This is a genomic window from Pseudomonas sp. 2FG (assembly GCF_005502935.1).
Classification (GTDB): Bacteria; Pseudomonadota; Gammaproteobacteria; order Pseudomonadales; family Pseudomonadaceae; genus Aquipseudomonas.
Map to the genome: position 1 here is coordinate 1 of NZ_SCMP01000022.1, position 49,534 is coordinate 49,534.

Annotated in this window: 51 protein-coding genes; 18 read left to right on the top strand and 33 right to left on the bottom strand. The window is 60.5% G+C overall.

Annotated elements, in window-relative coordinates:
* The first annotated feature begins 120 nt into the window (after nucleotides 1–120).
* A complete protein-coding gene (locus FFS13_RS18040; protein WP_137820435.1) occupies nucleotides 121–627 on the top strand; it encodes a hypothetical protein in 507 nt (168 codons plus the stop codon).
* 278 nt (nucleotides 628–905) lie between these two features.
* On the opposite strand, the gene FFS13_RS18045 is transcribed toward FFS13_RS18040, so the two are convergent.
* Nucleotides 906–1,952 carry an IS110 family transposase gene (locus tag FFS13_RS18045; RefSeq protein WP_137820436.1) on the bottom strand — a complete coding sequence of 349 codons (1,047 nt, stop codon included), beginning with the start codon at nucleotides 1,950–1,952 and terminating at the stop codon, nucleotides 906–908.
* Nucleotides 1,953–2,109: 157 nt separating this feature from the next.
* Here FFS13_RS18045 and FFS13_RS18050 point away from each other — a divergent pair, with 157 nt between their 5' ends.
* From FFS13_RS18050 to tsaA, 9 genes are all read left to right on the top strand, one after another.
* Nucleotides 2,110–2,523, top strand: a complete 414-nt coding sequence (locus FFS13_RS18050) for a VOC family protein (RefSeq protein ID WP_137820437.1) — start codon at nucleotides 2,110–2,112, stop codon at nucleotides 2,521–2,523.
* Nucleotides 2,524–2,972: 449 nt separating this feature from the next.
* The gene (locus FFS13_RS18055) at nucleotides 2,973–3,275 is read left to right on the top strand and encodes a putative quinol monooxygenase (protein ID WP_137820438.1); all 303 of its coding nucleotides are present in this window, start codon (nucleotides 2,973–2,975) and stop codon (nucleotides 3,273–3,275) included.
* Between the two features lie 286 nt (nucleotides 3,276–3,561).
* Nucleotides 3,562–3,981, top strand: a complete 420-nt coding sequence (locus tag FFS13_RS18060; RefSeq protein WP_137820439.1) for a hypothetical protein — start codon at nucleotides 3,562–3,564, stop codon at nucleotides 3,979–3,981.
* Nucleotides 3,982–4,201: 220 nt separating this feature from the next.
* Complete coding sequence (locus FFS13_RS18065) at nucleotides 4,202–4,912, top strand: rRNA pseudouridine synthase (RefSeq protein ID WP_137820440.1); 711 nt, start codon at nucleotides 4,202–4,204, stop codon at nucleotides 4,910–4,912.
* A 60-nt stretch (nucleotides 4,913–4,972) separates the two neighbouring features.
* Nucleotides 4,973–5,434 (top strand): DUF1456 family protein, encoded by a 462-nt coding sequence (locus FFS13_RS18070; RefSeq protein WP_137820441.1) that lies wholly within the window; start codon nucleotides 4,973–4,975, stop codon nucleotides 5,432–5,434.
* Nucleotides 5,435–5,568: 134 nt separating this feature from the next.
* Nucleotides 5,569–6,339: an SDR family oxidoreductase gene (locus FFS13_RS18075; protein WP_137820442.1), complete on the top strand. Its 771-nt coding sequence runs from the start codon at nucleotides 5,569–5,571 to the stop codon at nucleotides 6,337–6,339.
* A 163-nt stretch (nucleotides 6,340–6,502) separates the two neighbouring features.
* On the top strand, nucleotides 6,503–7,138 hold the full coding sequence (locus FFS13_RS18080) for a DUF1326 domain-containing protein (RefSeq protein ID WP_137820443.1): 636 nt from the start codon (nucleotides 6,503–6,505) through the stop codon (nucleotides 7,136–7,138).
* Nucleotides 7,139–7,161: 23 nt separating this feature from the next.
* Nucleotides 7,162–7,953 carry a DUF2182 domain-containing protein gene (locus tag FFS13_RS18085; RefSeq protein ID WP_256657943.1) on the top strand — a complete coding sequence of 264 codons (792 nt, stop codon included), beginning with the start codon at nucleotides 7,162–7,164 and terminating at the stop codon, nucleotides 7,951–7,953.
* Between the two features lie 60 nt (nucleotides 7,954–8,013).
* Nucleotides 8,014–8,706 carry a tRNA (N6-threonylcarbamoyladenosine(37)-N6)-methyltransferase TrmO gene (gene tsaA, locus FFS13_RS18090; protein ID WP_137820444.1) on the top strand — a complete coding sequence of 231 codons (693 nt, stop codon included), beginning with the start codon at nucleotides 8,014–8,016 and terminating at the stop codon, nucleotides 8,704–8,706.
* Between the two features lie 77 nt (nucleotides 8,707–8,783).
* Here the strand turns inward: tsaA and FFS13_RS18095 are convergent, their stop codons facing one another.
* Entirely contained in the window at nucleotides 8,784–9,089 is a 306-nt protein-coding gene (locus tag FFS13_RS18095) for a putative quinol monooxygenase (protein WP_137820445.1), read from the bottom strand.
* 60 nt (nucleotides 9,090–9,149) lie between these two features.
* Between FFS13_RS18095 and FFS13_RS18100 the strand changes: the two genes are divergently transcribed.
* A complete protein-coding gene (locus FFS13_RS18100) occupies nucleotides 9,150–9,560 on the top strand; it encodes a VOC family protein (RefSeq protein WP_137820446.1) in 411 nt (136 codons plus the stop codon).
* 93 nt (nucleotides 9,561–9,653) lie between these two features.
* Here the strand turns inward: FFS13_RS18100 and fpr are convergent, their stop codons facing one another.
* A complete protein-coding gene (gene fpr / locus FFS13_RS18105; protein ID WP_137820447.1) occupies nucleotides 9,654–10,433 on the bottom strand; it encodes a ferredoxin-NADP reductase in 780 nt (259 codons plus the stop codon).
* Between the two features lie 116 nt (nucleotides 10,434–10,549).
* Between fpr and FFS13_RS18110 the strand changes: the two genes are divergently transcribed.
* Nucleotides 10,550–11,479 carry a LysR family transcriptional regulator gene (locus FFS13_RS18110; RefSeq protein WP_137820448.1) on the top strand — a complete coding sequence of 310 codons (930 nt, stop codon included), beginning with the start codon at nucleotides 10,550–10,552 and terminating at the stop codon, nucleotides 11,477–11,479.
* A 44-nt stretch (nucleotides 11,480–11,523) separates the two neighbouring features.
* Here the strand turns inward: FFS13_RS18110 and FFS13_RS18115 are convergent, their stop codons facing one another.
* Together FFS13_RS18115 and erdR are read right to left on the bottom strand one after the other, a co-directional pair.
* Nucleotides 11,524–11,886: a diacylglycerol kinase gene (locus FFS13_RS18115; protein WP_137820449.1), complete on the bottom strand. Its 363-nt coding sequence runs from the start codon at nucleotides 11,884–11,886 to the stop codon at nucleotides 11,524–11,526.
* An 84-nt stretch (nucleotides 11,887–11,970) separates the two neighbouring features.
* On the bottom strand, nucleotides 11,971–12,621 hold the full coding sequence (erdR, locus tag FFS13_RS18120) for a response regulator transcription factor ErdR (RefSeq protein ID WP_137820450.1): 651 nt from the start codon (nucleotides 12,619–12,621) through the stop codon (nucleotides 11,971–11,973).
* Between the two features lie 117 nt (nucleotides 12,622–12,738).
* Between erdR and FFS13_RS18125 the strand changes: the two genes are divergently transcribed.
* Nucleotides 12,739–13,641: a DMT family transporter gene (locus FFS13_RS18125; RefSeq protein WP_137820451.1), complete on the top strand. Its 903-nt coding sequence runs from the start codon at nucleotides 12,739–12,741 to the stop codon at nucleotides 13,639–13,641.
* Between the two features lie 122 nt (nucleotides 13,642–13,763).
* On the opposite strand, the gene FFS13_RS18130 is transcribed toward FFS13_RS18125, so the two are convergent.
* On the bottom strand, nucleotides 13,764–14,474 hold the full coding sequence (locus FFS13_RS18130) for a tRNA-uridine aminocarboxypropyltransferase (protein WP_137820452.1): 711 nt from the start codon (nucleotides 14,472–14,474) through the stop codon (nucleotides 13,764–13,766).
* A 333-nt stretch (nucleotides 14,475–14,807) separates the two neighbouring features.
* Between FFS13_RS18130 and FFS13_RS18135 the strand changes: the two genes are divergently transcribed.
* Both FFS13_RS18135 and FFS13_RS18140 read left to right on the top strand, forming a co-directional pair.
* Nucleotides 14,808–15,206 (top strand): quorum-sensing-regulated virulence factor family protein, encoded by a 399-nt coding sequence (locus FFS13_RS18135; RefSeq protein WP_137820453.1) that lies wholly within the window; start codon nucleotides 14,808–14,810, stop codon nucleotides 15,204–15,206.
* A 537-nt stretch (nucleotides 15,207–15,743) separates the two neighbouring features.
* Nucleotides 15,744–16,814, top strand: a complete 1,071-nt coding sequence (locus tag FFS13_RS18140) for an LOG family protein (protein WP_137820454.1) — start codon at nucleotides 15,744–15,746, stop codon at nucleotides 16,812–16,814.
* A 90-nt stretch (nucleotides 16,815–16,904) separates the two neighbouring features.
* Here FFS13_RS18140 and recX read toward each other — a convergent pair whose 3' ends face one another.
* From recX to FFS13_RS18155, 3 genes are all read right to left on the bottom strand, one after another.
* Nucleotides 16,905–17,372, bottom strand: a complete 468-nt coding sequence (gene recX / locus FFS13_RS18145; protein WP_137820455.1) for a recombination regulator RecX — start codon at nucleotides 17,370–17,372, stop codon at nucleotides 16,905–16,907.
* A gap of 8 nt (nucleotides 17,373–17,380) precedes the next feature.
* Nucleotides 17,381–18,430: a recombinase RecA gene (recA, locus tag FFS13_RS18150; protein WP_137820456.1), complete on the bottom strand. Its 1,050-nt coding sequence runs from the start codon at nucleotides 18,428–18,430 to the stop codon at nucleotides 17,381–17,383.
* A gap of 85 nt (nucleotides 18,431–18,515) precedes the next feature.
* Entirely contained in the window at nucleotides 18,516–19,016 is a 501-nt protein-coding gene (locus tag FFS13_RS18155) for a CinA family protein (RefSeq protein ID WP_137820457.1), read from the bottom strand.
* Between the two features lie 71 nt (nucleotides 19,017–19,087).
* Here FFS13_RS18155 and mutS point away from each other — a divergent pair, with 71 nt between their 5' ends.
* Together mutS and fdxA are read left to right on the top strand one after the other, a co-directional pair.
* Nucleotides 19,088–21,661 (top strand): DNA mismatch repair protein MutS, encoded by a 2,574-nt coding sequence (mutS, locus tag FFS13_RS18160; RefSeq protein WP_171006513.1) that lies wholly within the window; start codon nucleotides 19,088–19,090, stop codon nucleotides 21,659–21,661.
* 141 nt (nucleotides 21,662–21,802) lie between these two features.
* Nucleotides 21,803–22,126: a ferredoxin FdxA gene (gene fdxA / locus FFS13_RS18165; RefSeq protein ID WP_137820459.1), complete on the top strand. Its 324-nt coding sequence runs from the start codon at nucleotides 21,803–21,805 to the stop codon at nucleotides 22,124–22,126.
* 453 nt (nucleotides 22,127–22,579) lie between these two features.
* Here fdxA and rpoS read toward each other — a convergent pair whose 3' ends face one another.
* The 8 genes from rpoS to FFS13_RS18205 form a co-directional block, all read right to left on the bottom strand.
* The gene (rpoS, locus tag FFS13_RS18170) at nucleotides 22,580–23,584 is read right to left on the bottom strand and encodes an RNA polymerase sigma factor RpoS (RefSeq protein WP_137820460.1); all 1,005 of its coding nucleotides are present in this window, start codon (nucleotides 23,582–23,584) and stop codon (nucleotides 22,580–22,582) included.
* A gap of 105 nt (nucleotides 23,585–23,689) precedes the next feature.
* Nucleotides 23,690–24,550, bottom strand: a complete 861-nt coding sequence (locus FFS13_RS18175) for a peptidoglycan DD-metalloendopeptidase family protein (RefSeq protein ID WP_256657944.1) — start codon at nucleotides 24,548–24,550, stop codon at nucleotides 23,690–23,692.
* A 135-nt stretch (nucleotides 24,551–24,685) separates the two neighbouring features.
* Nucleotides 24,686–25,321, bottom strand: coding sequence for a protein-L-isoaspartate(D-aspartate) O-methyltransferase (locus FFS13_RS18180; RefSeq protein WP_171006517.1), 636 nt, complete (start codon nucleotides 25,319–25,321; stop codon nucleotides 24,686–24,688).
* Between the two features lie 41 nt (nucleotides 25,322–25,362).
* Complete coding sequence (gene surE, locus FFS13_RS18185) at nucleotides 25,363–26,112, bottom strand: 5'/3'-nucleotidase SurE (RefSeq protein WP_137820462.1); 750 nt, start codon at nucleotides 26,110–26,112, stop codon at nucleotides 25,363–25,365.
* The gene (gene truD, locus FFS13_RS18190; protein WP_137820463.1) at nucleotides 26,100–27,158 is read right to left on the bottom strand and encodes a tRNA pseudouridine(13) synthase TruD; all 1,059 of its coding nucleotides are present in this window, start codon (nucleotides 27,156–27,158) and stop codon (nucleotides 26,100–26,102) included. Before truD ends, surE begins: the two co-directional genes overlap by 13 nt.
* Nucleotides 27,155–27,628, bottom strand: coding sequence for a 2-C-methyl-D-erythritol 2,4-cyclodiphosphate synthase (gene ispF, locus FFS13_RS18195; protein WP_137820484.1), 474 nt, complete (start codon nucleotides 27,626–27,628; stop codon nucleotides 27,155–27,157). Before ispF ends, truD begins: the two co-directional genes overlap by 4 nt.
* A 66-nt stretch (nucleotides 27,629–27,694) precedes the next feature.
* A complete protein-coding gene (gene fghA, locus FFS13_RS18200) occupies nucleotides 27,695–28,540 on the bottom strand; it encodes an S-formylglutathione hydrolase (protein WP_137820464.1) in 846 nt (281 codons plus the stop codon).
* A gap of 66 nt (nucleotides 28,541–28,606) precedes the next feature.
* Nucleotides 28,607–29,719 (bottom strand): S-(hydroxymethyl)glutathione dehydrogenase/class III alcohol dehydrogenase, encoded by a 1,113-nt coding sequence (locus FFS13_RS18205; protein ID WP_137820465.1) that lies wholly within the window; start codon nucleotides 29,717–29,719, stop codon nucleotides 28,607–28,609.
* 109 nt (nucleotides 29,720–29,828) lie between these two features.
* On the opposite strand from FFS13_RS18205, the gene FFS13_RS18210 reads away from it, so the two are divergent.
* Entirely contained in the window at nucleotides 29,829–30,737 is a 909-nt protein-coding gene (locus tag FFS13_RS18210) for a LysR substrate-binding domain-containing protein (protein WP_171006514.1), read from the top strand.
* A gap of 77 nt (nucleotides 30,738–30,814) precedes the next feature.
* On the opposite strand, the gene ispD is transcribed toward FFS13_RS18210, so the two are convergent.
* The 16 genes from ispD to rseP all read right to left on the bottom strand — a co-directional run.
* Nucleotides 30,815–31,525, bottom strand: a complete 711-nt coding sequence (gene ispD, locus FFS13_RS18215; RefSeq protein ID WP_171006515.1) for a 2-C-methyl-D-erythritol 4-phosphate cytidylyltransferase — start codon at nucleotides 31,523–31,525, stop codon at nucleotides 30,815–30,817.
* The gene (gene ftsB / locus FFS13_RS18220; protein ID WP_137820467.1) at nucleotides 31,522–31,803 is read right to left on the bottom strand and encodes a cell division protein FtsB; all 282 of its coding nucleotides are present in this window, start codon (nucleotides 31,801–31,803) and stop codon (nucleotides 31,522–31,524) included. Before ftsB ends, ispD begins: the two co-directional genes overlap by 4 nt.
* A gap of 59 nt (nucleotides 31,804–31,862) precedes the next feature.
* The gene (gene eno, locus FFS13_RS18225) at nucleotides 31,863–33,152 is read right to left on the bottom strand and encodes a phosphopyruvate hydratase (RefSeq protein ID WP_137820468.1); all 1,290 of its coding nucleotides are present in this window, start codon (nucleotides 33,150–33,152) and stop codon (nucleotides 31,863–31,865) included.
* A gap of 155 nt (nucleotides 33,153–33,307) precedes the next feature.
* A complete protein-coding gene (gene kdsA, locus FFS13_RS18230) occupies nucleotides 33,308–34,153 on the bottom strand; it encodes a 3-deoxy-8-phosphooctulonate synthase (protein ID WP_137820469.1) in 846 nt (281 codons plus the stop codon).
* On the bottom strand, nucleotides 34,150–35,781 hold the full coding sequence (locus FFS13_RS18235) for a CTP synthase (protein WP_137820470.1): 1,632 nt from the start codon (nucleotides 35,779–35,781) through the stop codon (nucleotides 34,150–34,152). Before FFS13_RS18235 ends, kdsA begins: the two co-directional genes overlap by 4 nt.
* Before the next feature lie 187 nt (nucleotides 35,782–35,968).
* Nucleotides 35,969–37,282 carry a tRNA lysidine(34) synthetase TilS gene (tilS, locus tag FFS13_RS18240; protein ID WP_137820471.1) on the bottom strand — a complete coding sequence of 438 codons (1,314 nt, stop codon included), beginning with the start codon at nucleotides 37,280–37,282 and terminating at the stop codon, nucleotides 35,969–35,971.
* Entirely contained in the window at nucleotides 37,283–38,233 is a 951-nt protein-coding gene (locus tag FFS13_RS18245) for an acetyl-CoA carboxylase carboxyltransferase subunit alpha (protein ID WP_137820472.1), read from the bottom strand.
* Nucleotides 38,234–38,366: 133 nt separating this feature from the next.
* Nucleotides 38,367–41,888, bottom strand: a complete 3,522-nt coding sequence (dnaE, locus tag FFS13_RS18250; protein WP_137820473.1) for a DNA polymerase III subunit alpha — start codon at nucleotides 41,886–41,888, stop codon at nucleotides 38,367–38,369.
* 121 nt (nucleotides 41,889–42,009) lie between these two features.
* The gene (gene rnhB, locus FFS13_RS18255) at nucleotides 42,010–42,612 is read right to left on the bottom strand and encodes a ribonuclease HII (RefSeq protein ID WP_137820474.1); all 603 of its coding nucleotides are present in this window, start codon (nucleotides 42,610–42,612) and stop codon (nucleotides 42,010–42,012) included.
* Entirely contained in the window at nucleotides 42,612–43,745 is a 1,134-nt protein-coding gene (gene lpxB / locus FFS13_RS18260; RefSeq protein WP_137820475.1) for a lipid-A-disaccharide synthase, read from the bottom strand. The genes rnhB and lpxB overlap by 1 nt, the downstream gene beginning before the upstream one ends.
* A gap of 3 nt (nucleotides 43,746–43,748) precedes the next feature.
* Nucleotides 43,749–44,525 (bottom strand): acyl-ACP--UDP-N-acetylglucosamine O-acyltransferase, encoded by a 777-nt coding sequence (gene lpxA / locus FFS13_RS18265; RefSeq protein WP_137820476.1) that lies wholly within the window; start codon nucleotides 44,523–44,525, stop codon nucleotides 43,749–43,751.
* Nucleotides 44,522–44,965 (bottom strand): 3-hydroxyacyl-ACP dehydratase FabZ, encoded by a 444-nt coding sequence (gene fabZ / locus FFS13_RS18270; protein WP_137820477.1) that lies wholly within the window; start codon nucleotides 44,963–44,965, stop codon nucleotides 44,522–44,524. Before fabZ ends, lpxA begins: the two co-directional genes overlap by 4 nt.
* A gap of 48 nt (nucleotides 44,966–45,013) precedes the next feature.
* Nucleotides 45,014–46,072, bottom strand: coding sequence for a UDP-3-O-(3-hydroxymyristoyl)glucosamine N-acyltransferase (lpxD, locus tag FFS13_RS18275; protein ID WP_137820478.1), 1,059 nt, complete (start codon nucleotides 46,070–46,072; stop codon nucleotides 45,014–45,016).
* A 2-nt stretch (nucleotides 46,073–46,074) separates the two neighbouring features.
* Nucleotides 46,075–46,578 carry an OmpH family outer membrane protein gene (locus FFS13_RS18280; RefSeq protein ID WP_137820479.1) on the bottom strand — a complete coding sequence of 168 codons (504 nt, stop codon included), beginning with the start codon at nucleotides 46,576–46,578 and terminating at the stop codon, nucleotides 46,075–46,077.
* A 44-nt stretch (nucleotides 46,579–46,622) separates the two neighbouring features.
* A complete protein-coding gene (gene bamA / locus FFS13_RS18285; protein ID WP_137820480.1) occupies nucleotides 46,623–48,998 on the bottom strand; it encodes an outer membrane protein assembly factor BamA in 2,376 nt (791 codons plus the stop codon).
* A gap of 91 nt (nucleotides 48,999–49,089) precedes the next feature.
* On the bottom strand, nucleotides 49,090–49,534 hold a 445-nt coding region (rseP, locus tag FFS13_RS18290), incomplete at its 5' end, for an RIP metalloprotease RseP (protein ID WP_137820481.1).

Below are 49,534 nucleotides of genomic sequence, written 5' to 3' on the forward strand. Positions count from 1 at the left end.
ACTCACATATCCCCAAAGAACGCCCACTGCCGCATGCGCTCCCAGCTTCTTAAAAAAGTGCTGTGAGCCTTGATGGCGGGAGTGGTTTTGGGGTTTTTCTACAGTCTCGTTAGGCCCGCAATGAAGACAATAATCTCCGCACTTTCGATCATAGTAATCATAAGTTTTCAACCGATTTATGCGAGCGCATTAAATAAAGAAGAAAAAGAAGAGTTCTCAAAAGTAGCCTGTGGCCCAGCTTGGAGAACATTTCTCCCAGACAACGAAGCATTTACAGCGGAAAATATAGAGCTTGCGGAGCTACAACATTACAACCCTGAAGATCAATGCTCACAGAACATCCCAGAGGCCGACTTCGATAATCTTTATAACTCTGTAAAGAGCGCCGCAGTCAACTCCTTCAAGGGCAGCCCATCCTCCTTTGAGGTTATGGTTAGATTCAAATTAACAACCTCGCAGCCTTCTAGTGTGGAGATGCAAGTAAGGGGCGACATAGAGTCGGATTATAAACAACTTAAAAGTTTCAAATCCGCACTAGAAAAAATAGATAACATTCATTCATCATCAGGCATTGCCTATGCGGTGTTCCATTACAAGATAAAACCGGCCTCTACTACCAAGCAATGAGCAGAGCCTAACAAGTGGTATATGGACTCTCCCCGCAAGCGGTGAGTAACGCTTTACCAACCCTGTCGTCAGTGCGGTTGCATTCGTATATTCGGCCTGTGTTGGGCGTTTACGCCCTGGCCACTCTGTAGTTCGCGCAGCGGGGGCCAAGCGCTCAATCGATCACAAAGATCAGCATTGTTATCGGCCTTGTTCCGCTGCAGGACTCGCCCGTTCCGACAGTGTCGCTGTTCACCACAACCACCAGAAACCCTCTTCCTGATTACCCTTGCCCGCCATCAGGCGGGCTGCTTGCTTTGCCAGTTACCACTGAATCTCCGCTCGTGACACCACACCGCCCAGCAGATCCTCACCATTTTGTTTGCCAACGCCACGGTGGCCTTGTTATGGCCAATGCGCGCTGCCGTTTGTGTAGCCCAGCGCTGCAATGCGGTCAGCCGCTCTGGCGTTTTAGCCTGACAGCGCTGGGCTGCCAATAAGGCGGCGCGCGCGCCGTGGATCAGCAAGGTGCGCACATAGGTGTTGCCCTGACGGCTGATGTGCCCCAGCTTGCGACTGTTGCCGCTGCTGTATTCGCGCGGGGTCATGCCCAACCAGGCACTCAACTGACGACCACTGGCAAAACGTTCGGGCTGGCCGACGGCTGCCTTCAAGGCACTGGCGGTCAGCAGGCCGATGCCACTGACTTCATCCAGCTTGTGCACGATCTCGTCGTCGGCATGCCAGCGCTTGAGTTGCTGTTCGCACTCGATCATGCATTGCTCATACAGGTTGATCTCCGCCAGGACGATATGCAGTTGGCCGCTCAGTGGCGCCACCTCAGGCCGATCGACCAACTCCTGGGCCGCGCGCAGAAATGCAGCAGTCGCTGCCGGCGCTTCGATACCGGCCTCACGAAGAATGCCGCGGAGCAGGTTGATGCGCTGGGTGCGGCTCTTCTTCCAGGTTTCCCGCAGGCCGTGCAACTGTTGCACTTGCTGCTGCTCGTGACTCTTCACCGGCACCGGATGAATGCCCTTGCAGCGCCCCGCTTCGAGGATGGCGTCGCAGTCATTACGGTCGGTCTTGTTACGCCGCCGGTAGGGCCTTACATAGCGCGCATGCAACAGGATCACTCGATGCCCCAGCGATTGCGCCAGGCGCCCCCAATAGTGGGCGGTGCCGCAGGCTTCCATCACCCACTCGACCGGCTCGATCTGCTCCTGTATATATCGCTGGAACGCTTCTCGACTCAGCCGCTTGCGCTGACTCACCTGACCGACATGGACACTCTCGGCAACTTGGTAAACGGACTTGGCCAAATCAACTGCAATACGCTTGTGCATAGCGACTCTCCCAGCGATCACCACGAACTGTTCGGTTCGCAGAAGTGTGGTGCAAGGAGAGTCCATTACAGCATTCAAGCCCGCTCGCTTCGCTCACTCGGGACCAGCTAAAGCTGGCCCCTTAACCAAACGTTAGGCACACGAGAGAAATCATTGTATGGAATGGAATCCTTTAGTCCCTGAGTTGGTCGTGAACAGCTACGAAATCTCAAAGAAATTTTACACAGAGATTTTCGGCTTCAATCTTAGCTTCGAACGCCTAGAAGATAGATTTGGATATTTTGATTTAAGTGGCGCCCAAATAATGCTTTTGCAAAGCCCAGGCGCTGACATTTATCAAATTAACCGCACTGGCCCTAACGGGAAAGGTCTTCACTTTCAAATCGAGCTAAATTCAATCTCCGAGTTACTTTCCCGCTTACAGGCTGCATCTATTCCACTGGCGTCGGAAATAACAGAAGAATGGTATCGTGCGGGCGAGATAGCGCACGGCCAAAGAGAGTTTTTTGTTGCCGACCCTGACGGGTATTTATATCGTTTCTTCGAATATATCGGTGAGCGTGCTGCCTAACAAGGCGTATATGGGCAATGGAAGCTCTATTGCCTGACGCACAACATCGAAAAACTGGCGACCCAAGGGGCCTGGCAATGAATCCAAGCCCCCGCACACAGACACTCTTGATGCCCCTGAGGCGCTTAATATGCAGCCGATGGTTTCAGGGTGGTCTTCCAACACACCAATCCCGAAACACCCCGGCCACGACCACGCATTTCAACAACACGAAAAAAAACGTTGTGGAAATAAACGGCGGGAGTGGTTTTGGGGGTTTTCTACAGATTCGTTAGGCATCACACGGACGCACCTTGGATCTCCAACGCCACAGGCCAGTCCCTCGTTCTGTACCCTGAGGAGCATCCGGAGGGCGGTTCGACACGTATACCAACGGTCACTTGCACGGAGCACAATCGAGCCACGAGTGACGCTACTGTCTCCTCGGCATCTGAAAGGAGTACGGAACCATGCTTATCGAACGGTTCAAAATGCAGTGCAGGCCTGAGAAGGTAGATCAAGCCATTGCAGCGCTCGCGGAGGTCGCCAGAGCGAGCCGCAGACTCGATGGTGTCGTCCACTTCGACATCGGCCGCGACATCCTGGATCCAAATACGTTCATCGCCACCGAGGTCTTCTTGGATCGCACCGCCCTGGACCGACAGGAGTCCTTGCCGGAGGTTCATAAAATCATGGGCCTCTTTCCGGACCTGCTCGCAGGTGAACCTGAGGCGACAATCTTTCACGTCTCCTCTCACGAGCCCGCTGCTTGAGCCTGCGCGACCGCGCGGGGGGTGATGCCTAACCCCTCGCTCGAGAGCCGACCCGCGAGGCAGGGCGTCCTGCCTCGCGGGTCGGCTCAGCTCGAACGTTAGGGAAAGTTGCTTTACCAGTTACCGCTGAAGCGCCGCTCATGGCACCACACTGCCCAGCAAATCCGCACCATCTTGTTGGTCGCACTCAATCGGCAAGCTCTAACGCTAAGGTCTAATCCTTCATTGCACCGGACTGCCTTCGGCGTCTGGCAAATTCAATTGTTAGGCATAGGGAGTCATCACATTGAGCACGCTTCCATCTTCGCTCATTGCCGGCAGCGCGGCGATCATTCTGCTGCTTGGCCTCGTTCACCTTTTGTACACCTTCTACGGCTCTAAGCTGCTGCCCCGCGATCCTGAGCTACTGGCGCGCATGCAGGAGGTTTCGCCGGTAATCACCCGCGAAACAACCATGTGGAAGGCCTGGGTCGGCTTCAACGCTAGCCACAGCTACGGTGCCATCCTGTTCGGCGGCGTGTACGGCTACCTGTCGCTGATGCACGGTGCGTTCTTGTTCCAGTCCATCTTCCTTCTGTCGCTTGGGCTGCTACTGCTCTTGGGCTATGTCTTCTTGGGCAAACGCTACTGGTTCAGCATTCCGTTTCGCGGCATCCTTTTGGCTACTGCCCTTTATATCCTCGCGCTCCTCAGCAACTGGGCCTGAGCCGTCGTATCGCTGGCGCGGTCGGCTGAACCCGAGCGTGAAAAAACGTCAGGCTCAGCAAGCAGCTCAGGACGCCAGCTCAAAGCGGCTGCAATGCGCATTGCCAAAAGGGCAAGCGACTGCGGCACCGCAAGGTCATCCAGCAGGTTTATTCGGGGTTGCCCGTATTAACCCAGCCGGGGCGGTTACAATGGCCGCCCTCTCCTTCACGGCCCTTGTCATGACAGACCCCATTCGCCTCTCTAAACGCCTTGTCGAGCTGGTCGGCTGCTCTCGCCGGGAGGCGGAGCTGTACATTGAGGGTGGCTGGGTCACGGTTGACGGCGAGGTGGTCGAGGAGCCGCAGTTCAAGGTGCAGAAACAGAGGGTCGAGCTACTCCCGGATGCCGTGCTGAGCAAAGCCGAGCCGGTCACCCTGCTGCTGCATCAGCCACCGGCACCTGACTCCAGTGCGGCCTTGCAGTTGATCAGCCCGGCGACGCTGTCGGTTGATCACCGCTACGGCACCCGCCCACTCAAGGGCCACTTTGTACGGCTGAGCCCGACCGCGGCATTGCAAGCGGATGCCGGCGGTTTGCTGGTGTTCACCCAGGATTGGCGTGTGCTGCGCAAGCTGACTGACGATGCGGCCAAACTCGAACAGGAGTACATCGTCGAGGTGGCTGGCGAGATCGCCGAGCACGGGCTCAACCGGCTCAACCACGGCCTGACCTACAAGGGTTGGGTACTGCCGCCGGTGAAGGCCAGCTGGCAGAACGAAACCCGCCTACGCTTTGCCCTGAAGAATCCGCAACCGGGCCAGATCGCGCGCATGTGCGCCAGCGTCGGGCTGACGGTCATCAGCATGAAGCGTATCCGCATCGGTGGCGTCTCCATGGGCAAATTGCAGCCAGGACAATGGCGTTATCTGGCGGCGACCGAGAAGTTCTAATCCCGCGCTCGCTGACAGCGCTGCGGCGCTGTCTCTTTATGAATTAATCAGGACACCACAATGATCAATAACGATGTATTGCGCAGCGTGCGCTACATGCTCGACATCAGCGATGCCAAGGTCGTCGAGATCATCAAGCTCGCGGATTACGACGTTCAGCCAAGCGCCGTGAGCGCATTTCTGAAGAAAGACGAAGAAGAGGGTTATGCCGATTGCAGCGATGAAGTGATGGCGCACTTCCTCGACGGCCTGGTGTTCCATAAGCGTGGCAAGGACGAAAGCCGCCCGGCGCATCCGATGGAACTGCCGGTCACCAACAACATGGTGCTGAAAAAACTCCGTGTGGCCTTCGAGCTGAAAGAAGACGACATGCACGCCATTCTGCAAGCCGCTGACTTTCCGGTCTCCAAACCGGAGTTGAGCGCACTATTTCGCAAGTTTGGCCACAGCAACTACCGCACCTGCGGCGATCAGTTGCTGAGAAACTTCCTCAAGGGCCTGACCCTGCGTATTCGCGGCTAAGCAACTTGGCCTATGGGGGGACGGCTTGGCCACCACCCCGCGGCGCATGGCCGTGCATTCCCAAGCGCAATAGTGCCTCCGCGATGCCCTCGCGCCGATTAGGGTATGCCCACCCATCGCTCAGAGGACTCGCCATGCACCCCTACTTCTCCCTGCAAGGCCGCACGGCCTTGGTCACCGGCGGTACCCGTGGCATCGGCAAGATGATTGCCAAGGCCTTCGTCGAGGCCGGCGCCAGGGTGTATGTCTGCGCCCGCGACGCCGAGGCCTGCGCACAGACCGCTGCCGAACTGTCGGCCTTCGGCGAGTGCCGCGGCATTCCGGCCAACTTGATCAGCGAAGAAGCGGTAGAGGCGCTGGCGGCGCAACTGAGCAGTGAAATCGGCCAGCTGGATATCCTGGTGAACAACGCCGGCACTACCTGGGGCGCACCCCTGGAAAGTTATCCGGTGAAGGGCTGGGAGAAGGTCATGCAGCTGAACGTCACCTCGGTGTTCAGCTGCATCCAGCACTTGCTGCCGCTGCTGCGCAAGGCCGGCTCGGCGGCGAACCCCGCGCGGATCATCAATATCGGCTCGGTGGCGGGGATTTCCTCCTTCGGCGAAGACGCCTATGCCTATGGCCCGAGCAAGGCGGCGCTGCACCAGCTGTCGCGGATACTGGCGCGCGAGCTGGTCAGCCAGCACATCAACGTCAACGTCATCGCCCCCGGGCGCTTCCCGAGCAAGATGACCAGCCATATCGCCAAGGATGCCGAGGCGCTGGCCGAAGACAGCGCGCTGATCCCGATGAAGCGCTGGGGTCGTGAAGAAGAGATGGCGGCACTGGCCATCAGCCTGGCGAGCACCGCCGGGGCCTACATGACCGGCACTATCATCCCCATCGACGGCGGCTTCAGCCTCTGAGGCGCGCCTGCCGCCTGCCGCTCGCACGGGTCGCGGTGGGCGACAGCCGGTCAGGCCTTGGGCCCTTGGTCGGCTACCGCTGCTCCGTGCCCCGGCTCTGCTAGCGTTATTGGATGGGGATAACGCGACCTCTCGCGCTAGAAAAGCGAGAAGGAGGTTAGCAGTGAACAAGGCAAACTGGCGTTTGCAGGGGACCGAATTCGCCTCCTGCAACTGCAACTGGGGCTGCCCGTGCCAATTCAGCGCCCTCCCCACCCACGGCAATTGCGAAGCCGTGGTTTCGATGCGGGTGGAGCACGGGCACTTCAACGACATATCCCTGGATGACCTGTGCTGGGTGGGCACTTTCGCCTGGCCCGGCGCCATCCATGAGGGCAATGGCCGTTGCCAGGTGTTTATCGAGGACAAGGCCTCGCCAGCGCAACGCGAGGCACTCCTGACCATCCTTTCCGGCCAGGAGACGGAACCCGGCGCCACCGTGTTCCAGGTGTTCAGTAGCACCATCACCGAAATGTACGAACCGCAGTTCGTGCCGATCGAGTTCTCGGTCGACATGGCCAGCCGTCAGGCGCACACGCGGATCCCCGGCGTGCTGGAGGTGACCGGTGAACCGATCCGCAATCCCGTCACCGGTGAGCCGCAGGAAGCCCGCCTGATCCTGCCCAACGGCTTTGAATTCACCGAGGCGGAAATGGCCAGTGGCAGTTATCGCACCCACGGCGCCATCAAGATCAGCTCGAAGCAGGGCCATGGGCACTTCGCCCGATTGCATTTCACCGGTCAGGGAGTGGTGCGCTAAGGGTGCTCAGGTTATCCGAGGGCGTGGCTGAAAAAGCCCAGCCCAGCCCGCGCCTATGGCCGTTGCGTAGGGAGCAATGGCTGTTGTTGCTGTGCCTGTCGGCGCTGACCGGCCTGGCGTGGCTGGCGCTGTTGCGGCTGGGCAAGGGCATGATTGAGCCTGGTGGTATGGCGGACATGGCCATGGCCGGCATGCCGATGCCCTGGAGCTTCGGCGAAGCAGTGCTGATGTTCGCCATGTGGGTGGTGATGATGATCGGCATGATGCTGCCCAGCGCCATGCCGATGCTGCTGATGTACCAGCTGATGCTGCGCAAACGCCTGCCAAACCCACAGAGGCGCTGGGCCCTATCGCTGTTCTGCCTGGCCTATGTGCTGGTCTGGAGTGGCTTCAGCCTGCTCGCCACCTTGCTGCAATGGGGCCTGGAGCAGCTCGCCCTGCTCAGCCCCGAGCTGCGCGGCAACCCCGTCCTGGCCGCGGGCCTGCTGTTGGCTGCCGGCACTTACCAACTGTTGCCCACCAAGGCCGCCTGCCTGGAGCGCTGCCGTGGGCCGCTGCATTTCTTGCTGGCGTACTGGCGTCCTGGCGTGCGTGGCGGCTGGCGTATGGGCCTGGCCCACGGCCTGTACTGCCTGGGCTGCTGCTGGATGCTGATGGGCCTGTTGTTCGTTGGCGGGGTGATGAACCTGCTGTGGGTCGCGATGATCGGCGGCTATGTCCTGCTCGAAAAGACCCTGCCCGGCGGGCGCTGGTTCAGCCGCCTGGGTGGCCTGCTGCTGCTAGGTTGGGGGGTGTTCCTGCTGCTGCACGCATGAGCACTGGCCAAGCGCCCCTGCGCAGGTATGATGGCGCGGTTCCTGGCCAGTCTTATTCCCATGCCCTACTCCGTATCCCCCATCGGTTTCGTCCGCTCCTGCTTCAAGGAGAAATTTGCCATTCCGCGCCAGCCACAATTGGCGCCGGCCGCGCGTGGCGTGCTGGAGCTGGTGCCGCCGTTCGATCAAGCCGAAGCCATCGAAGGCCTGGAGCAGGTCAGCCATGTCTGGCTGCTGTTCCTCTTTCATCAGGCGCTGGAAGACAAACCGCGCTTGAAGGTACGCCCGCCGCGCCTCGGCGGAAATCAATCGCTCGGGGTGTTCGCCACCCGCTCGACGCACCGGCCCAATGGCATCGGTCAGTCGGTAGTCAAGCTGGAACGGGTCGAACCCGGCAAACTCTGGCTGTCCGGTATCGACCTGCTGGACGGCACGCCAGTGCTGGATATCAAACCCTACGTACCCTATGCCGACCGGCTCGATACGGCCTTCAACCGGATTGCCGACGCGGCCCCGCAGCTGATTGCCGTGGAGTGGTCTGACGCCGCGCTAGCACAGGCCCAGGCGCAGGCGCAGCGCCTCGGCGAGCCCCTGGTCGAGTTGATCGAGCAGTGCCTGGCGCAAGACCCGCGCCCGGCCTATCAGCAGCCGGAACCCTCACGTCGCTACGGCACCCGCCTGTGGGATGTGGAAGTGCGCTGGCACTATCCCGAGCCCACGCGCATCTGCGTGGTGGAAGTGGCTAAAGCCTAGGCATCGAGACCCAGGGCAGAGAACTCGAGTCGCGGTTCTTCAGGGGCGAATTCATGCCCCCCTACAGCCTTGCCCCGTCAGCTACGCGCCGGATTAAGCGCCAGCCCATCGGCCTCCATCACCTCCTGGGTGACGATCAGTGGATTGACCAGCGGCCGGCTGGCGAGGAAGTGCGCCGTCAGCATATGCGCCTCAAATGCCGCCTCGTCGGTGTAAACCTCGTAGAGATAAAGCAGATCCGGATCGCTGCGATCACGCAGCACATCGAACACCAGGCAGCCTGGCTCATCGCGCACCGAGGCGGCGGCGTTGACGCGCATGGCGGCCATAAAGGCCTCGAAGCTGTTGGGCTTTAGCTGGGTCTTGAGAATCAGGCAGTACACAGAGCCATCCTTTTTGTCTTATATTCTCAGCGAATTGTATACAAATTGGAGTACAAGAAAATGCCCAGCCGCCCCAGCCAGCTTAACGGCTTACGCCACCTGGCCCTCCTGGTGCCGAACCTGGAAGCCTGTGAGCGCTTCTATGTCGAGGTGCTCGGCATGCAAGTGCTGCACCGTGCCAATGAAGACCTGGTGTACCTGACCTGCGGCAACGACAACCTCTCCCTCGGCCGCGCCTATGCCGAGAGCAGCGGTGTGCAGGCGGTCGATCACTACGGTTTTATCGTCGACAGCGTCGAAGAGCTGGAAGCCTGGTATCAGTACCTGCAGGCGCAGGGCGTCACCCTGCTCGACCGTCCCTTCGATCACGGCGATGGCGCGCGCAGCTTTCATCTGCTCGACCCCGCCGGCAACAAGGTGCAGCCGATCTATCACCCGGCGCTGTCCGGCCAGCGTTTCAACCACGCCTGAGCAGCTGGCTGCACTCGCCGATTTTGAAAATAGCCTCTAGGCAGAGACAAAAAAGCCCGCCAATTGGCGGGCTCCTCAGGTGGCGCGAGCGGCTTACTTCTCGACGAAGGCACGTTCGATCAAGTAGTCACCCGGCTCGCCCATGCGTGCCGAGATTTTCAGGCCGAAGCTGTCCAGCACTTCGCTGGTCTCATCGAGCATGCTCGGGCTACCGCAGATCATCGCGCGGTCGTCCTGCGGGTTGATCGGTGGCAGGCCGATGTCGCTGAACAGCTTGCCGCTGCGCATCAGATCGGTCAGGCGCCCCATGTTCTCGAATTCCTCACGAGTCACCGTGGGGTAATAGATCAGCTTTTCTTTCAGCGCGTCACCGAAGAATTCATTCTGTGGCAGGTGCTCGGTGATGAACTCCCGGTACGCCACTTCGTTCACGTAGCGCACGCCGTGAATCAGGATGACCTTCTCGAAACGCTCGTAGGTCTCAGGGTCCTGGATCACACTCATGAACGGCGCCAGACCGGTGCCGGTGCTGAGCAGGTAGAGGTGTTTGCCCGGCAGCAGGTCATCCAGCACCAGGGTGCCGGTCGGTTTGCGGCTGACCATCAGCTCGTCACCTGGCTTCAGGTGTTGCAGTTGCGAGGTCAGCGGGCCGTCCTGAACCTTGATGCTGAAGAACTCCAGGTGCTCTTCGTAGTTCGGGCTGGCGATCGAGTAAGCACGCATCAGCGGGCGCCCGTTCTCTTGCTGCAGACCGATCATCACAAACTGGCCGTTCTCGAAACGCAGGCCAGGATTGCGGGTGGTCTTGAAGCTGAACAGGGTATCGTTCCAATGGTGGACGCTGAGCACACGCTCTACGTTCAGATTGCTCATGCAGGCTTCCTCGGAAAGTCGCTCACACCCGACGGGTGCAGTTGCGTGGCATCTTAAGGGCGGCCACAATATCTGTTAAGTGAATTATTAAGATATAGGTTATCGGTTATATAGATATGCGATTCACTCTCCGTCAACTTCAGGTCTTTGTCGCCGTCGCGCAGCAGGAAAGCGTGTCGCGCGCGGCAGCCTCCCTGGCCCTCTCGCAGTCGGCCGCCAGCACCTCGGTGACTGAGCTGGAGCGGCAATCCAACTGCCAGCTGTTCGACCGCGCCGGTAAACGCCTGTCGCTCAACGCCCTCGGCCATCAGCTGTTGCCACAAGCGGTAGCGCTGTTGGATCAGGCGAAAGAAATCGAGCGCATGCTCAACGGCAAAAGCGGCTTCAGCTCGCTTGCCGTCGGCGCCACCCTGACGGTGGGCAATTACCTGGCGACCCTGCTGATCGGCAGCTTCATGCAGCACCACCCGGAGTGCCGGGTCAAACTGCATGTGCAGAACACCGCTCACGTGGTGCAACAGGTGGCGCACTACGAGATCGATCTGGGCCTGATCGAGGGTGACTGTCAGCACCCGGATATCGAAGTGCAGCCCTGGGTGGAGGATGAGCTGGTGGTGTTCTGCGCGCCGCAGCATCCGCTCGCCAGCAGTGGCCAAGCCAATTTGGAGGAACTGACCCGTGAGGCGTGGATTCTGCGCGAGCAGGGCTCGGGTACGCGCCTGACCTTCGATCAGGCGATGCGCCATCACCCGACGGCGCTGAATATCCGCCTGGAGCTGGAGCATACCGAGGCGATCAAACGGGCGGTGGAATCCGGCCTGGGGATCGGCTGCATCTCGCGCCTGGCGCTGCGCGATGCGTTCCGCCGGGGCAGTCTGGTGGCGGTGGAAACCCCGGAGCTGGACCTCACCCGGCAGTTCTACTTCATCTGGCACAAACAGAAGTACCAGACCAGCGCCATGCGCGAGTTTCTCGAGCAATGCCGCCAATTGACGGCAGGCGTCAGCCGCAGCGACGAGATCGTGTTGCCGTCGATTGCCTACTAGAAGGTGGATGCACCGGACTCGCGGTACATCCATGCGCGGACGCCCTACAGCAGAATGACCGCCCAGACGCTGGCGATCAGGCTCAGCGCGACAAACTGCGCGGCGCTGCCCATGTCCTTGGCATTCTTCGACAGCGGGTGCGGATCCAGCGAGATGCGGTCGATTGCCGCTTCGACTGCCGAGTTGAGCAGTTCAACGATCAAGGCCACCAAGCACACGGCAATCATCAACGCCCGCTCGCCGCGGCTGACGTCGAAGTAGAACGCCAGCGGAATCAGCAGCACATTCAGCAACACCAGTTGGCGAAAAGCGGCCTCACCGGTGAAGGCGGCGCGCAGGCCATCGAACGAATAGCCGGCGGCGTTAAGGATGCGTTTCAGGCCGGTCTGGCCCTTGAATGGCGACATAGGAAAACAACCAAAATGTGTGAGGGCCGCAGGCTATGCCAAAAACAGTCAAAAATCCGTGAAAACCCGATGCGGCAGGCCGGCTCAGTTGGCAGGGATGGATTCCAGATGTTGCAACAACAGCGCCGCCTGAGTCCGCGTGCGCACGCCCAGCTTGCGGAAGATGGCGGTGACGTGGGCCTTGATCGTCGCCTCGGAAACGTTCAGCTCGTAAGCGATCTGTTTATTCAGCAGGCCATCGCAGACCATGGTCAACACCCGGAACTGCTGCGGCGTCAGGCTCGCCAGCCCGGCACTGGCGGCCTTGGCTTCGGCCGACACACTGGCCCCCTCGAGCGCCAGCGGCGGCCACCAAACCTCGCCCTCGAGCACCACCCGCACGGCCTGCTGAATGGTTTCCAGCGAACTGGATTTCGGAATAAAACCACTGGCACCAAAGGCGCGGGCACGGGCGACCACGGCGGCCTCTTCCTGGGCCGACACCATCACCACCGGAACCTGCGGATACTGCCCGCGCAGCAGCGCCAGGCCAGAGAAGCCATAGGCGCCCGGCATATTCAGGTCGAGCAGAACCAGATCCCAGTCGGCTTTTTCGCCCAGGCGGGCTTCCAGTTCGGCGATGCTGGCGGCTTCCACCAGCCGCACTTGCGGGCCAAGGCCCAGCGTTAGCGCCTGCTGGAGGGCACTGCGAAACAACGGATGATCGTCGGCAATCAGGATTTCGTAGGCGGCCATGGGCATATCCTGTTCTTGTTGTGGGCCGGAGGCGGCGCCCAGCATGCCGAGCCATGCTGGGGTGGTCAAGTTCCAAGCTTTACGGCACAGTCTGCGGCTTTCTTGCCGAGAACGCCCATGCGAAGCCAAACCCTGCGCGCCGACCTATTAATGCTGATTACCGCGGTGATCTGGGGTAGCGCCTTTGTCGCTCAACGCATAGGCATGGACTCGATCGGCCCGTACCTGTATTCCGCCCTGCGCTTTGCCCTCGGCACCTTGGTCTTGCTGCCGCTGGTGTTGCGCAGGCCAGCCGCAGGGGCAAAACAACCGCTGAACCCTGGCCTGCTGTTCGGCGGCGTACTGATGGGTATCGCGCTATCGCTGGGGATCAATCTGCAACAGGTTGGTTTGCTGTTCACCAGCGTGACCAACTCCGGCTTTATCACCGGGCTGTATGTGATCATAGTGCCGCTGCTGGGCTTGGCCCTGGGTCACAAGACCGGCCTCGGCACCTGGCTGGGTGCGAGCCTGGCGGTGCTCGGCATGTTCCTGCTGAGCGTCGGCGAGAATTTCCACGTAGCCTCCGGCGACTGGCTGCAACTGGCCGGCGCCTTCGTCTGGGGCATCCATGTGTTGCTGGTGGGCTTTTTCGCCAGCCGCTATGACCCGATCCGTCTGGCGGCCATCCAGTTCGCCGTGTGTGCGCTGGTTAGCCTGCTGCTGGCGCTGGTGTTCGAAGAGATTCATGTGGACAACATCGTTGCCGCCGGCCCGGCGATTATTTATGGCGGGCTGATCTCCGTCGGTATCGGCTACACCTTGCAGGTAATAGCGCAGAAAGATGCCATCGCCTCCCACGCGGCCATCATCTTCTCGCTGGAGGCGGTATTCGCCGCCATTGCCGGCGCCCTGTTGCTCGACGAGTCGCTGCACCTGCGCGGCTATATCGGCTGCGGCTTGATGTTCGCCGGGATGCTGGTGGCGCAACTGTGGCCGAAGAAGCTCGACACCGACCCGCTTGCAACCAACACCGCGTGACCGTCTTGCTGGTTCAAGTTTGCTCGGAAGACGCCGTCATACCCGCCAAAGCGGCGGGTATGACGGCGACGATATAGAGCACTCAGCGCTCTCGCACGCTCGAACAGTGCTTTGCGGAAAACCTACAGATACGCCGCCAGCCGCTGGTGCGTCTCGTCTTCGGGATCAACCGCACGCTGATATTTGGCGCCCAGGTAATGCGCGGTAAACACCTCCAGATAAGCATCCAGCGCCGCGCCGGCCCGTTGTTCACCGGCCAGTTCCAGGCACAACGCCGCCACCTCCGAGGTACACAGATGGTCGTCGCGCTTGGAGCGCCGCAGGCGATAACGCGACAGTTGCTCGGGTTGCAGGCTGAGTACCGGCAGGCTGTCGAGATAGGGACTCTTACGGAACATCTTGCGCGCCTCGGTCCAGGTCGCATCGAGCAGGATAAACAGTGGGCGCTTGCCCTCCTCCAGGCTGACCTCGGTCACCACTCGCTCGGGCGCGACAAACTCACCGGGGAAGACCACATAGGGTTGCCACTGCGGATCGTTGAGCAGCATCGGCACCTCGGGTTCGACCGAGGTACGAAACCAGCTGTAGGCGAAGGTGTCCGGCACCACGTCGGCAATCAACCAGCCGGTGTTGGTCGGTTTCAACGGTTCCACGTCGTGCATCAACAGGCAGACACCTGCCTGCGTCTGCATCCGTGGGCGCCAGGCGCACAGGCAATAGCTGTCGATCACCCGGCAATGTTCGCAGCGCACCGCGCGCGAACCACGGGCGATGAAAGGCTTGGTGCTGCGCTCCAGGCGTTCGGCGCGCAGCCGAGAAACGGCATGGCTCATCGCGGCTTTCGAGCAAAAAGATAAGCGCTGAACATAGGAACATTCCGACGGGCAAAAGAGATGGCGAAGTTTATCAGAGGCCTTGCTGAAAACCGCCGGGAGCCAGACTTAAGGTCGTTCAAGGTTCAGCGCGAACAAGCTCTTAACCTACAGCAGCACTGGAATGGTACGCCGCATAGCGAGTGCCGCGGGGCACAGCGGCCATGCTCGGACTTGATCTCCCCTTGCGGCTTGTTCAGGATGCGCGCTGCTAGAGTTCTGCACTCTTGGCCAGGTGGGTGAACACCCAGTGCGATCCGGAGTCAAAGTCGTTTTATCCTTATGGAGATTTACATGCTGCGCGTTATGGCCGTTGCCCTCTGCTTTGCCCTGCCCACGGCACAGGCCGCCTCGCTCAAGGACTACGAACTGATCAAAATGCTGGATCAAGTGGCCAAAGAAAGTAGCCTCGGCACGCCACGAGCGATCAACGAAGACATCCTCGATCAGGGCTATACGGTAGACGGCAATGAGCTGGTCAATCACCTGAGTGTGCGTGAAGGCCACGCCGCACAGATGCGCGGCAACCCCGACGCGGTGCGCGCACAACTGGCCAACAGCGTTTGCCGCAACACCGGCTATCGCCAGCTACTGGCCCGCGGCGCAGTGCTGCGCTATCAATTCAGCGAGTACAAGAGCAACCGCCCGATCACCACTGAACGCTTCAGCAAAGCCGACTGCGGCCTGAAGTAATCGGCTCGGTTGCACCACGGCTCATCGCAAGCCCCTCCACAAGACGCTGCGCACAGTCGTTTAGCTGGCGCTGTCGTTGGCTTGTGCCGCGTGCTGTCGCAACGGTTTACAGGCCAATCCACTGGCAGCCCAATCCCGCCGCCAACAAACCTGCGCCGACCTCCCGCTTCGTGGTACAACCTTAAACACTCGGCAGCGCACGCCAGCCGTCTAAACGGCCTGTTTGATTGCAGTAGTAAGCTCAGCACCTTGAGCTTTACTGAACATTAAAGGGATCGAAAAAACCCAATCACTGCGCGAGCGCATAACGCAAAAGCCCTGTTCGAGCAGGCCCGCTTTTGAACCAGAAGGAGCACTCGCACTCGAAGTCAGCACTGCTCGATACACACCCCTATCGATCAGTGCCTGCCAGACCCCCTTGGGTCTGACTGCGCAATTCAAGCCAATCCGCCTGAATTGCTCGCGACACAGCCCGTGTCGCAGCCGTGCCAACCACAGTGGCACAGCCAAAGGTTCTGCAGCACAAGGAGAAGTTGAATGCCTTACGAACCGGACGACTATCTATCTCGTCACTTCCAGACCAGTGGGATCGACCTCGCCAGCAAGGTCGATGAACTGGTCGCGCTGTCTACCCCTGGCAGCAGCGTCAATCTTGCGCTTTACCGCGAAATGCTGATCACCGTCATCCGCATGGCCCAAGCCGACCGCAATCGCTGGGACGCGAAAATCATGCTGCAAACCCTGCGTGAAATGGAGCACGCCTTCAGCAGCCTCGAGCAGTTTAAACGTCGGCGCAAAGTCACCGTCTTCGGCTCCGCACGAACCCCCATCGATCATCCGATCTACGCGTTGGCCCGTGAACTCGGCGCCACTCTGGCGCGTTATGACTTGATGGTGGTTACCGGTGCCGGTGGCGGCATCATGGCGGCGGCCCATGAAGGCGCCGGGCTGGAGAACAGCCTGGGCTTCAACATCACCCTACCCTTCGAGCAAGGCGCCAACGCCACCGTCGAAGGCAGTGGCAATCTGCTGTCGTTCCACTTCTTCTTCCTGCGCAAGCTGTTCTTCGTCAAAGAGGCCGATGCGCTGGTGCTCTGCCCTGGCGGCTTCGGCACGCTGGATGAAGCGCTGGAAGTGCTGACACTGATCCAGACCGGGAAAAGCCCGCTGGTCCCTGTGGTACTGCTGGATGAGCCCGGCGGTAGTTTCTGGCAGGACGCCTTGACCTTCATCCACAAACAACTGGAGGGCAATGGCTACATCCTCTCCAGCGACATGAAACTGATCCGCCTGGTACACAGCGCCGAAGAAGCCGCGGAAGAAATTGCCCAGTTCTATAGCAACTTCCACTCCAGTCGCTGGCTCAAGGATCGCTTCGTGATTCGCCTGAACCATGCACTGAACGAGACCGCGCTGACGCAATTGCATGAAGACTTTACCGACCTCTGCAAGAGCGGCGGTTTTCAGCAGCAGGCACTGTTCGACGCAGAACGTGACGAACCCGAGCTAAGCCACCTGACCCGCCTGGCCTTTATCTTCAATGGTCGCGATCACGGCCGTTTGCGTGAGCTGCTCGACACCCTCAACCTGCCGCAAAACTGGGCGTAACCGCCTAGCTCTCGCACAGCTATAGCTGACCTGCTTCCTCGACATCCAGCCATGCGCATAGCGCATGGCTTAAGGCTGCCTGCGACACGCTCAGTCGCCGTCGAGGGCACCGCGCAGCAGGCGGCCAATCAAATCCAGCGGGTAACCGCGATAACTGAGAAAACGGCCCTGCTGGGCACGCTCACGAGCCTCGCTGGGTCGCTGTCCGGCAAACTTGCGCCGCCAGGCTTCCTCCAGTTGCTCACGCCAGTTAATCCCACTGTCGCGCAAGGCCTGCTCGATATCCGCCCGCGACAAGCCGCGTTGCACCAACTCTTCACGGATGCGCAACGGCCCATAGCCGGCACGCGCACGGGAGGAGACAAAGCTTTCCAGGTAACGGGACTCAGAGAGCAACCCCTCTTGCGCAAGGCGGTCGAGGGCGGGCTCAATCAACTCGGGAGGGGCGCCGCGCTGGCGCAACTTACGCGTCAGCTCGACGCGCCCATGCTCGCGGCGCGCCAGGAGATCCATGGCGGTCCGCCGTACTGCGGCAGGGTTGTCGAGCACGAGGGACATAGTGCGAATCAGGCGTCAGCGTCAGCCAGATCATCGACCGTGCTGGTCGCCGCGGCGGCGCTAGCGTTGGAAGCCACCAACAGTTTGTCGCGGATCAGCTTCTCGATGGTCTTGCCAACTTCCGGGTTGTCTTCCAGGTACTTGGCGGAGTTCGCCTTACCCTGACCAATCTTGTTGCCGAGGTAGCTGTACCAGGCGCCGGATTTCTCCAACAGGCCAAGCTGCACGCCCAGATCGATAATTTCACCGTTCCGGTAGATGCCCTTGCCGTAAAGAATCTGGAACTCGGCCTGACGGAATGGCGGTGCCACCTTGTTTTTCACCACCTTGACGCGAGTTTCGCTACCCACCACCTCGTCACCCTCTTTCACCGCGCCAGTGCGGCGGATGTCCAAACGGACAGAGGCATAGAACTTCAGGGCGTTACCGCCGGTGGTGGTTTCCGGGCTACCGAACATCACGCCAATCTTCATCCGGATCTGGTTGATGAAGATCACCAGGCAATTGGCGTTTTTGATGTTGCCGGTGATTTTACGCAGCGCTTGAGACATCAAGCGGGCCTGGAGGCCGACGTGCATATCGCCCATCTCGCCTTCGATTTCCGCCTTAGGCACCAGAGCCGCCACGGAGTCGATGATGATCACGTCCACCGCATTGGAGCGCACCAACATGTCGGTGATCTCCAGCGCCTGCTCGCCGGTGTCCGGCTGCGAGACCAGCAGGTCATCGACGTTGACGCCCAGCTTAGCGGCGTAATCCGGATCGAGTGCGTGCTCGGCATCGACGAAGGCGCAGGTCGCGCCCATTTTCTGCGCTTCGGCAATCACCGACAGCGTCAGAGTGGTTTTACCGGAGGACTCGGGACCGTAGATCTCGACGATCCGGCCTTTCGGCAGACCGCCAATGCCCAGCGCGATGTCCAGCCCGAGAGAGCCGGTAGAAATGGCCGGAATCGCCTGGCGATCATGATCGCCCATGCGCATTACCGCGCCTTTGCCGAATTGCTTTTCAATCTGGCCAAGGGCCGCAGCCAAGGCGCGCTTCTTATTCTCGTCCATTGAATCCTCACGTGATCAAGAGGGCCTAGTGGCCGCTAACAACTGTATAAGTAGCCAGTATTATTCCATAGGGCAAGTCGCTCGCCTACCCCTGAACTGGATTTTCTCCCGCGGCTAGCCGGATCAGCCCCGCTAGCGCGGCCTCGACCGTTTGTCGGCGCACCTCGGTGCGCTCACCCGAGAACTGCCGACACTGCGTAACCAGCTGTTCGGCATTGCACCAAGCCAACCAAACCATGCCCACCGGCTTTGCCGGTGAACCACCATCCGGCCCAGCCACTCCGCTCACCGCCACAGAGAAACGCGCTGCGCTTTTAGACTGCGCGCCACGTGCCATGGCCTCGACCACCTCACGACTGACCGCACCCACCGACACAAACAACTCGGCCGGCACATCCAGCTGAAGGGATTTCTGTCTGTCCGAATAGGTGACATAACCCGCCTCAAACCAGACCGAACTGCCAGGGATACGGGTGATCGCCTCGGCAATGCCGCCGCCCGTGCAGGACTCGGCAGTAGTCACCTGGGCATTCAAGGACTGCAGGCATTCGCCAAGCTGCGCGGCGAGACGGGTAATCTCTTCCAAGACCTTCTCCGGGGTTAAAGCGGGTTAGTGGGATACCGTACACTAGCGCCTTTTGCACGCAAGGCCTGGTAATGAGTCAGAGCGACCTTTCCGCCCACACCCCGATGATGCAGCAATACTGGAAACTGAAAAATCAGCACCCAGATCAGCTGATGTTTTACCGCATGGGTGACTTCTACGAGATCTTCTATGAAGACGCGAAGAAGGCCGCCAAGCTGCTCGACATCACCCTGACCGCCCGCGGCCAGTCGGCCGGCACCGCCATTCCGATGTGCGGGATTCCCTATCATGCCGCCGAGGGCTATCTGGCCAAGCTGGTCAAACTCGGCGAGTCGGTGGTCATCTGCGAACAGGTCGGAGACCCGGCGACCAGCAAGGGCCCGGTCGATCGCCAAGTAGTACGGATCATCACCCCTGGCACGGTGAGCGACGAGGCACTGCTCGACGAGCGCCGGGACAACTTGCTGGCCGCCGTATTGGGTGACGAACGCCTGTTCGGCTTGGCCGTGCTGGACATCACCAGCGGTCGCTTCAGCGTGCTGGAAATTAACGGCTGGGAGAATCTGCTCGCCGAGCTGGAGCGCCTCAACCCGGTTGAGCTGCTGATTCCGGATGACTGGCCGCAAGGCCTGCCTGCCGAGAAACGCCGCGGCGTACGTCGTCGCGCGCCCTGGGACTTCGAGCGTGACTCGGCGCTCAAGAGCCTTTGCCAGCAGTTCGCCACCCAGGATCTGAAAGGCTTCGGCTGCGAGAACCTGAGCCTCGCCATCGGTGCCGCCGGCTGCCTGCTGGCCTACGCCAAAGAGACGCAGCGCACCGCCCTGCCGCACCTGCGCAGCCTGCGCCATGAGCGCCTCGACGATACGGTGATCCTCGACGGCGCCAGCCGCCGCAACCTTGAGCTGGACACCAACCTCGCCGGTGGCCGTGACAACACATTGCAATCGGTGATCGACCGCTGCCAGACTGCCATGGGTAGCCGCTTGCTAACCCGCTGGCTGAATCGCCCGTTGCGCCAACGCGCGGTGCTGGACGCGCGCCAGGAATCCATCGCCTGCCTACTGGAACGCTATCGCTTCGAGAACCTGCAACCGCAACTGAAAGAGATCGGCGACCTCGAGCGCATCCTCGCCCGCATCGGCTTGCGTAATGCGCGGCCCCGCGATCTGGCGCGTCTGCGCGATGCCCTCGCGGCGCTGCCCGAATTGCAGAAGGCAATGGCTGAACTGGAAGCGCCGCACCTGAACGAGTTGGCGGCAACCGTCCGTACTTATCCAGAACTGGCAGATCTGCTGCAACGCGCGATTATCGATAATCCACCCGCGGTGATTCGCGATGGCGGCGTGCTCAAGACCGGCTACGACGCAGAGCTGGACGAGCTGCAAGCGCTGAGTGAAAACGCCGGACAATTCCTGATCGATCTCGAAGCACGCGAGAAGGCCCGTACCGGGCTGGCAAATCTAAAAGTTGGCTACAACCGTATACACGGCTATTTCATCGAACTACCGAGCAAACAGGCCGAACAGGCGCCTGCCGACTATATCCGCCGACAGACGCTGAAAGGCGCCGAACGCTTCATCACACCCGAGCTGAAAGAATTCGAAGACAAGGCGCTGTCGGCCAAGAGCCGTGCCCTGGCCCGCGAGAAAATGCTGTATGACGAGCTGCTGGAGCGACTGATCGGCCACCTTGGCCCACTGCAAGACAGCGCCAGCGCATTAGCCGAACTGGATGTGCTGAGCAACCTGGCCGAGCGCGCCCTGAACCTTGACCTAAACCGCCCGCGCTTCGTCGATGAACCGCGTATGCGCATCGAGCAAGGGCGCCATCCGGTGGTTGAGCAAGTGCTGACCACCCCCTTCGTCGCCAACGATCTGACGCTGGACGACACAACCCGGATGCTGATCATTACCGGGCCAAACATGGGTGGTAAATCCACTTATATGCGGCAAACCGCGTTGATCGTGCTGCTTGCGCATATCGGCAGCTTCGTCCCGGCAGCCAGCTGCGAGCTGTCGCTGGTCGACCGTATTTTTACCCGGATCGGCTCCAGCGATGACCTCGCCGGCGGCCGTTCGACCTTCATGGTCGAGATGAGCGAAACCGCCAATATCCTGCACAATGCCAGCGACCGTAGCCTGGTGCTGATGGACGAGGTCGGGCGCGGCACCAGCACCTTCGATGGCCTGTCACTCGCCTGGGCGGCCGCCGAACACCTGGCCAAGCTGCGCGCCTATACGCTGTTCGCCACCCACTATTTCGAGCTGACGGTACTGCCGGAAAGCGAGCCAGTGGTGGCCAACGTGCACCTGAATGCTACCGAGCACAACGAGCGCATCGTCTTCCTGCACCACGTTCTGCCTGGCCCGGCGAGTCAAAGCTATGGCTTGGCCGTCGCGCAGCTGGCCGGCGTACCCGGCGATGTCATTCTGCGCGCCCGCCAGCATCTGGCCCGCCTGGAAACCACCAGCCTGCCCCATGATCTGCCGCGCGCAGCGCCCGGACAGCCTGCACTACCGATGCAAAGCGACCTGTTTGCCAGCCTGCCGCATCCGGTGCTGGAGGAATTGTCGAAGATCAATCCGGATGATCTAACTCCGCGTCGTGCGCTGGAACTGTTATATACACTGAAAGCGCGAATCTAACGCCCGCCCGCGCAAGCTGTTAGAATCGCGCGCGCTTTGGGATGCTGCGGCCTATTAGCCTGGTGCCGTAGCTATAATTTCCCGAGCCGAGGAGTCCAACTCATACAAGGACTCCCCAGCCGCCTGAGGAGAGAATTAGAAATGACCTTCGTCGTCACCGACAACTGCATCAAGTGCAAATACACCGACTGCGTGGAAGTCTGTCCGGTGGACTGCTTCTACGAAGGCCCGAACTTCCTGGTGATCCACCCGGACGAGTGCATCGACTGCGCACTCTGCGAGCCCGAGTGCCCAGCCCAGGCCATCTTCTCGGAAGATGAAGTGCCTGAGGACATGCAGGAATTTATCGCGCTGAACTGTGATCTGGCCGAGATCTGGCCCAATATCACCGAGAAGAAAGAAGCGCTGGCCGACGCCGAAGAGTGGGATGGCGTCAAAAACAAGCTGCAGCAGCTGGAACGCTGATTGCTGCAGACTTGAATGCAAAAGGCCCGCTTCGGCGGGCCTTTCGCATTTTTGCCTGTTACTTTTCTACAGGCAAAAAAAGGGGCGGTATGACCCGCCCACTCTTTTGTCCCTACTCCCTTTCTTTCCCAACTCATCGTCCTGATGAATCGCTTCCCGCGATGCTCCCGACCAACATCCTAGTCAGCCCGCGTCTTTCCCTCGACACAGGTGTGATAGTAGCGATATTCCTGACAGCAGCAAGCCAGGCAAAACACCTAAAAGCCGTTAAATCGCGCTACGACATAAAAATAAAACTATAAATATCAATAACTTAACTTAATAATCGATCGTATCAGGCCACTGACTGGCAGACCTTCCCGCTAATCACTTACACCGCCTGTAAGCAATCACTTACAAGACCCCAGATAAAAAACCCGGCCGAAGCCGGGTTTCTGTTAGAGCGTTAAGCAGTTACTGAAACAGAGCGTCGCTCGACAGGCCGTTCTTCTCCAGAATTTCACGCAGACGCTTGAGCGCCTCCACTTGAATCTGCCGCACTCGTTCGCGGGTCAGACCAATCTCCTGGCCAACTTCCTCCAGGGTGCAACTTTCATGGCCGCGCAACCCAAAGCGCCGTACCACGACCTCACGCTGCTTATCGGTCAGTTCCGACAGCCACTGGTCGATACTCTGCGATAGATCATCGTCCTGCAACAGCTCGCAAGGGTCGGTCGGGCGCTCATCGGTCAAGGTATCGAGCAGCGTCTTGTCGGAGTCTGGCCCGAGGGAGACATCCACAGAGGACACGCGCTCGTTCAGCCCCAGCATGCGCTTGACCTCGCCGACTGGTTTTTCCAGCAGATTGGCAATCTCTTCGGCCGAGGGTTCGTGGTCGAGTTTTTGCGTCAGCTCACGGGCAGCGCGCAGGTAAACGTTCAATTCCTTGACCACATGAATCGGCAGCCTGATCGTCCGAGTCTGATTCATGATGGCCCGTTCGATCGTCTGCCGAATCCACCAGGTGGCGTAAGTCGAGAAACGGAAGCCGCGCTCAGGATCGAACTTCTCCACCGCTCGAATCAGGCCAAGGTTGCCCTCTTCGATCAGATCCAGCAGTGACAGGCCGCGATTAACGTAACGTCGAGCGATCTTCACCACCAGGCGCAGGTTACTTTCGATCATGCGCTTACGCCCAGCCGGATCGCCCTTCTGCGCCAACCGCGCGAAGTGCACTTCCTCTTCGGGAGTAAGTAAGGGGGAGAAACCGATTTCGTTGAGGTACAGCTGAGTTGCGTCTAGCGCACGAGTGTAGTCGATGTACTTGTGTTGCTTAGGTGAGGTGGAGTGTTTGGACTTGGTGCGTTTGCTAGGAGTATCGGACTCCTCACTGAGCACTTCCTCCAAGACGATGCCGGGCTCCATAAGCAGCACTTCATCATCTAAGTCAAACTCCGGCGCTTCTTTGTTGAGTGCCATTTTTTTTGTCCCTTGCTGAGTTCGACAGCAAGCTCCGGCGGCGCCTTGTTTCCCTGGCAACACCTGAGCCCGTCCTCCTACATGGTGGCGCGGGCTGACAGCTGATCAACGGCGAGGCAGGAATTGCAGTGGATCTACAGGTTTACCCTGACGGCGAATCTCAAAGTGGAGTTTCACTCGATCGGCTCCTGTGGAACCCATTTCGGCAATCGTCTGCCCTGCTTTGACCTGCTGCCCCTCCCGTACCAAAAGCCTGCGGTTGTGGCCGTAGGCGCTTACGTAGGTATCGCTATGCTTGATGATCACCAACTCGCCGTAGCCCCGTAAACCACTCCCGGCGTACACCACGGAACCATCAGACGCAGCTAAAATAGGCTGTCCTAATTCACCAGCGATATCAATTCCTTTATTCAAACTGCCGTTTGAGGAAAAACGCCCGATTAAAGCACCGCCGGCAGGCCATGCCCAACCCGAGGCCGAGCGGCTCACTGCTTGCACTGGCGTATTCGTCGGGGGCTGCACGACAGGCGCCTGAATCGGGCGGTTAAGCGGCACCGTTGGCTCTGGCACGGCTGGCGTCTTGACCGGCGACGACCTCACTACGACCGGAGTCGCAGCCGCGACCGCTGGTCCGCCGCGTGACTTGCCATCAAAGCGAATCGCCTGCCCCACCCGGATCGTATAAGGCGCAGGAATGTTGTTGCGCGCAGCCAGCGCTTTCCAGTCCCAGCCGAAGCGGAAGGCGATCGAATAGAGCGTATCCCCACGCTGCACCACGTATTGCCCACTGGTTACGGCTTGACGTTGCGGGGTGGATGCCGCGCGCTTGTTGTTGCGATCGACCACCTGCACGGTACTGGACGGCGAACTACTACAGCCGGCCAATAGCGCACTGAGGACAAGGCCACTCAGTAGACGCTGTGCGCCACCGATGCAAATCCGCTGCCGAATGGCTGTGAGACTCACCCGCCTCTCCCTTTCCCGGTGACTATTCATGGTCGTTATTGTGCAGAAATTATTCGGCGCAGCCAGCCACACGTCTGGCGACACCCTTGGCGTGAAACAGTTAGAGCCGTTTCTTGGATCTATCCACACCAAAGATCAGGCCAAGGGTCCGTTGAGCAGCGGCACAAAACGCACCGCATCCAGTACATGCCGAGAGAAACCATGCTCTTCACGGACAATCAGCAGCAGTTGCTGCACATCCCCCGCTCCGACTGGAATCACCAAACGCCCGTCAGGAGCCAGTTGATCGAGCAGCGCCTGCGGCACCTCGGCCGCCGCCGCAGTCACGATGATGCCGTTGTAGGGCGCCAGCGCCGACCAGCCCTCCCAGCCATCACCCCAGCGAAAGACCACGTTGCGCAGGTTGAGTTCGCCCAGCCGTTCTTTCGCGCGGTCTTGCAGCACCTGGATGCGTTCGACCGAGAACACCCGCTCGACCAGCTGAGCCAGCACCGCCGTCTGATAACCCGAGCCGGTGCCGATCTCCAGCACCTTATCCAAGGGCCCGGCCGCCAGTAGCAGCTCGGTCATGCGCCCGACCATGTAGGGTTGGGAGATGGTCTGGTTATGCCCGATGGGCAAGGCGGTATCTTCATAGGCGCGATGGGCTAACGCCTCATCGACGAACAAATGCCGAGGGGTACGGCGAATCACTTCGAGCACCCGGGGGTTGGACAACCCCTCTTCGTACAAGCGCTGAATCAATCGCTCGCGGGTGCGCTGCGAGGTCATGCCTATGCCGCGGTGCTGCAAATCGTCTTGCCCACGAGCCATCAGAGTAGGCCCTCCAACCAACTGTCGAGGCCCCTGAAGGCCTCATGAAAAGTACGATCCAGCTGCAGCGGAGTAATAGATACATAGCCCTGCATCACCGCATGGAAATCCGTACCTGGCCCACCATCCTCGGCATCGCCGGCCACCGAGATCCAGTAGCCTTCTTTGCCGCGCGGATTCATCACCTTGACTGGCGCCGCCGCGCGGGCACGGTGACCGAGGCGGGTCAGTTGGATGCCGCGGATATGCTCCAGCGGCAGGTTAGGGATGTTCACATTGAGCACGGTGCGCGGCGGCAGATCGAGTTTATCGTGAGCGGCGACCAACTTACGCGCAATGTAGGCGGCGGTCGGCAGGTTGTCCGGCTGGCGCGACAACAGCGAAAAAGCGAAGGCCGGCCGGCCGATGAAACGACCCTCCAGGGCAGCCGCCACGGTACCGGAATAGAGCACATCATCGCCCAGGTTGGCGCCCAGGTTAATACCCGACACCACCATCTCCGGCACCGGTTCCAGCAGGCCGTTAAGGCCCAGATGAACGCAATCCGTAGGGGTGCCATTCAGGCTGATAAAACCGTTAGCTAGGTAGTGCGGGTGTAACGGACGGTCGAGGGTCAGGGAGCTGCTTGCGCCGCTCTTGTCCTGATCCGGGGCGATGACTACACACTCGGCATAATCCACCAGCGCGGCATGCAGCGCGGCGAGGCCGGGTGCAGTCACCCCGTCATCGTTCGAAATCAGAATACGCATGGGTTATCCGTCTGCCCTGCCGGCAGCAGATCGACGAGCTCACGCACCATTACGGTGGCAAAGCATCCAGCCGGCAGGACGAATTCCAGTTGCAGAATGTCAGACTCGGGATAATGCCACGTCAACCCGCCAATGGGGAGGCGCAGGATGCGCCGTTCGTGCGCCATGCCTGCTGCGATCAACCAATCGCGCAATGCCGGCTCATGTTCAGCGACCGCCTGCTCCAAGATATAGGCAGCCCCCGTCGTCGGTGACTCACCCGCGCCCCACATCGGCCCCGTGGGATGCAGATCGAGAATCGCCAGACGCGGATCGGTGCATTCGGCCTCACCCGCAGGAAAAAAACTGCGGCTATCGGTGAAGGCCAGCAGATCCCCCACCCGTGCGTGCTGCCAACTGCCATCCGCCACACGGGCCGCCAGCACCTGATTAAACAAGTAGCTGCGGGCCGCCGAGAGCAAGCGTGAACGCAGGTTGCGTTGCTCGGGCAACTCTTTGCGACTGGCGAAATCACGCGCCTGCACGACATTGCCGCCCTGATAAGCAAAGCGCTGGGTGCCGAAGTAATTCGGCACCCCCTGGGCCGCAATCTGTTGCAGACGCGCTTCCAGGGCAGCGGGATCGCCGCTCAGCTGGGTCAAACGCAAGGTAAAACCATTCGCCGCATGCGCCCCGCGGTGCAGCTTGCGCTTGTGCCGCGCGACCTTGAGGATGCTCAGGGTTTCGCCTTCGGCGGCAGACAGGTCGGGGGCGGCCTTGCCTGGCAGATGCAGACTGAACCACTGGCGGGTCAGCGCCTGACGATCCTTCAAGCCGGCATAGCTGATCATCTTCAAGGGCACACCGGCGGCGCGAGCCAGTCGGCGGGCGGCTTCCTCGGTATTCAGCCCGCGCTTTTCCACCCACAACCAGAGGTGCTCGCCCTCTCCGGCCAATGGAATATCCAGCACTTCATCGACCTGGAAGTCTTCCGCCGTGGCTTTCAGTACCGCGCGGCCGACGGCCTCACCATGGGCTCGCGGACCCAGCAGTTCGAACTCGGTCATAGGGCCACCAACAAGGCGACCGCATGCACGGCTATGCCCTCTTCACGGCCGGTAAAGCCGAGTTTCTCAGTGGTCGTGGCTTTCACATTCACCTGATCCAATTCGACTGCCAGATCGGCGGCAATCGCCGCACGCATCGCCTCGATATGCGGCGCCATCTTCGGTGCCTGCGCGACTATGGTGGCGTCGACGTTGCCGACCTTCCAGCCTTTGGCCTGCACTAAGCCGAGCACATGACGCAGCAGTGCCCGGCTATCCGCGCCCTTGAACTGTGGATCGGTATCCGGGAAGTGTTTGCCGATATCGCCCAGCGCCGCCGCACCGAGCAAGGCATCGCTGAGCGCATGCAGCAGCACATCGCCATCGGAATGGGCGACCAGCCCGAATGGGTGGGGAATACGCACGCCGCCGAGGGTAATGAAGTCGCCTTCACCGAAGCGGTGCACATCGTAGCCGTGGCCAATACGCATTGAACTGCTCATGAAAAAATCGGGCCCTGAAAAGTCAGGGCCCGATTCTAACCGCTTTGGCCGGCCTTAGCCTTTCAGAGCCTGCGCATGATGGCGTAAATGCTCATCGATAAAGCTGGCGATGAAGAAATAGCTGTGGTCGTAGCCCGGCTGCAGCCTTAGCGTCAGCGGGTGACTGGCCGCCTTTGCGGCAGCCTCCAACGCCTCGGGCTTCAACTGATTGACGAGGAAATCGTCGCGATCGCCCTGGTCCACCAGGATCGGCAACTTCTCCGTAGCCTCCGCCAGCAGCGCGCAGGCATCCCACTCGCGCCAACGCGAACGCTCTTCACCGAGATAGCGCGAAAACGCCTTCTCGCCCCAAGGGCAGGACGACGGACTGCTGATCGGCGCGAAGGCCGACAGCGACTGATAGCGCCCTGGGTTACGCAGCGCGCAAACCAACGCCCCATGCCCGCCCATCGAGTGACCGCTGATACCCCGCCTGGCTGAAACCGGGAAGTGCGCCTCGATCAGCGCCGGCAACTCCTGCACCACATAATCGTGCATCCGATAATGCCGCGCCCAGGGCTCCTGGGTGGCGTTCAGGTAAAAGCCGGCACCCAGGCCGAAATCCCAGGCGCCGTCCGGATCACCCGGCACGTCCGGCCCACGCGGGCTGGTGTCCGGCGCGACTATGACCAACCCCAGTTCGGCAGCCAGGCGCTGGGCGCCAGCCTTGTGCATGAAGTTCTCATCGGTGCAGGTCAGCCCGGACAACCAATACAGCACCGGCAGTTTGGCGCCCTGCTCGGCCTGCGGCGGCAGGTAGACGGCGAACACCATGTCGCAACCGAGCACCTCGGATCGGTGCCGGTAACGCTTGTGCCAGCCGCCGAAGCTTTTCTGGCAGGAAATATTTTCCAGAGTCATGACAGTCTCCATAAGGTGCACCGTGCGCAGCACATGAATGCCAGCTGCGCACGACGCACCCTGCTTTCAGAAATGGATAACGGTGCGGATGCTCTTACCTTCATGCATCAGATCGAAAGCCTCGTTGATCCGCTCCAGCCCCATGGTGTGGGTGATGAAGGTATCCAGCGGAATCTCGCCCTTCTGCGCCTTCTCCACATAGCTCGGCAGCTCGGTACGGCCCTTCACGCCACCAAAGGCCGAACCGCGCCAGACGCGACCGGTCACCAGTTGGAACGGCCGGGTGCTGATTTCCTGGCCGGCACCGGCGACGCCGATGATGATCGACTCGCCCCACCCCTTGTGCGCGCACTCCAGCGCCGCGCGCATCAACTGCACATTGCCAACGCACTCGAAGCTGTAGTCGACGCCGCCATCGGTCAGCTCGATGATCACGTCCTGAATCGGCTTGGCGTAATCCTTCGGATTGATGAAGTCGGTAGCACCCAACTCCCTGGCCACGTCGAATTTGGCCGGGTTGATATCGATGGCGATGATCCGCGAAGCCTTGGCCATCTTGGCGCCGATGATCGCTGCGAGGCCGATGCCGCCAAGGCCGAAAATCGCCACGGTAGCGCCCTCCTCGACCTTGGCGGTATTGAGCACCGCACCGATGCCGGTGGTCACGCCGCAACCGAGCAGGCAGACCTTTTCCAGTGGCGCGTCCTTGGGAATCTTGGCCAGGGAAACTTCCGGCAGCACGGTGTACTCGGAGAACGTCGAGCAACCCATGTAGTGGTAGATCGGCTGCCCCTGATAGGAAAAGCGACTGGTGCCATCCGGCATCAGACCCTTGCCCTGGGTCGCGCGCACGGCGCTGCACAGGTTGGTCTTGCCTGATTTGCAGAATTTGCACTCGCGGCATTCCGCGGTGTACAGCGGAATCACATGATCGCCGACGGCAACAGACGTCACGCCCTCACCGACGGCTTCGACTATGCCGCCGCCTTCATGGCCGAGAATCGACGGGAACACGCCTTCGGAGTCCGCGCCGGACAGCGTATAGGCATCGGTGTGGCAAACGCCGGTGGCGACGATGCGCACCAGCACTTCGCCGGCTTTCGGCGGCTCGACGTCCACTTCGACGATTTGCAATGGTTGGTTGGGCGCAAAGGCAACGGCAGCACGCGACTTGATCATGAAGGTTCTCCGGCAGTTAAAACGATGGGCAGAGTGTAGATCAGCGCCATTTGATTAATAATCCACAGCAAAGCAAAACATTATTGCCATACAGGGACAATTAATCACCATGAATCGCTGGGAAGGCTTGGACGAGTTTGTCGCCGTGGCCGAATGCGGCCAGTTCACCGCTGCCGCCGAACGCCTCGGCGTATCCTCATCACACATCAGCCGGCAGATCGCCCGACTGGAAGAGCGTCTGCAAACCCGCCTGCTGTACCGCAGCACCCGGCGCGTGGCCTTGACCGAAGCCGGGCAGACCTTTTTGCAGCATTGCCAGCGCTTGCAGGATGCCCGCGAAGAAGCCCTGCGCGCGGTCGGCGAGCTAACCAGTGAGCCCAAAGGATTGTTGCGCATGACTTGCGCCGTGGCCTATGGCGAGCGTTTTATCGTGCCACTGGTGACCGACTTTATGGCCCGCCATCCGCAGCTACGGGTGGACATCGAACTGAGCAATCGCACCCTGGACCTGGTGCAGGAAGGGCTGGACCTGGCGATTCGCCTGGGTCGCCTGCAGGACTCGCGCCTGGTTGCTACGCGCCTGGCGCCGCGGCGCATGTACCTGTGTGGGGCGCCTGCCTACCTGGAACGCTACGGCCGACCGCACAGCTTGTCGGAACTGGGTCGGCATAACTGCCTGATCGGCAGCAGTGACGCCTGGAGCTTCCAGCAGGACGGCCGCGAATATTCGCAGCGGGTGCAAGGCAACTGGCGCTGCAACAGCGGCCAAGCGGTGCTGGACGCGGCATTGCGCGGCCTGGGCTTGTGCCAGTTGCCGGACTATTACGTGCAGGAGCACTTGAAAAGCGCTGCACTGATCTCGTTACTGGAAAACCATCAGCCGCCGAATACTGCAGTCTGGGCGCTGTATCCGCAGCAGCGGCACTTGTCGCCGAAGGTGCGACAGTTGGTCGATCATCTGAAGGCCGGACTGGCCGGGCGGGCGGAATATTCAAACGCGCTGGCCGAGCGATCCTAGGGCGTACTCGCGAAGCAGTACGCCACCCCGACAATGGCGGGCTGGTCGCTTCGCGACCGAGGCCGCCCTACGGTTGATCAGCGTTTTTGCGACCAGCGTTGACGCAACCACTCCAGGTCTTCCGGCCGGGTGATTTTAAGGTTGTCGGCACGGCCCTCGATCAAACGCGGCGACTGGCCGGCCCACTCGATGGCCGAGGCCTCATCGGTAATCCGCACGCCGGAAACCAAGGCATCGGCCAAGACGCGCTGCAAGGTACCGAGGCGAAACATCTGCGGCGTAAAGGCCTGCCAGATCACCGAGCGGTCGACGGTTTCCGCCACCCGGCCATCGGTGCCGGCGCGTTTCAGGGTATCGCGCGCCGGCACGGCGAGCAGGCCGCCGACCGGATCATCGGCTAATTCGGCGAGCAGCAGATCGAGATCGAAGCGCGACAGGTTTGGCCGCGCGGCATCATGCACCAGCACCCAATCGTCGTCGCTCGCACCCAACTCAGCCAACCGCAGCAAGCCGTTGAGCACCGAGTCGGCCCGCTCGACGCCACCCTCGGCGCGCTGGATACGCGAGTCGCGCGAGCAATCCAGCTGTGGCCAATAGGGATCATCCTCGGCCAGGCTCACCACCAAGCCGCGCAACTGCGGATGTCCGAGGAAACAGGCCAGGGTATGTTCGAGAATGGTTTTCCCGGCCAGTTCGAGGTATTGCTTGGGGCGGTCGGCGCCCATCCGCGCGCCCACCCCCGCAGCAGGAATCAGGGCCCAGAAGGCGGGGGCTGCAGAGGAAATCATTCGGTCAACTGATAGAGGGTCTCGCCCTCTTTAACCATGCCGAGTTCGTGGCGAGCACGCTCTTCGACTGTCTCCATACCCTGCTTCAGCTCCATCACTTCGGCTTCGAGGATACGGTTACGCTCGAGCAGGCGCTCGTTTTCACCTTTCTGCTCGGCGATCTGCTGTTGCAGGCTGGTGACCTGCGCCAGGCTGCCGTCGCCCACCCACAGACGATACTGCAGGCCAGCCAGCAGCAGGATCAGCGCGACGAATAACCCATAAGGTGATTTAGCCATTTGGCGAAAGGTATCCATACAAAAAGGGCAGCTTGCGCTGCCCTTTTACCATTCCTGGCTTAACCGCGGAACTCGGCACGACCATGGTACGGTGCTTTCTCACCCAATTGCTCTTCGATGCGCAGCAATTGGTTGTACTTGGACACGCGATCGGAGCGGCACAGCGAACCGGTCTTGATCTGGCCGGCAGCGGTACCCACGGCCAGGTCGGCGATGGTCGAGTCTTCGGTTTCACCGGAGCGATGCGAGATCACCGCCGTGTAGCCAGCCGCCTTGGCCATTTGGATGGCTTCCAGGGTTTCGGTCAAGGTACCGATCTGGTTGAACTTGATCAGGATCGAGTTGGCGATGCTCTTGTCGATGCCTTCCTTGAGAATTTTCGTATTGGTTACAAATAAGTCGTCGCCAACCAGCTGCACCTTCTCACCGATCTTGTCGGTCAACACCTTCCAGCCAGCCCAGTCGGACTCGTCCATGCCATCTTCAATCGAGATGATCGGATAACGCTGGGTTAGCCCAGCCAGGTAATCGGCAAAACCGGCAGCGTCGAACACTTTTCCTTCACCGGCCAGGTCGTACTTGTCACCTTCGAAGAACTCGCTGGAAGCGCAGTCCAGCGCCAGGGTCACATCGGTGCCCAGCTGGTAGCCGGCGTTGGCCACGGCTTCGGCGATGGCCGCCAGCGCGTCTTCGTTGGACGCCAGGTTCGGCGCGAAACCGCCTTCGTCACCCACCGAAGTGCTCAGACCACGAGCCTTGAGTACGGCCTTCAGGTGATGGAAAATCTCGGTGCCCATACGCAGGCCATCGGCGAACGTCTTGGCGCCAACCGGCTGCACCATGAATTCCTGGATGTCGACGTTGTTATCGGCGTGCTCGCCGCCGTTGATGATATTCATCATCGGCACCGGCATGGAGTACTGGCCCGGCGTGCCGTTGAGGTCGGCGATGTGCGCGTAGAGCGGCACGCCCTTGGCCTGGGCAGCGGCTTTGGCGGCGGCCAGGGATACGGCGAGGATCGCGTTAGCGCCCAAAGTGGCTTTGTTCTCGGTGCCATCCAGGGCAATCATCGCGCGGTCGAGCGCTTGCTGATCGACCGGGTCTTTGCCCAGCAGCAGGTCGCGGATCGGGCCATTGATGTTGGCCACGGCTTTCAACACACCCTTGCCCAGGTAACGGCTCTTGTCGCCATCACGCAGTTCCAGCGCCTCGCGGGAACCGGTGGAGGCACCGGACGGCGCACAGGCGCTGCCAACGATACCGTTGTCGAGGATCACATCCGCTTCTACTGTGGGGTTGCCACGGGAGTCGAGAACCTCACGACCTTTGATGTCGACGATCTTTGCCATTGTTATTAGCACTCCAAAATTTGACGAAAACGGCGCTGCAGAGAAGTTGGCGCTACCGTCTGCGAATGTTCAAAACGAATCGAGCCGGCTACGACGACTATCTGACTCACGGGTCAGAGCTCGTCCGAGCGGCACTTTACCGAAGAATGACCCGCTTAGGCAGTCTCAATCGGCGGAAAACTCTTCACCAGCTCATCCAACGCCTTGAGCTGAGCGAGGAAGGGTTCCAGCTTGTCCAGACGCAGTGCACAGGGGCCGTCGCACCTGGCGTTGTCCGGGTCTGGATGGGCCTCGAGAAACAGCCCCGCCAGACCTTGGCTCATGCCGGCCTTGGCCAGATCGGTGACCTGGGCACGGCGGCCACCGGCGGAGTCGGCACGCCCGCCCGGCATTTGCAGGGCGTGGGTCACGTCGAAGAACACCGGGTACTGGAACTGCTTCATGATGCCGAAGCCGAGCATGTCGACCACCAGGTTGTTGTAACCGAAGCTGGAACCGCGCTCACAGAGGATCAACTGGTCATTCCCGGCTTCCACGCACTTGGCCAGGATGTGCTTCATCTCCTGGGGCGCGAGGAACTGGGCTTTCTTGATGTTGATCACCGCGCCGGTCTTGGCCATGGCCACGACCAGGTCAGTTTGCCGCGACAGAAACGCCGGCAACTGGAGGATGTCGCAGACCGCCGCCACCGGCGCCGCTTGATAGGGCTCGTGGACGTCGGTAATCAGCGGCACGCCGAAGGTCTTCTTCACTTCCTCGAAGATCTTCATGCCCTCTTCCAGGCCGGGACCACGGAAGGAGCTGACCGAGGAGCGATTGGCCTTGTCGAAGCTGGCCTTGAAGACGTAGGGAATACCGAGCTTTTCGGTCACCCGCACATATTCTTCGCAGGTCTTCAGGGCCAGATCGCGCGACTCGAGAACGTTGATGCCGCCGAACAACACAAAAGGTTTGTCGTTGGCGATTTCGATAGCGCCAACCCGGATGACTTTCTGGGTCATGCCTTTCTCGCCTTCTGCGCCAGGGCCGCGTTAACAAAACCGCTGAACAAGGGGTGACCGTCACGCGGCGTGGAGGTGAACTCCGGGTGGAACTGGCAGGCGACGAACCACGGATGATCCGGTGCTTCCACCACTTCGACCAGGGCGCCATCGCCGGAGCGTCCGGTGACCTTCAAGCCGGCGGCCTGCAATTGCGGCAGCAGGTGGTTATTCACTTCGTAGCGGTGACGGTGACGCTCGACTATCACGTCCTTGGCGTAGCAATCGTGCACCAGCGAGCCGTTTTCCAGCTGGCAGTCCTGGGCACCCAAACGCATGGTGCCACCCAGATCGGAAGCCTCGGTGCGGGTCTCGACGCTACCGGCCGCGTCTTCCCACTCGGTGATCAGACCGACCACCGGATGGCCGCTGGCCTTGTCGAACTCAGTGGAGTTGGCATCGCTCCAGCCCAGCACGTTGCGGCCGAACTCGATGACTGCGACCTGCATACCCAGGCAGATGCCTAGGTAAGGAATCTTGTTCTCGCGGGCATAACGCACCGTGGTGATCTTGCCTTCGACGCCGCGCAGACCGAAGCCACCCGGCACCAGAATGGCGTCAACGCCTTCCAGCAGGCCGGTGCCTTGCTGCTCGATGTCTTCCGAGTCGATGTAACGCAGGTTGACCTTGGTGCGGTTCTGGATACCGGCGTGACTCATCGCTTCGATCAGCGACTTGTAGGCATCCAGCAACTCCATGTACTTGCCGACCATGGCGATGCTGACTTCTTTTTCCGGGTTCAGCTTGGCATCGACTACCCGCTCCCACTCGGACAGATCGGCACCGCCGCACTCCAGACCGAAGCGCTCGACGACGAAATCGTCCAGGCCTTGGGCATGCAGCACGGAAGGAATCTTGTAGATCGTGTCGACGTCTTCCAGGCCGATCACCGCACGCTCTTCGACGTTGGTGAACAAGGCGATCTTGCGCCGCGAGGCCATATCGATCGGATGGTCGGAGCGGCAAATCAGCACGTCCGGCTGCAGGCCGATGGAGCGCAGCTCCTTCACCGAATGCTGAGTGGGTTTGGTCTTGGTCTCGCCGGCGGTGGCGATATAGGGCACCAGCGTCAGGTGCATCAACATGGCGCGCTTGGCGCCCACTTCCACACGCAGCTGACGGATCGCCTCGAGGAACGGCTGCGACTCGATGTCACCGACTGTGCCACCGATCTCCACCATGGCCACATCGGCATCGCCGGCGCCCTTGATGATGCGACGCTTGATCTCGTCGGTGATGTGCGGAATCACCTGGATGGTCGCGCCCAGGTAATCGCCCCGGCGCTCTTTACGCAGCACGTCTTCATAGACGCGGCCGGTGGTGAAGTTGTTGCTCTTGGTCATGGTGGTGCGGATAAACCGCTCATAGTGACCCAGGTCGAGGTCGGTCTCGGCGCCGTCGTGGGTGACGAACACCTCACCGTGCTGGAACGGGCTCATGGTGCCCGGATCGACGTTGATGTAAGGGTCCAGTTTGAGCATGGTGACCTTCAGGCCCCGCGCCTCCAGGATAGCCGCCAATGAAGCCGAGGCGATGCCTTTCCCCAATGAAGAAACAACACCGCCCGTGACGAATATGTAGCGCGTCATGAAAAACCCTAGAAGTCTGCGTTTAAGCGGTCAGCGCCGCCGGGGAAAGCGAAGGAAGGCCTGGGCCCACCCATTACCAGCAGAACCTTAACCGGCGCTGCCTTGAAAATTGAAAGCCATCCACCGATTCCGAAGGAGTCTGCAGAAGCTGTATGAGACGGGAGCGTAGTCTACCGGAAAGGGCCTTTCAGCTCAAACCTTGGTCATTCGTCGGCGGCTGCCAGATCAGTTGCCAACTGCCCTCGGCGGGCCCATTCAGTCCCGGTAGGTTGGCGACCGCGAGCAACTCGTCGGCGCAATAGAGCAACGGCAATCGGCCACGCACGAAAGCGGGCAGCCCCGCCTCGTTAAGCAGGCGCTTGAGATCGCGATGGCCGCGACCCGGCAGTAGCAGCGACTCACCACCCTGGCGATAGCGCACCCGCAACTCGCCTGTCGGCCCCCGCCCTTGCACGCGTAAGCAGCCGTTGCCGGGCAGCCTTAGCGGTTGTTTGCAATCACGCCAAGACAGCGGCTGGTGCTCTTTCTGCAACCAGTCGCCGCTTAGCCACCACAACCGTCCGTCGGCCCGGCGCAGTTCGCCCTGGGCTAGACGCCAGACCGGCGCGGCATCCACGGCCGCATCACGCAAATCTTCCCAACCGGCCCAATGTTCGCTATCCGGCAAGAGCGTCAGCGGCGTCAGCCAATGGCGCAGAGCATTGCGTTGGCGCGCCGCCGACACAGCCAACAGCGGCGCAAGCATAAGCGAGGGCAATGGCAACCAGGGAAAGGCCGACGGCGTTTGCGCAATAGCCAGATCAAGCTCGGCCAGTTCATCCAGCAGGCCCTGCGCCTCGCGCAGATGTGCCGCGCTACGCGCCAACGTCACCACGGCTTGCGGCCAGTGGGCCGTTAGCTGCGGAAACACCCGATGACGCAGATAGTTGCGGGAAAATCGAGGGTCGCGATTCGACGGGTCCTCCACCCAGCTCAGCCCCTGCCCATGGGCATAGGCTTCCAACTCGGCACGCGAGAACGCCAGCAGCGGCCGCAACAGCCACCCGCGCCCCAGCGGTCGGCTACTCGGCATACCCGCCAAGCCACGCACGCCCGCCCCACGCAGCAGGCGGAACAATAGGGTTTCCGCCTGATCATCGCGATGCTGAGCCGTCAGCAGCACCTCGCCATCGGCCAAAGACTCGGCGAGCGCCGCATAGCGCGCCTCACGAGCGGCACGCTCCAGACTGGCGCTCGGCGCGACCCGCACCTGCCGCACCTGCAAAGGCACCCCCAGTTGCGCACAGACGTTCTGGCAATGCAGCGGCCACGCAGCAGCCGTGGCCTGCAGGCCGTGATGGATATGGATAGCGGAGAGTGGCGGCAAGGCCTCGCGCTTGGCGAGGCGTGCCAGGAGATGCAGCAGAACGGTGGAGTCGAGCCCGCCAGAAAAGGCGACGCGCCAAGCCGGCGCATCACGCCAGGGCGCTAGGCGCGCTAGCAACCTGGCAGACAGGTCCACTTAGGCGACGCCGTAACTCATCAGGCGCTCATAGCGGCGTGCCAGCAGCGCATCGGTATCGAGCTTCTGCAACGACTTCAACTGCGCCGTCAGCTCCTTGCGGATCGACTCGGCCGCCACAGCCGGTGCGCTGTGGGCACCACCTAGCGGCTCGTCGATGACTTTGTCGACGATGCCCAGGCCTTTCAAGCGCTCGGCGGTGATGCCCATGGCTTCCGCGGCATCCGGCGCTTTTTCGGCGGTTTTCCACAGAATCGAGGCGCAACCTTCCGGCGAGATCACCGCGTAGGTCGAGTACTGCAGCATGTTCAGCTGATCGCAGACACCAATCGCCAACGCGCCACCAGAACCGCCCTCGCCAATCACCGTGGCGATGATCGGGGTTTTCAGCCGTGCCATCACCCGCAGGTTCCAGGCGATGGCTTCACTCTGGCCACGCTCTTCCGCGTCGATGCCTGGATACGCGCCCGGAGTGTCGATGAAGGTCAGGATCGGCATCTGGAAACGCTCGGCCATCTCCATCAGACGGCAGGCCTTGCGATAGCCTTCGGGGCGCGGCATACCGAAGTTGCGCCGAACCTTCTCGCGCACTTCGCGACCCTTCTGGTGACCGATCACCATGACCGGCTGATCGTTCAAACGCGCCACACCGCCGACAATCGCCGGATCATCGGAGAAGTGCCGGTCACCGTGTAATTCATCGAACTCGGTAAAAATGTGTTCGATGTAGTCGAGGGTATAAGGCCGGCGCGGATGGCGGGCCAGCTTGGCGATCTGCCAACTGCTGAGATTGCCGAAGATGCTGGCGGTCAGGGTGCTGCTCTTGTCCTGCAGGCGAGCAATTTCATCGCCGATATTCAGCGAGTTGTCGTTACCGACCAAGCGCAACTCTTCGATCTTGGCTTGCAGATCGGCGATCGGCTGTTCGAAATCGAGAAAATTCGGGTTCATAGTCATCCGTCTTGCGTCGACGGCCAAGCGGCCGGGCGGCTGAGTCCGTTTAGCGCCTTACCTTACGGGATCAGGCGCATTCAGGTCGAGATTAAAAGTGTCGAGACTAACGCGGTGGGTTACCCCTCGCGCGTTAGCGGTAGTGCAAAAAGACGTTGTCGCGCCCGAACTGGTCACGCAATGTTTGAATCAAGCTGTCCGCCGGGTCGATCCGCCAGCCTTCACCGAACTGCAACAACGCCTTGGCCTCGCTGCCGGTGTAGTCCAGGGTGATCGGGCAGGCGCCGCGATGGCGCTTGCACAACTCGCCCAGCCAGCGCAGCCGATCGCCTTGCAGCGCCTCGCTGCGCACCCGCACCCGCAGGCTCTCCGCCAGCGAAGTGCGGGCATCCTCCAGGCTCAGCACGCGCTTGGCGCGCAGGCGCAGGCCGCCGGAGAAATCGTCGTTGCTGACCTCACCCTCGACCACCACCAGGGCGTCGGTTTGCAGCAGCGCCTGGGCCGAGTGGAACGCATCGGCGAACAGCGAGGCCTCGATCCGCCCGGAGCGGTCATCCAGGGTGATGAAGCCCATCTTGTCGCCCTTCTTGCTCTTCATCACCCGCAGGTTGACGATCAACCCCGCCACCGTCTGCGAGTCCCGCGCCGGCTTCAGATCGATGATCCGTTGGCGCGCGAAGCGACGTACTTCACCCTCGTACTCATCGATCGGGTGACCGGTCAGGTACAGCCCCAGGGTTTCTTTCTCACCGCGCAAGCGCTCTTTCAGTGACAGCTCTTTCGCCCGCCGGTGATTGGCATAGACGTCCGCCTCGCTATCCGCGAACAACCCGCCAAACAAGTCGGCATGCCCGCTGTCATGGCTGCGGGCGGTCTGCTCAGCGGCCTGAATCGCCTCTTCCATCGCTGCCAGCAGTACCGCGCGGTTACGGTCGATGTTGGCCTGATAGGCCTTGATTTCGTCGTGAAAGTACGGCCCGAGACGATCCAGCGCGCCGCTGCGAATCAGCGCATCGGTGGTGCGTTTGTTGATGCGCTTCAGGTCGACCCGTGCGCAGAAGTCGAACAAATCCTTGAACGGCCCGTCCTGACGCGACTCGACAATCGCTTCGACCGGCCCCTCACCGACGCCTTTGATCGCGCCCAGGCCGTAGACGATGCGACCATCGTCATTCACCGTGAACTTGAATTCCGAGCTGTTCACATCCGGCGCATCGAGGCGCAGCTTCATGCTGCGGCACTCTTCGATCAAGGTCACGACCTTGTCGGTGTTGTGCATATCCGCCGACAGCACCGCGGCCATGAACGGCGACGGGTAATGGGTTTTCAACCAAGCGGTCTGGTAGGACACCAGACCATAGGCCGCCGAGTGGGATTTGTTGAAGCCGTAGCCGGCGAACTTTTCCACCAGGTCGAAGATGTTGCCGGCCAGGTCCGCGTCGATGTTGTTCTTTGCACAACCTTCGATAAAGCCGCCGCGCTGCTTGGCCATCTCCTCGGGCTTCTTCTTACCCATGGCGCGCCGGAGCATGTCCGCCTCGCCGAGGGTGTAGCCGGCCATCACCTGGGCGATCTGCATCACCTGTTCCTGGTACAGGATGATCCCGTAGGTCGGCAGCAGCACCGGCTTGAGCCCGTCGTACTGGTAGTCCGGATGCGGGTAGGCCAGCTCGGCGCGGCCGTGCTTACGGTTGATGAAGTCGTCCACCATGCCCGACTGCAACGGGCCTGGACGGAACAGCGCCACCAATGCGATCAAGTCTTCCAGGCAGTCGGGCTTGAGCTTTTTGATCAGCTCCTTCATGCCGCGCGATTCCAGCTGGAATACCGCAGTGGTCTCGGCCTTTTGCAGCAGGCTGTAAGTCGGCTTGTCATCCAGCGGGATGAAGTCGATGTTCAGCGGCCCGTCACCGACCTTGGCGCGCTCGCGATTGATGGTTTTCAGCGCCCAGTCGATGATGGTCAGGGTGCGCAGGCCGAGGAAGTCGAACTTCACCAGACCGGCGGCTTCCACATCGTCCTTGTCGAACTGGGTTACCAGGCCGCCGCCCTCGTCGTCGCAATAGATCGCCGAGAAGTCGGTCAGCTTGGTCGGCGCGATCACCACGCCCCCGGCGTGCTTGCCGACGTTACGGGTGATGCCTTCGAGCTTGCGGGCCATCTCCCAGATTTCCGCCGCTTCCTCGTCGATCTTGAGGAAGTCGCGCAGCACTTCCTCCTGCTCGAAGGCCTTTTCCAGGGTCATGCCGACTTCGAACGGGATCATCTTCGACAGACGGTCGGCCAGGCCGTAGGACTTGCCCTGCACCCGCGCCACGTCGCGCACCACCGCCTTGGCCGCCATGGTGCCGAAGGTGATGATCTGGCTGACCGCGTTGCGCCCGTAGGTTTGCGCCACGTACTCGATGACCCGGTCGCGACCATCCATGCAGAAGTCGATATCGAAGTCGGGCATGGAGACCCGTTCCGGGTTGAGGAAACGTTCGAACAGCAGGTCGTATTGCAGCGGGTCGAGGTCGGTGATCTTCTGCACATAGGCCACCAGCGAACCGGCGCCCGAGCCACGCCCAGGACCGACCGGAATGCCGTTGCGCTTGGCCCACTGGATAAAGTCCATGACGATCAGGAAGTAACCGGGAAAGCCCATCTGGATGATGATATCCAGCTCGAAATTCAACCGATCGACATACACCTGCCGTTTGGCTTCATAGTTCGGCGTGGTGTCTTTCGGCCAGAGCACGGCCAGGCGCTCTTCCAGGCCATCGAAGGAGACCTTGCGGAAAAACTCGTCCATGGTCATGCCTTCCGGCACCGGGAAGTTGGGCAGGAAGCTCTTGCCCAGCTGCACCTCGATATTGCAGCGCTTGGCGATCTCGACGGTGTTTTCCAGCGCCTCGGGCAGGTCGCTGAACAGCGCCCACATCTCCTCGGGCGTTTTCAGGTACTGCTGGTCGCTGTAAGTCCGCACCCGGCGCGGGTCGTCCAGGGCCCGACCTTCGCCGATGCACACGCGGGTTTCATGGGCCTCGAAGTCGCCCTGCTTGATAAAGCGCACATCGTTGGTCGCCACCAGGGGCACCTCACAACGTGAGGCCAAGGCCACCGCCAGGTGCAGATACTCTTCGTCGTTGACCCGGCTGGTACGTTGCAGCTCCAGGTAAAAACGCTCGGGAAACACCGCCTGCCACTCGCGCAATGAGGCCTCGGCCTCTTCCGGGTTACCGGCCAGCAGGTTCAGGCCGATCTCGCCCTCCTTGGCCCCGGACAGCGCGATCAGCCCCTCGGCCGCTGCTTTCACCCACTCGCGCTCGATGATCACCTCACCGTTGCGCTGACCTTCGATGAAACCACGGGAAATCAGCTCCGTCAGATTGCGGTAGCCCTTGGCGTTCATCACCAGCAAGGTCAGGCGGCTGAGCGGGCCGTCCTCATCCTTGCTCGCCAGCCACAGGTCGGCGCCACAGATCGGCTTGATCCCGGCGCCCATGGCGGCCTTGTAGAACTTCACCAGCGAGCACAGGTTGCGCTGATCGGTGACCGCCACCGCCGGCATCCCCGCAGCCGCCGCGGCCTTGACCAGCGGCTTGACGCGCACCAGGCCATCGACCAGGGAGAACTCGGTGTGCAGACGCAGGTGAACAAAGGTGGCGGACATGCTGATCCTATAAAAAGCACAAAAACGACAAGGCCCGGATTGTACCGGGCCTTGGAGGAAACATCAGCTTGCCGGCTCAAGGCTTTTAGCAGGCGGTTGAATTAAAGGTAGCGAGCGGCGGCTAGTCCTGAAACTCCAACAATTTGCGCACCGGCGCGAAGGAGCGTCGATGGATCGGCGTCGGCCCCAGACGCTGCAAGGCTTCGAGGTGCAGCGGGGTGGGATAGCCCTTATGCCCGGCAATGCCATAGCCGGGGTACTGCGCATCCAACACCAGCATCTCGCGATCACGGCTGACCTTGGCCAGGATCGACGCCGCGGCGATCGCCGGCACCTGACTGTCGCCCTTGATCACCGCAGCGCTGGGCACCGCCAGTTGCGGGCAACGATTACCATCGATCAGCGCCAGTTTGGGCGTGATACTCAGGCCCTCGACCGCACGCCGCATGGCCAACAGGGTGGCGTGGAGAATATTCAGGCGGTCGATCTCTTCCACCTCGGCGCGCGCGATGTACCAGGCCAAGGCCTTCTCACGGATTTCATCGAAGAGTGTTTCCCGCCGCGCCTCGCTGAGCTTTTTCGAATCGTTCAAGCCCAGAATAGGCCGACGCGGATCGAGAATCACCGCAGCAGTGACCACCGCACCACACAACGGCCCACGCCCGACCTCATCGACTCCGGCGACCAAGTCTTCGACCAGGCTGAAATCCAGACCCAGCTGCATCAGTTCGCGCCTATCAGGCTGAGCACCGCCGTCGCGGCCTCGGTCGAAGCATCCCGGCGCAACGCCCGATGGATCACATCGAAACCTTCGGTCTGCACTTCGCCGCCGTCCAACAGCGGTGCCAGCACCTGCGCCAGTGCTTGCGGCGTGGCGGCATCCTGCAACAGTTCGGGCACCAACAGGCGCCCGGCCAACAGGTTGGGCAACGACACATAAGGGCTTTTCAGCAAGCGTTTGAGAATCCGATAGGTCAAGGGCGCCACGCGATAAGCCACCACCATCGGCCGCTTATAGAGCAAGGCCTCCAGGGTGGCAGTGCCCGAGGCGATCAGCACCGCATCGCAGGCGGCCAACGCCGTATGGGATTGACCATCGAGCAGGGTCAACGGCAAATCACGCCCGGCCAGCATCGATTCCAGCTGCACGCGCCGCTCGGGGCTGGCGCACGGCAGCAGGAAGCGCGTGCCGGGGCGCAACGCTCGCAGGCGTAGCGCCGCATCGAGGAACAAGGCACCCAGGCGCGAGACTTCACCGCCACGACTGCCCGGCATCAACGCGACCACCTGGCCTTCCTCGGGCAGCTCCAGTTCGGCCCGTGCGGCAGCGCGATCGGCCTGCAAGGGAATGACATCCGCCAGCGGATGACCGACGAAACGCACCGGCACGCCATGTCCGTCGTAGAACTGCGCCTCGAACGGAAACAGCGTCAGCATCAGGTCGCAGGCCTCACGGATCTTCAGCACGCGCTTCTGCCGCCAGGCCCAGACCGACGGGCTGACGTAATGCACGGTCTTGATCCCGGCGCGACGCAGTTTGAGTTCGACGCCGAGATTGAAGTCCGGCGCGTCGATCCCGATGAACACATCCGGTTTGGCCGCAATCAGCGTCTGAATCAGGCGTTTACGCCGCGACAACAGCTCCGGCAGGCGGCCGAGCACCTCGACCAGGCCCATCACCGCCAGGCGCTCCATGGGGAAATAAGGCTTCAGCCCCTCGGCCTGCATGCGCGGGCCACCGACGCCGATGAACTCGATCTCCGGCTGTTGGCTTTTCAGCGCCTGCATCAACCCGGCGCCGAGAATATCGCCAGAGGCCTCGCCAGCCACTAGCGCGACGCGCAATACAGCAGCCATGGGTTAGCGCGTAATGCCGCGTGACGAGGCTTGAATGGAGTCGATAAACACCGCGACTTCCGGAAACTGTGCAGCCGACTCAGCCAGTTCGGCCAGGGCTTTATCGACAGTCAGACCCTGACGGTAAACCACCTTATACGCGCGGCGCAGCGCTTGAATCGCCTCATCGCTGAAGCCACGGCGCCGCATGCCCTCGAAGTTCATGCTGCGCGCTTCGGCCGGGTTACCGAACACCGTGACATAGGCCGGCACGTCTTTACCGATCGCCGTACCCATCCCGGAAAAACTGTGGGCGCCGATGCGGCAGAACTGATGCACCAGGGTAAATCCGGAGAGGATCGCCCAGTCATCGACATGCACATGGCCCGCCAGCGCGGTGTTGTTGACCAGGATGCAATGGTTGGCGATCACGCTGTCGTGGCCAATATGCGCATAGGCCATGATCAGGTTGTGATCGCCGATGGTGGTCTCGGCACGATCCTGCACGGTACCGCGATGGATGGTGACGCCCTCGCGGATCACGTTGTGATCGCCGATCACCAGGCGCGTCTCTTCACCCTTGTACTTGAGATCGGGAGTGTCTTCACCCACCGAGGAGAACTGATAGATACGGTTATGTTTACCGATCTTGGTCGGCCCCCTGAGGATCACATGGGGGCCAACCACTGTACCCTCGCCGATTTCCACACCAGCCCCGACTATCGACCAGGGGCCGACTTGAACGTCGTCTGCCAGCTTGGCAGTCGGGTCGATGATTGCGCGAGGGTCAATCAAACTCATAGTTTGCGTTCCGCACAGATAATTTCAGCCGAGCAGACTTCTTTACCGTCGACACTGGCACGGCACTCGAACTTCCAGATGCTGCGCTTGCTGCTCAGAAACTTGGCTTCCAGGATCAACTGGTCGCCCGGCGTCACCGGCTGGCGGAAACGCAGTTTGTCGGAGCCGACGAAGTAGTACAGAGTGCCATCGGTCGGCTTGAGGTCCATCATCTTGAAGCCGAGGATGCCCGCAGCCTGGGCCATTGCCTCGATGATCAGCACACCCGGCATGATCGGATGCTGAGGGAAATGCCCGTTGAAGAACGGCTCATTGATGCTGACATTTTTATACGCACGAATGCACTTACCTTCAGCAGCATCCAGCTCAACCACGCGATCCACCAGCAGGAACGGGTAGCGGTGCGGCAGGTATTCGCGAATTTCGTTAATGTCCATCATGTTCGGGGGAGCCTGTAGTGAAAGTTGGGGACTCGCATTAACCGCGAGTCACGCATCAGATGAAGCATCCCCGGCCGGGGTCACGGCTGCCAGGCGCTTTTCCAACTGCTGCAGGCGGCGCGCCATGTCATCCAGCTGGCGGAAGCGCGCGGCGCTTTTCTTCCAGTCCGCAGCCGGTTGCATAGCAGTTCCGGAGGAGTAGGCTCCGGGCTCGGTAATCGAGCGGGTGACCATGGTCATGCCAGTGACGAAAACACCGTCACAGATTTCGATATGCCCAACCAGGCCGACACCACCCGCGAGCATGCAGTGCTTGCCGATTTTAGTGCTGCCGGAAATCCCGACACAGGCGGCCATCGCCGTGTGATCACCGACCTGCACGTTGTGGGCGATCATGATCTGGTTATCCAGTTTGACGCCATTACCGATCAGGGTGTCGGCCAATGCCCCACGGTCAATGGTGGTGTTGGAGCCGATCTCGACATCATCGCCCACAGTGACTCCGCCAATCTGCGCGATCTTCTGCCAGACGCCTTTCTCGTTGGCGAAGCCAAAGCCCTCACCACCTATGACCGCGCCGGACTGAATGACGACCCGCTTACCGATGCGCACATCGTGATAAAGGGTGACCCGCGGAGCGAGCCAGCCGCCCTCGCCCAACACCGTACGCGCGCCAATAAAACAATGCGCGCCAATGGTCACGCCGGCACCGATTTGCGCACCACTCTCAACCACCGCATAGGCGCCGATGCTGGCACTGGGGTCGAGCTGGGCATCCGCCGCGATCACGGCAGTCGGATGCACACCGACAGCGGCCTTCGGCTTAGGATCGAACAGATGGGAGAGTTGCGCGTAGGCCAGGTAAGGATTGGCGACCAGCAAGGCATCGCCGGCATAAGCCTCGGCATCGGCTGGCGCCAGCAAGAGCGCACCGGCACGGGTCTCGGCCAGGTACTTGCGGTATTGCGGGTTAGCCAGAAAGCTCAGCTGCTCGGGACCGGCCTCGTGCAGGGTAGCCAGCCCGCCGATCGTCTTGTCCGCGGCGCCACGCAAGGTGGCGCCGAGACGCTCGGCCAGTTGACCGAGGGTAAACACCGTTGCCGTCATGATCAGCGCAGCTGATTCATGCGCTCGATGACTTGGCGAGTGATGTCGTACTGAGGTTTGACATCGATCACCGCACCGCGCTCGAGCACCAGGTCAAAGCTGCCCTTTTTGATCACTTCTTCGACCGCCTTATCCAGGTTCGGCTTGAGCTTCTTCAGCATCTCACGGTCGGCAACGGCTTTGGCTTCGTTCAGTTCCTTGGACTGGAACTGGAAATCGCGGGCCTTCTGCTTGAACTCGAGCTCGAGACGCTCGCGCTCGCCTTGCGGCATTTTTTCGCCTTCTTTAACCAGACGGTCCTGGATGCGTTTGGCATCGGTTTCCAGAGTTTTCAACTTGTTCAGTTGCGGGCCAAATTTCTTTTCCGCATCCACGGCGTACTTCTTCGCCGAGTCGGACTCGAGAAGCGCCATTTGATAATTAAGCACGGCGATTTTCATCTCGGCGAATGCCGGAGTCGCCATAAAGGCAACGCTTAACAGAACCAATTGAGTCAACTTACGCACGATGCACTCCTGCAAAACTGTTGTCGTTACAAATTATCAGACAGTTAGAACGTCTGACCGAGGGAGAACTGGAACACTTGGGTATCGGCATCATCCGGTTTCTTGACTGGCATGGCCAAGCTGAAGCTCAGCGGGCCCAGCGCGGTAATCCAGGTCAGACCAACACCGACAGAACTGGCCAGACCGTCCACCCCGAGGTCGCAACCACTGTCGCCGCGACTCTTTTGGGTGGCACTGCAATTGGTGTCGAACACATTACCGACATCCCAGAACAGCGAGGTCCGCAGGGAGCGCTGGTCCTTGACGAAGGGCAGCGGGAACAGCAGTTCGACGCCACCTTGAACTAGCACATTACCACCGAAGGGCAGTGGATCCTGATCGGGGTCGGCCAGCGTACCTTGGTTACCCGTCACGCCCACACCAAGGCTCGGCGTGCTGCGCGGACCGAGGCTGCTATCCTCGAAACCGCGGACCGAGTTGAAACCGCCGGCATAGTAGTTCTCGTAGAACGGCAAGCCGGAGGTCGAGCCGTAGCTATCGCCATAACCCAACTCGGTATGGAACCGCATGGTGGTGGACTTGGTCAGCGGCTGGAACAACTGGCCACGATAATCCAGCTTGAAGAACGACAGGTCGCTGCCCGGCAGCGTGCTTTCCAGCACCAGGCTCTGCGAATGGCCACGGTTAGCCAGCACGCCACGGTTCAGGGTCGACTCGGACCAACCGGCCGAGGCCTTGAAGTTGAGATAACTGTCACCTTCCTGCTCGAGGAAACTGAAGATCTCATCGACGGTATAGACGCCAGTACTGATCTCATCCTGCTGCGCGGTCAGGCCAAAGGTCAGGCGCGAAGTCTCGCTGATCGGATAACCCACGCTAACGCCGCCACCCAGGCTATCTACCGCATAGCTGGAAACATCGGTATCCAACTCGTCGTAGTCGGTAGTCCGGTAGAAGGCGTTGTAACCCAAGCTAACGCCATCGACAGTCCAGTAGGGGTCGACGAAGCCAAAGTTGTAGCGGGTCTGGTACTCACTGCGCGTCAGGCCGACGCTGACCTTGTTACCCGTACCCAGGAAGTTGTTCTGGCTGATCGAGCCACCCAAAATCAAGCCGGCATTCTGCGCAAAACCAACGCTGGCCGTGATGGAACCCGAAGCTTGCTCTTCGACGCTGTAGTTCACATCGACCTGATCATCGGTGCCCGGCACTTGCGGGGTTTCGACGTTGACCTCTTTAAAGAAGCCGAGACGCTCCAGACGAGTCTTGGATTGGTCGATCAGGTAAGTAGAAGCCCAGCCACCTTCCATCTGGCGCATTTCGCGACGCAGCACTTCGTCTTCGGACTTGGTGTTGCCGCGGAAGTTGATGCGATTGACGTAAGCTCGCTTACCCGGGTTAACCACAAAAGTGATAGAGACCGTGTGGTCTTCGTCATGCGCTTGCGGCACACCATTGACGTTGGCGAAGGTATAGCCTTCGTTACCCAGACGGCGGGTGATCAATTCGGACGTGGTGGTCATCACTTTACGCGAGAACACCTGGCCTTCCTTGACCAACAACAACTTCTTGACCTCTTCCTCGGGCACCTTCAGGTCACCACTGAGCTTGACCTCGCGCACACTGTACTTCTGTCCTTCATCGACGTTGACCGTGATGTAGACGTGCTTCTTATCCGGGGTAATGGACACCTGAGTGGAGGAGATATCCATATTGATGTAGCCGCGGTCCAAGTAATAGGAACGCAGGCGCTCCAAGTCACCCGAGAGCTTTTCGCGGGCGTACTTGTCATCGTTCTTGAAGAAGGACAACCAGTTGGTGGTCTTCAGCTCAAACAGATCTATCAGATCTTCATCGGCGAAAACGCTATTACCCACCACGTTGATGTGCTGGATAGCCGCGACTGTGCCTTCGTTAATATTGACCTTCAACGCCACGCGGTTGCGCGGCTGCGGAATCACTTCCGTTTCGATCTCGGCCGAGTAGCGGCCCTGAGCCACATACTGGCGCTGCAACTCGTTACGCACCCCTTCAAGCGTCGCCCGCTGAAAAATCTCGCCTTCCGACAGGCCTGACTGATTCAAGCCTTTGAGCAGGTCTTCACTGGTGATGGCCTTGTTGCCCTCGATCTCGATGCTGGAGATTGAAGGACGCTCCACCACGGTAATAACCAGCACATTGCCATCACGACCGAGCTGGATATCCTGGAAGAAACCGGTTTTGAACAGGGCGCGAGTAGCCTCCACCAATTGACGGTCATCCGCCTGCTCGCCAACGTTAAGCGGCAAGGCACCGAACACGCTGCCCGCGGAAACCCGCTGCAAGCCGTTGACGCGAATATCGGAGATGGTGAAGGACTCGGCGTGAACTTCGGCGATCATCAGTGCGGCAAGCACCACAGGTAGCAGCAGACGTTTCATGAAGTCCTTTCTTATTTCCAACTGACGATAAAAAATCTGCCGCAAAAGGCGACACTTTTTGTAAATGCTGAGAGCGTAATTCAGTAATGCGTTACAGCCGACTCAAGTCGTTTACCAGGGCCAGTAGCATCACCCCGACGACCAGACTAATACCGATCTGCATCCCCCAACCTTGCACTCGCTCTGACAAGGGACGACCACGCACCCACTCGATCAGATAAAACAGCAGATGCCCCCCATCTAGGACGGGTATCGGCAAAAGATTGAGAACCCCCAAACTGATGCTCAGATAGGCTAGGAAATTCAGAAAATCCCCTACCCCCGACTGGGCCGAAGCGCCCGCCACTTTAGCAATGGTTATCGGCCCGCTCAAGTTTTTTACCGAGAGCTCGCCGAAGAGCATTTTCTTTAGCGAATCAAGGGTCAAGACGCTCATTGTCCAGGTGCGGCTGAAGCCCTCGCCCACGGCCTCCAAGGGGCCGAAACGGACCTCGCGCAACATCTCGGCCGGCCACTCGACCCCCTGCACCCCTGCC

Excerpts from the sequence above, each read along its gene's own strand:
- surE (WP_137820462.1), bottom strand. The coding sequence starts at position 26,112 with ATGCGTATTCTGATTTCGAACGATGACGGGGTGACTGCACCCGGCCTC.
- FFS13_RS18075 (WP_137820442.1), top strand. The coding sequence starts at position 5,569 with ATGCACCCCTACTTCTCCCTGCAAGGCCGCACGGCCTTGGTCACCGGC.
- recA (WP_137820456.1), bottom strand. The coding sequence starts at position 18,430 with ATGGACGAGAATAAGAAGCGCGCCTTGGCTGCGGCCCTTGGCCAGATT.
- fpr (WP_137820447.1), bottom strand. The coding sequence starts at position 10,433 with ATGAGCAATCTGAACGTAGAGCGTGTGCTCAGCGTCCACCATTGGAAC.
- FFS13_RS18140 (WP_137820454.1), top strand. The coding sequence starts at position 15,744 with ATGCCTTACGAACCGGACGACTATCTATCTCGTCACTTCCAGACCAGT.
- FFS13_RS18055 (WP_137820438.1), top strand. The coding sequence starts at position 2,973 with ATGCTTATCGAACGGTTCAAAATGCAGTGCAGGCCTGAGAAGGTAGAT.
- fghA (WP_137820464.1), bottom strand. The coding sequence starts at position 28,540 with ATGACTCTGGAAAATATTTCCTGCCAGAAAAGCTTCGGCGGCTGGCAC.
- kdsA (WP_137820469.1), bottom strand. The coding sequence starts at position 34,153 with ATGACCCAGAAAGTCATCCGGGTTGGCGCTATCGAAATCGCCAACGAC.
- lpxB (WP_137820475.1), bottom strand. The coding sequence starts at position 43,745 with ATGGCTGCTGTATTGCGCGTCGCGCTAGTGGCTGGCGAGGCCTCTGGC.
- FFS13_RS18050 (WP_137820437.1), top strand. The coding sequence starts at position 2,110 with ATGGAATGGAATCCTTTAGTCCCTGAGTTGGTCGTGAACAGCTACGAA.
- FFS13_RS18135 (WP_137820453.1), top strand. The coding sequence starts at position 14,808 with ATGCTGCGCGTTATGGCCGTTGCCCTCTGCTTTGCCCTGCCCACGGCA.
- ispD (WP_171006515.1), bottom strand. The coding sequence starts at position 31,525 with ATGATTTCCTCTGCAGCCCCCGCCTTCTGGGCCCTGATTCCTGCTGCG.
- rpoS (WP_137820460.1), bottom strand. The coding sequence starts at position 23,584 with ATGGCACTCAACAAAGAAGCGCCGGAGTTTGACTTAGATGATGAAGTG.
- FFS13_RS18130 (WP_137820452.1), bottom strand. The coding sequence starts at position 14,474 with ATGAGCCATGCCGTTTCTCGGCTGCGCGCCGAACGCCTGGAGCGCAGC.
- FFS13_RS18210 (WP_171006514.1), top strand. The coding sequence starts at position 29,829 with ATGAATCGCTGGGAAGGCTTGGACGAGTTTGTCGCCGTGGCCGAATGC.
- ispF (WP_137820484.1), bottom strand. The coding sequence starts at position 27,628 with ATGCGTATTGGCCACGGCTACGATGTGCACCGCTTCGGTGAAGGCGAC.
- FFS13_RS18045 (WP_137820436.1), bottom strand. The coding sequence starts at position 1,952 with ATGCACAAGCGTATTGCAGTTGATTTGGCCAAGTCCGTTTACCAAGTT.
- fdxA (WP_137820459.1), top strand. The coding sequence starts at position 21,803 with ATGACCTTCGTCGTCACCGACAACTGCATCAAGTGCAAATACACCGAC.
- FFS13_RS18245 (WP_137820472.1), bottom strand. The coding sequence starts at position 38,233 with ATGAACCCGAATTTTCTCGATTTCGAACAGCCGATCGCCGATCTGCAA.
- eno (WP_137820468.1), bottom strand. The coding sequence starts at position 33,152 with ATGGCAAAGATCGTCGACATCAAAGGTCGTGAGGTTCTCGACTCCCGT.
- bamA (WP_137820480.1), bottom strand. The coding sequence starts at position 48,998 with ATGAAACGTCTGCTGCTACCTGTGGTGCTTGCCGCACTGATGATCGCC.
- FFS13_RS18100 (WP_137820446.1), top strand. The coding sequence starts at position 9,150 with ATGCCCAGCCGCCCCAGCCAGCTTAACGGCTTACGCCACCTGGCCCTC.
- FFS13_RS18125 (WP_137820451.1), top strand. The coding sequence starts at position 12,739 with ATGCGAAGCCAAACCCTGCGCGCCGACCTATTAATGCTGATTACCGCG.
- fabZ (WP_137820477.1), bottom strand. The coding sequence starts at position 44,965 with ATGATGGACATTAACGAAATTCGCGAATACCTGCCGCACCGCTACCCG.
- FFS13_RS18180 (WP_171006517.1), bottom strand. The coding sequence starts at position 25,321 with ATGACCTCGCAGCGCACCCGCGAGCGATTGATTCAGCGCTTGTACGAA.
- recX (WP_137820455.1), bottom strand. The coding sequence starts at position 17,372 with ATGTCCCTCGTGCTCGACAACCCTGCCGCAGTACGGCGGACCGCCATG.
- FFS13_RS18235 (WP_137820470.1), bottom strand. The coding sequence starts at position 35,781 with ATGACGCGCTACATATTCGTCACGGGCGGTGTTGTTTCTTCATTGGGG.
- FFS13_RS18065 (WP_137820440.1), top strand. The coding sequence starts at position 4,202 with ATGACAGACCCCATTCGCCTCTCTAAACGCCTTGTCGAGCTGGTCGGC.
- rnhB (WP_137820474.1), bottom strand. The coding sequence starts at position 42,612 with ATGCAGCTGGGTCTGGATTTCAGCCTGGTCGAAGACTTGGTCGCCGGA.
- truD (WP_137820463.1), bottom strand. The coding sequence starts at position 27,158 with ATGACCGAGTTCGAACTGCTGGGTCCGCGAGCCCATGGTGAGGCCGTC.
- FFS13_RS18115 (WP_137820449.1), bottom strand. The coding sequence starts at position 11,886 with ATGTCGCCATTCAAGGGCCAGACCGGCCTGAAACGCATCCTTAACGCC.
- dnaE (WP_137820473.1), bottom strand. The coding sequence starts at position 41,888 with ATGTCCGCCACCTTTGTTCACCTGCGTCTGCACACCGAGTTCTCCCTG.
- ftsB (WP_137820467.1), bottom strand. The coding sequence starts at position 31,803 with ATGGCTAAATCACCTTATGGGTTATTCGTCGCGCTGATCCTGCTGCTG.
- mutS (WP_171006513.1), top strand. The coding sequence starts at position 19,088 with ATGAGTCAGAGCGACCTTTCCGCCCACACCCCGATGATGCAGCAATAC.
- FFS13_RS18205 (WP_137820465.1), bottom strand. The coding sequence starts at position 29,719 with ATGATCAAGTCGCGTGCTGCCGTTGCCTTTGCGCCCAACCAACCATTG.
- FFS13_RS18110 (WP_137820448.1), top strand. The coding sequence starts at position 10,550 with ATGCGATTCACTCTCCGTCAACTTCAGGTCTTTGTCGCCGTCGCGCAG.
- erdR (WP_137820450.1), bottom strand. The coding sequence starts at position 12,621 with ATGGCCGCCTACGAAATCCTGATTGCCGACGATCATCCGTTGTTTCGC.
- lpxA (WP_137820476.1), bottom strand. The coding sequence starts at position 44,525 with ATGAGTTTGATTGACCCTCGCGCAATCATCGACCCGACTGCCAAGCTG.
- FFS13_RS18070 (WP_137820441.1), top strand. The coding sequence starts at position 4,973 with ATGATCAATAACGATGTATTGCGCAGCGTGCGCTACATGCTCGACATC.
- lpxD (WP_137820478.1), bottom strand. The coding sequence starts at position 46,072 with ATGACGGCAACGGTGTTTACCCTCGGTCAACTGGCCGAGCGTCTCGGC.
- tsaA (WP_137820444.1), top strand. The coding sequence starts at position 8,014 with ATGCCCTACTCCGTATCCCCCATCGGTTTCGTCCGCTCCTGCTTCAAG.
- FFS13_RS18040 (WP_137820435.1), top strand. The coding sequence starts at position 121 with ATGAAGACAATAATCTCCGCACTTTCGATCATAGTAATCATAAGTTTT.